This is a genomic window from Secundilactobacillus sp. MJ173, assembly GCF_059704265.1.
In genome coordinates, this window is sequence record NZ_BAAKGN010000025.1 from 1 (window position 1) to 57671 (window position 57671).

Annotated in this window: 52 protein-coding genes and 1 other annotated feature (1 of these 53 running past the window's edge); of the genes, 20 read left to right on the plus strand and 32 right to left on the minus strand. The window is 43.3% G+C overall.

What is annotated here, in order from left to right; genetic code table 11:
- Positions 1-626: 626 nt before the first annotated feature.
- A complete protein-coding gene (locus tag AC6H04_RS04175; RefSeq protein ID WP_497570500.1) occupies positions 627-1280 on the minus strand; it encodes a matrixin family metalloprotease in 654 nt (217 codons plus the stop codon).
- Positions 1281-2355: 1075 nt separating this feature from the next.
- Here AC6H04_RS04175 and yaaA point away from each other — a divergent pair.
- Complete coding sequence (yaaA, locus tag AC6H04_RS04180) at positions 2356-3111, plus strand: peroxide stress protein YaaA (RefSeq protein WP_497570501.1); 756 nt, start codon at positions 2356-2358, stop codon at positions 3109-3111.
- Here yaaA and AC6H04_RS04185 read toward each other — a convergent pair.
- Positions 3108-3701, minus strand: coding sequence for a TetR/AcrR family transcriptional regulator C-terminal domain-containing protein (locus tag AC6H04_RS04185; protein ID WP_497570502.1), 594 nt, complete (start codon positions 3699-3701; stop codon positions 3108-3110). The genes yaaA and AC6H04_RS04185 overlap by 4 nt on opposite strands.
- Before the next feature lie 171 nt (positions 3702-3872).
- Between AC6H04_RS04185 and AC6H04_RS04190 the strand changes: the two genes are divergently transcribed.
- A complete protein-coding gene (locus AC6H04_RS04190) occupies positions 3873-5168 on the plus strand; it encodes a threonine/serine exporter family protein (protein WP_497570552.1) in 1296 nt (431 codons plus the stop codon).
- A gap of 333 nt (positions 5169-5501) precedes the next feature.
- Here AC6H04_RS04190 and AC6H04_RS04195 read toward each other — a convergent pair whose 3' ends face one another.
- From AC6H04_RS04195 to nhaC, 3 genes are all read right to left on the minus strand, one after another.
- On the minus strand, positions 5502-6629 hold the full coding sequence (locus AC6H04_RS04195; RefSeq protein ID WP_497570503.1) for an AI-2E family transporter: 1128 nt from the start codon (positions 6627-6629) through the stop codon (positions 5502-5504).
- 153 nt (positions 6630-6782) lie between these two features.
- On the minus strand, positions 6783-7013 hold the full coding sequence (locus AC6H04_RS04200) for a cytochrome b5 domain-containing protein (protein ID WP_497570504.1): 231 nt from the start codon (positions 7011-7013) through the stop codon (positions 6783-6785).
- An 83-nt stretch (positions 7014-7096) separates the two neighbouring features.
- Entirely contained in the window at positions 7097-8488 is a 1392-nt protein-coding gene (nhaC, locus tag AC6H04_RS04205) for a Na+/H+ antiporter NhaC (RefSeq protein WP_497570505.1), read from the minus strand.
- Between the two features lie 482 nt (positions 8489-8970).
- Between nhaC and AC6H04_RS04210 the strand changes: the two genes are divergently transcribed.
- The 3 genes from AC6H04_RS04210 to AC6H04_RS04220 all read left to right on the plus strand — a co-directional run bounded on the left by AC6H04_RS04210 (position 8971) and on the right by AC6H04_RS04220 (position 11419).
- The gene (locus tag AC6H04_RS04210; RefSeq protein ID WP_497570506.1) at positions 8971-9525 is read left to right on the plus strand and encodes an NAD(P)H-dependent oxidoreductase; all 555 of its coding nucleotides are present in this window, start codon (positions 8971-8973) and stop codon (positions 9523-9525) included.
- A gap of 72 nt (positions 9526-9597) precedes the next feature.
- Positions 9598-10443: an oxidoreductase gene (locus AC6H04_RS04215; protein ID WP_497570507.1), complete on the plus strand. Its 846-nt coding sequence runs from the start codon at positions 9598-9600 to the stop codon at positions 10441-10443.
- A gap of 10 nt (positions 10444-10453) precedes the next feature.
- Positions 10454-11419: an aldo/keto reductase gene (locus AC6H04_RS04220; RefSeq protein WP_497570508.1), complete on the plus strand. Its 966-nt coding sequence runs from the start codon at positions 10454-10456 to the stop codon at positions 11417-11419.
- A gap of 175 nt (positions 11420-11594) precedes the next feature.
- Here AC6H04_RS04220 and ahpF read toward each other — a convergent pair whose 3' ends face one another.
- The 4 genes from ahpF to AC6H04_RS04240 form a co-directional block, all read right to left on the minus strand.
- Positions 11595-13148, minus strand: coding sequence for an alkyl hydroperoxide reductase subunit F (gene ahpF, locus AC6H04_RS04225; protein WP_497570509.1), 1554 nt, complete (start codon positions 13146-13148; stop codon positions 11595-11597).
- Positions 13148-13711 (minus strand): alkyl hydroperoxide reductase subunit C, encoded by a 564-nt coding sequence (gene ahpC / locus AC6H04_RS04230; protein ID WP_497570510.1) that lies wholly within the window; start codon positions 13709-13711, stop codon positions 13148-13150. The genes ahpF and ahpC overlap by 1 nt, the downstream gene beginning before the upstream one ends.
- A 224-nt stretch (positions 13712-13935) precedes the next feature.
- On the minus strand, positions 13936-14076 hold the full coding sequence (locus AC6H04_RS04235; RefSeq protein ID WP_098825352.1) for a hypothetical protein: 141 nt from the start codon (positions 14074-14076) through the stop codon (positions 13936-13938).
- Positions 14077-14093: 17 nt separating this feature from the next.
- Entirely contained in the window at positions 14094-14348 is a 255-nt protein-coding gene (locus tag AC6H04_RS04240) for a GlsB/YeaQ/YmgE family stress response membrane protein (RefSeq protein ID WP_098825354.1), read from the minus strand.
- A 214-nt stretch (positions 14349-14562) separates the two neighbouring features.
- Between AC6H04_RS04240 and AC6H04_RS04245 the strand changes: the two genes are divergently transcribed.
- The 3 genes from AC6H04_RS04245 to AC6H04_RS04255 all read left to right on the plus strand — a co-directional run bounded on the left by AC6H04_RS04245 (position 14563) and on the right by AC6H04_RS04255 (position 19327).
- A complete protein-coding gene (locus tag AC6H04_RS04245) occupies positions 14563-17085 on the plus strand; it encodes an AAA family ATPase (protein ID WP_497570511.1) in 2523 nt (840 codons plus the stop codon).
- A 300-nt stretch (positions 17086-17385) separates the two neighbouring features.
- Positions 17386-18876 carry a ribosomal protection-like ABC-F family protein gene (gene abc-f / locus AC6H04_RS04250; protein WP_497570512.1) on the plus strand — a complete coding sequence of 497 codons (1491 nt, stop codon included), beginning with the start codon at positions 17386-17388 and terminating at the stop codon, positions 18874-18876.
- A gap of 61 nt (positions 18877-18937) precedes the next feature.
- Positions 18938-19327 (plus strand): iron chaperone, encoded by a 390-nt coding sequence (locus tag AC6H04_RS04255; RefSeq protein WP_497570513.1) that lies wholly within the window; start codon positions 18938-18940, stop codon positions 19325-19327.
- 92 nt (positions 19328-19419) lie between these two features.
- On the opposite strand, the gene AC6H04_RS04260 is transcribed toward AC6H04_RS04255, so the two are convergent.
- The gene (locus tag AC6H04_RS04260; RefSeq protein ID WP_497570514.1) at positions 19420-19971 is read right to left on the minus strand and encodes a TetR/AcrR family transcriptional regulator; all 552 of its coding nucleotides are present in this window, start codon (positions 19969-19971) and stop codon (positions 19420-19422) included.
- A gap of 306 nt (positions 19972-20277) precedes the next feature.
- On the opposite strand from AC6H04_RS04260, the gene AC6H04_RS04265 reads away from it, so the two are divergent.
- Both AC6H04_RS04265 and AC6H04_RS04270 read left to right on the plus strand, forming a co-directional pair.
- Positions 20278-21105 (plus strand): undecaprenyl-diphosphate phosphatase, encoded by an 828-nt coding sequence (locus tag AC6H04_RS04265; protein ID WP_497570515.1) that lies wholly within the window; start codon positions 20278-20280, stop codon positions 21103-21105.
- A gap of 85 nt (positions 21106-21190) precedes the next feature.
- Positions 21191-21586 carry an iron-sulfur cluster biosynthesis family protein gene (locus AC6H04_RS04270; protein ID WP_497570516.1) on the plus strand — a complete coding sequence of 132 codons (396 nt, stop codon included), beginning with the start codon at positions 21191-21193 and terminating at the stop codon, positions 21584-21586.
- Positions 21587-21791: 205 nt separating this feature from the next.
- On the opposite strand, the gene AC6H04_RS04275 is transcribed toward AC6H04_RS04270, so the two are convergent.
- The 4 genes from AC6H04_RS04275 to AC6H04_RS04290 all read right to left on the minus strand — a co-directional run bounded on the left by AC6H04_RS04275 (position 21792) and on the right by AC6H04_RS04290 (position 25284).
- Positions 21792-22952, minus strand: a complete 1161-nt coding sequence (locus tag AC6H04_RS04275) for a MalY/PatB family protein (RefSeq protein ID WP_497570517.1) — start codon at positions 22950-22952, stop codon at positions 21792-21794.
- On the minus strand, positions 22949-23800 hold the full coding sequence (locus tag AC6H04_RS04280; RefSeq protein WP_497570518.1) for a DUF3737 family protein: 852 nt from the start codon (positions 23798-23800) through the stop codon (positions 22949-22951). Before AC6H04_RS04280 ends, AC6H04_RS04275 begins: the two co-directional genes overlap by 4 nt.
- A gap of 256 nt (positions 23801-24056) precedes the next feature.
- Positions 24057-24431 carry a hypothetical protein gene (locus tag AC6H04_RS04285; protein WP_497570519.1) on the minus strand — a complete coding sequence of 125 codons (375 nt, stop codon included), beginning with the start codon at positions 24429-24431 and terminating at the stop codon, positions 24057-24059.
- 22 nt (positions 24432-24453) lie between these two features.
- Entirely contained in the window at positions 24454-25284 is an 831-nt protein-coding gene (locus AC6H04_RS04290) for an SDR family NAD(P)-dependent oxidoreductase (RefSeq protein WP_497570520.1), read from the minus strand.
- Between the two features lie 250 nt (positions 25285-25534).
- Positions 25535-25781 (plus strand) — a binding site (T-box leader).
- Between the two features lie 57 nt (positions 25782-25838).
- Here AC6H04_RS04290 and asnA point away from each other — a divergent pair.
- Positions 25839-26846, plus strand: a complete 1008-nt coding sequence (asnA, locus tag AC6H04_RS04295; RefSeq protein WP_497570521.1) for an aspartate--ammonia ligase — start codon at positions 25839-25841, stop codon at positions 26844-26846.
- A 550-nt stretch (positions 26847-27396) separates the two neighbouring features.
- On the opposite strand, the gene AC6H04_RS04300 is transcribed toward asnA, so the two are convergent.
- Complete coding sequence (locus AC6H04_RS04300) at positions 27397-27561, minus strand: hypothetical protein (RefSeq protein WP_497570522.1); 165 nt, start codon at positions 27559-27561, stop codon at positions 27397-27399.
- A gap of 199 nt (positions 27562-27760) precedes the next feature.
- Here AC6H04_RS04300 and AC6H04_RS04305 point away from each other — a divergent pair, with 199 nt between their 5' ends.
- A complete protein-coding gene (locus AC6H04_RS04305) occupies positions 27761-28639 on the plus strand; it encodes a hypothetical protein (RefSeq protein ID WP_497570523.1) in 879 nt (292 codons plus the stop codon).
- A gap of 245 nt (positions 28640-28884) precedes the next feature.
- Here the strand turns inward: AC6H04_RS04305 and arsC are convergent, their stop codons facing one another.
- The gene (gene arsC / locus AC6H04_RS04310; protein WP_497570524.1) at positions 28885-29295 is read right to left on the minus strand and encodes an arsenate reductase (thioredoxin); all 411 of its coding nucleotides are present in this window, start codon (positions 29293-29295) and stop codon (positions 28885-28887) included.
- A gap of 158 nt (positions 29296-29453) precedes the next feature.
- Positions 29454-29771: a HesB/YadR/YfhF family protein gene (locus tag AC6H04_RS04315; protein ID WP_497570525.1), complete on the minus strand. Its 318-nt coding sequence runs from the start codon at positions 29769-29771 to the stop codon at positions 29454-29456.
- 298 nt (positions 29772-30069) lie between these two features.
- Here AC6H04_RS04315 and AC6H04_RS04320 point away from each other — a divergent pair, with 298 nt between their 5' ends.
- The gene (locus AC6H04_RS04320) at positions 30070-30945 is read left to right on the plus strand and encodes a DMT family transporter (protein WP_497570526.1); all 876 of its coding nucleotides are present in this window, start codon (positions 30070-30072) and stop codon (positions 30943-30945) included.
- Positions 30946-31125: 180 nt separating this feature from the next.
- On the opposite strand, the gene AC6H04_RS04325 is transcribed toward AC6H04_RS04320, so the two are convergent.
- The 4 genes from AC6H04_RS04325 to AC6H04_RS04340 all read right to left on the minus strand — a co-directional run bounded on the left by AC6H04_RS04325 (position 31126) and on the right by AC6H04_RS04340 (position 37550).
- Positions 31126-32496: a sugar porter family MFS transporter gene (locus AC6H04_RS04325; RefSeq protein ID WP_497570527.1), complete on the minus strand. Its 1371-nt coding sequence runs from the start codon at positions 32494-32496 to the stop codon at positions 31126-31128.
- A 168-nt stretch (positions 32497-32664) separates the two neighbouring features.
- The gene (locus tag AC6H04_RS04330; protein WP_497570528.1) at positions 32665-33681 is read right to left on the minus strand and encodes an aldose epimerase family protein; all 1017 of its coding nucleotides are present in this window, start codon (positions 33679-33681) and stop codon (positions 32665-32667) included.
- Positions 33682-33696: 15 nt separating this feature from the next.
- The gene (locus tag AC6H04_RS04335) at positions 33697-34149 is read right to left on the minus strand and encodes an NUDIX hydrolase (RefSeq protein ID WP_497570529.1); all 453 of its coding nucleotides are present in this window, start codon (positions 34147-34149) and stop codon (positions 33697-33699) included.
- 104 nt (positions 34150-34253) lie between these two features.
- Positions 34254-37550 carry a DUF5107 domain-containing protein gene (locus tag AC6H04_RS04340; RefSeq protein ID WP_497570530.1) on the minus strand — a complete coding sequence of 1099 codons (3297 nt, stop codon included), beginning with the start codon at positions 37548-37550 and terminating at the stop codon, positions 34254-34256.
- 160 nt (positions 37551-37710) lie between these two features.
- On the opposite strand from AC6H04_RS04340, the gene AC6H04_RS04345 reads away from it, so the two are divergent.
- Positions 37711-38580, plus strand: a complete 870-nt coding sequence (locus AC6H04_RS04345; RefSeq protein WP_497570531.1) for an AraC family transcriptional regulator — start codon at positions 37711-37713, stop codon at positions 38578-38580.
- A 72-nt stretch (positions 38581-38652) separates the two neighbouring features.
- Here the strand turns inward: AC6H04_RS04345 and AC6H04_RS04350 are convergent, their stop codons facing one another.
- The 4 genes from AC6H04_RS04350 to AC6H04_RS04365 all read right to left on the minus strand — a co-directional run bounded on the left by AC6H04_RS04350 (position 38653) and on the right by AC6H04_RS04365 (position 44698).
- Positions 38653-41223 carry an ABC transporter permease gene (locus AC6H04_RS04350; RefSeq protein ID WP_497570532.1) on the minus strand — a complete coding sequence of 857 codons (2571 nt, stop codon included), beginning with the start codon at positions 41221-41223 and terminating at the stop codon, positions 38653-38655.
- Between the two features lie 5 nt (positions 41224-41228).
- Complete coding sequence (locus tag AC6H04_RS04355; protein WP_497570533.1) at positions 41229-41930, minus strand: ABC transporter ATP-binding protein; 702 nt, start codon at positions 41928-41930, stop codon at positions 41229-41231.
- Positions 41931-42102: 172 nt separating this feature from the next.
- Positions 42103-43224: an alanine racemase gene (alr, locus tag AC6H04_RS04360; protein WP_497570534.1), complete on the minus strand. Its 1122-nt coding sequence runs from the start codon at positions 43222-43224 to the stop codon at positions 42103-42105.
- Between the two features lie 79 nt (positions 43225-43303).
- Positions 43304-44698 carry an aspartate ammonia-lyase gene (locus AC6H04_RS04365; RefSeq protein ID WP_497570535.1) on the minus strand — a complete coding sequence of 465 codons (1395 nt, stop codon included), beginning with the start codon at positions 44696-44698 and terminating at the stop codon, positions 43304-43306.
- Between the two features lie 762 nt (positions 44699-45460).
- Between AC6H04_RS04365 and AC6H04_RS04370 the strand changes: the two genes are divergently transcribed.
- Positions 45461-46861: an amino acid permease gene (locus tag AC6H04_RS04370; RefSeq protein WP_497570536.1), complete on the plus strand. Its 1401-nt coding sequence runs from the start codon at positions 45461-45463 to the stop codon at positions 46859-46861.
- An 80-nt stretch (positions 46862-46941) separates the two neighbouring features.
- Here the strand turns inward: AC6H04_RS04370 and AC6H04_RS04375 are convergent, their stop codons facing one another.
- From AC6H04_RS04375 to arsA, 4 genes are all read right to left on the minus strand, one after another.
- A complete protein-coding gene (locus AC6H04_RS04375; protein ID WP_497570537.1) occupies positions 46942-49401 on the minus strand; it encodes a phosphoketolase family protein in 2460 nt (819 codons plus the stop codon).
- Positions 49402-49801: 400 nt separating this feature from the next.
- Complete coding sequence (locus tag AC6H04_RS04380) at positions 49802-50410, minus strand: PepSY domain-containing protein (RefSeq protein WP_497570538.1); 609 nt, start codon at positions 50408-50410, stop codon at positions 49802-49804.
- A 132-nt stretch (positions 50411-50542) separates the two neighbouring features.
- Positions 50543-50869 carry an arsenite efflux transporter metallochaperone ArsD gene (gene arsD, locus AC6H04_RS04385; protein WP_497570539.1) on the minus strand — a complete coding sequence of 109 codons (327 nt, stop codon included), beginning with the start codon at positions 50867-50869 and terminating at the stop codon, positions 50543-50545.
- An 18-nt stretch (positions 50870-50887) separates the two neighbouring features.
- A complete protein-coding gene (arsA, locus tag AC6H04_RS04390) occupies positions 50888-52618 on the minus strand; it encodes an arsenical pump-driving ATPase (protein WP_497570540.1) in 1731 nt (576 codons plus the stop codon).
- A gap of 262 nt (positions 52619-52880) precedes the next feature.
- Here arsA and AC6H04_RS04395 point away from each other — a divergent pair, with 262 nt between their 5' ends.
- The 5 genes from AC6H04_RS04395 (at position 52881) to AC6H04_RS04415 (ending at position 56109) form a co-directional block, all read left to right on the plus strand.
- Positions 52881-53498 (plus strand): hypothetical protein, encoded by a 618-nt coding sequence (locus AC6H04_RS04395; RefSeq protein WP_497570541.1) that lies wholly within the window; start codon positions 52881-52883, stop codon positions 53496-53498.
- 171 nt (positions 53499-53669) lie between these two features.
- Positions 53670-54227, plus strand: coding sequence for an alkaline shock response membrane anchor protein AmaP (gene amaP, locus AC6H04_RS04400; protein WP_497570542.1), 558 nt, complete (start codon positions 53670-53672; stop codon positions 54225-54227).
- A 14-nt stretch (positions 54228-54241) separates the two neighbouring features.
- Positions 54242-54427: a DUF2273 domain-containing protein gene (locus AC6H04_RS04405; protein WP_497570543.1), complete on the plus strand. Its 186-nt coding sequence runs from the start codon at positions 54242-54244 to the stop codon at positions 54425-54427.
- Positions 54428-54450: 23 nt separating this feature from the next.
- Positions 54451-54993: an Asp23/Gls24 family envelope stress response protein gene (locus AC6H04_RS04410; protein ID WP_497570544.1), complete on the plus strand. Its 543-nt coding sequence runs from the start codon at positions 54451-54453 to the stop codon at positions 54991-54993.
- 333 nt (positions 54994-55326) lie between these two features.
- Positions 55327-56109 carry a (S)-acetoin forming diacetyl reductase gene (locus AC6H04_RS04415; protein WP_497570545.1) on the plus strand — a complete coding sequence of 261 codons (783 nt, stop codon included), beginning with the start codon at positions 55327-55329 and terminating at the stop codon, positions 56107-56109.
- Positions 56110-56198: 89 nt separating this feature from the next.
- Here the strand turns inward: AC6H04_RS04415 and larD are convergent, their stop codons facing one another.
- From larD to AC6H04_RS04430, 3 genes are all read right to left on the minus strand, one after another.
- The gene (larD, locus tag AC6H04_RS04420; RefSeq protein WP_497570546.1) at positions 56199-56909 is read right to left on the minus strand and encodes a D/L-lactic acid transporter LarD; all 711 of its coding nucleotides are present in this window, start codon (positions 56907-56909) and stop codon (positions 56199-56201) included.
- 125 nt (positions 56910-57034) lie between these two features.
- Entirely contained in the window at positions 57035-57271 is a 237-nt protein-coding gene (locus tag AC6H04_RS04425; protein ID WP_497570547.1) for a hypothetical protein, read from the minus strand.
- 386 nt (positions 57272-57657) lie between these two features.
- Positions 57658-57671 carry the 3' portion of a 2,3-diphosphoglycerate-dependent phosphoglycerate mutase gene (locus AC6H04_RS04430; protein ID WP_497570548.1) on the minus strand. Its footprint extends 676 nt past the window's final position, so the window shows 14 of its 690 coding nt (coding positions 677-690); its start codon lies off the right edge, out of view; it ends in the stop codon at positions 57658-57660.

Sequence of the window (57671 nt, forward strand, 5' to 3'; positions counted from 1 at the left end):
ATTTTGGCACTGGCATGACTAGGTGTAGCAAAACTCAAACCTGCAACAACGGCAACGAAAGTCAACAATGTACCCATTAAACGATTATTCATATAAACTGAAAGTCTCCTTAAATTCTAAAGTGTCTCGACAATCAGCTTTTTCTAAGAAATTCTCCAAAAATATAACACACGAGAGAGAGTCGTGTTTGTCATAATAAAATTGCTAAACCATGATACTTTGGAAATTGAATCGTTGTTCCCATATTGATTATTGACCCCCAATAACCAACGCAACGAAATGGACTATAGCACCTATTTTTAGGGAATACCATTACAGGTATGTTACAAAAGTAGTGTCAAAAAGTAGATTGTGAAAATGTTATAACATTTAGTATCTAGCCTAAAGGTCCAGTCTGGTAGTCTTTGGAGGCAATACATTCCCTTTAAAATTTAAAAAAAGAAACAGTTTCATTTACACATAATTTTTTTAAAAAGATTTGACTTTTTTTAAAAATTGTCAAAAACAGTGTCTTTTTGATACATATACTATGTATGTGTCCTTCTTACAAAAACTACTCGTTACAGGACAAAAAAATATCCATCCCCCCCGGAATGGATATTTCATTTCTAATTTAATTTTTGATTTTATCGGTAACTGTGTGCCAATCCATTTACATCAGGTTTTGATACGGATTGATCTCTGGTAGCGTAATACATGACGCTTTTTTTACCAACATTATGTTCTAAACCTAGGGCGTGACCCAGTTCATGTTCAGCCACGTTCGTTCGCTCACTCTTTGAATAGTGATAGCGGTTAGCAACGTTGGTGTAAACGTATGATTTAGCACTGGCCATTACTGCTAGTCCGTTTAAAGTTTTGTTGTTGTAGTATGAAGAGTAGGTAATTCCAACAGTGGAACCATTTTTACCCATTGGTGAATTACTGTTTGATAATGTAATATCAGCCTTACCGGAAGTAGCAACCAATTTAACGACACCACTACGGTTCCAGACTTTAATGGCTGACTTCCAAACGGACTTGTAATAGCTCGTTTTACTGGCAATCTTATAAGTAATGGTCTTTGATTGCCAACGCTTAGCGGCTGGTGTCAAACTAGCTTTACCAGTAGCTTTTCCCCCATCGGAAGCTGCTGATCCAAATGATTGAATGGTCTTGATGCCTTCTGTGGCGTCTGCGTCAGTAACGATCTTAGCACTTGCATGACTCGGTGTAGCAAAACTCAAACCTGCAACGACAGCAACAAATGTTAATAAAGTACCCATTAAACGATTATTCATAATATACTGATTAGTCTCCTTAAATTCTAAAGTGTCTCGGCTATCAGCTTTTTCTTAAAAATTCTCCAAAAGTAACACACGAGAGAGAGTCGTGCTTGTTACAACTAAATATTGAAAATTGAATCGTTATGAAAATAAAATCGTTGTCCCGGTTGTTAATTATTGACCCCCAATAATTAACGCAACTGAAAGACTATAACATCAAGGATTCTGGAATACCATTACAGCTACATTACAAAAAAGTGATGAAAATAGTATTGTGAAAAAGTTATAACGTTTACATTTTAACTGCTAAATCCTAGCTGATTAGGTTTTAAAACGGATACATTTTCTTACAAATATAAAAATGTAAACAGTTACAGTTACATATAAAACAATTTCAAAAAACCGAATTTTTTTGATAATGATCGATTCTTTGTTCGTTTAAAAGACATATTTAGCGATATGTGTTATTGGGTAATATCATTAAAATATCAAAATCACAACAAAAAAAGCCTACTAATCACTTAGTAGACTTTTTTAAATTAGAAATGAAATATCCTTACCTTTTCAATGTGTTATCACGATTTAACGTTCATTCAAACTTTGAAGGAGACATCAACAAAGTTCAACTACTGGTTTACTAATAAAGCACACCGCCTGAAAATTTGATCGATTATACAAACTGCATAACTTCACGGGTAATCGTTTTGATTACTGGGGGTCTCTGATTTATCATCAGCATGAGTTGATTGGGGGGAATCAACTCCATAGGGGTTCGAATATCTTCAAACCAAAAGGATCCATTAAGGTGAAACGACAATTAAGATGCCCATAAAAAAACAACGACCCAGTCAGGTCTCTCTCCTGTCCGGGTCGTGTCACTAAGAAAAAGTTCTTAGTGCTGAGCAAATTTATTTAATTAATCGTTCCAAAATTTCTATGAGATTTACTATACAACAAATAATTCGATTGTGCAAGACTTTTTTAAATAAATTGGCAACCAGATTTAATATTGCATCTCTCACACAACTCGATTAAGCTTTAAACAGCACCGTTCACGCGGTTTTTTAAATATCCTATTAGGAGATTCTAAATGAAAATCATCATTGCACCAACCAAAAAAATGATTATTAATACTAACGATTTTGACATTAAAGGATTACCACAATATATAGAAGAAACACGTCAAATCCTTCACAAAATGAAAACTTTGAGCTACGAGAATGCGCAGACCATGTGGCGTTGCAGTGACAAACTTGCGCGTCAAAATTATCATTGGTTACAACAAATGGACTTAGATGCTCAACTCACACCCGCTATTCTAGCCTATACCGGTATCCAATACCAATACATGGCACCGGACCTCTTCACTGCACCTGCCCTAGATTACGTTCAAGAAAATCTCCGTATTCTATCGGGTTTCTACGGTATCTTGCACCCCTTTGACGGTGTGATTCCCTATCGACTGGAAATGCAGTCTGCAATTCAAGTTGCCGGCGCACACGACCTATACGAATTCTGGGGTAATAAACTGTATCAGGCACTTCAGTTTGATCAAGGACCCGTATTAAATCTGGCTTCTCAGGAATATGCCAAGGCAATCACACCCTATTTGCAACCAGCCGACCGGATAATCAGTGTCATCTTCGGCTCAGAAGTAAATGGTCAGCTAAAAGTAAAAGCCACGTTAGCCAAAATGGCCCGTGGCGAGATGGTCCGTTATTTGGCTGAAAATGACATCCATGATGTGACTGCTGTTACCCAGTTTGATCATCCAGACTGGCATTATGATGCTGCTCGGTCAAGCAATAATGAATTGGTATTCGTCAACAACGAACGTCAGCACTAAGCGATTTCAGTCCGTTTCTGATAGCTACTGATTCGTTTCGTGCGTAACAGAAACCCATTGATACCATCTTCTAAATAAGCCTTTAAATATTGATATTCCGTCTGTAAATCAACATCATCTGGATGGTAAAACCAGTCCTTTAATGAAAGAAATAGTGTCCCACCCAACGTTTTTTGTAGAAAATCACAGTAGCTGCTATCAATACTGATTTTTTCAAATTTACCAAGGCTGGTAAAAATCTGCCCCACCATCGTCTTTAAGTGTTCAAGGATGACCGCTTCCGGAGCGTTTTGGACATCCAGCTCCAATACGTGCTGATAAAAGGTACGGTTACTATCAAAGTAGGTCAGCATGGCCAATAAGGTCTGCGGCCAGAATTGATAGTTGCCACAGTACCTCACTGCTGCTTTAACTTCGGTAGAATAAATCTCAGCCAGCACATCGTATTTGTCACGAAAATGGTCATAAAAAGACTGTCGGCGCATACCGGTCACGGTCATAATCGTTGTGACGGTAATTTTATCAAATGGCTGCGAAACAACCAACTGTTTGGTTGCTGCCATGATTTTTGCTTTTGTCGTGGTACTCATGCCATCCGCTTCCTTCAAACTTGACTTATCATTACGATACCATAAGAATGTAGCCTTGTGAAAATTAACGATTCAAGGCTATAATGAGAGAAGCAAATTTATTTGGAGGGAAATCAAGTGACTGAAGAGGGAGAACAACCAGAGAATTTTGTTCCATCAGAACAACATCATATGGCAATTCCGTGGAAAGAATTCGCTCCAAACCAAAACTTGCCAATCAAAGATGCGCGGGTCAAGGCTCGGGCATCCGTTGTTGGTCGAATTGGCATCATGATGCTCTCTTGTGGGACTGGAGCTTGGCGTGTGCGTGACGCAATGAATACAGTTGCGCGCGTACTAAATTTAACCTGCTCTGCAGATATTGGATTAACTTCTATTAATTTCACCTGCTTTGATGCAGGTCACAGCTACTCACAAATTTTGGCGTTGCCCAATACCGGTGTTAATACCGACCGGCTTTACGTCTTAGAAACTTTTGTAAAACAGTTTGAGGAAAAGTACTCACACCTGACCATTCGGCAATTACATCATAAGCTAGACGATATTCAGCAGACACCAGGACACTATTCACCAATCGTGAAGGGGCTGGCAGCTGCGATTGCCTGTGCATCATTTATTTTTTTGCTGGGTGGTGGCTGGATTGAAATGTTTTGTACCTTCATTGGTGCTGGTATTGGGAACTGGCTTCGCGGTGAGATGGGTAAACACAAATTAACCACGATTTCCGGTATTGCCGTCAGTGTCGGTGTTGCTGAATTGACATATTTTTTAGCTTTTAAAGGGCTTCAATTCATGTATCCTATTTCTGGTAATCACGAAGCTGGCTATATTGGTGCGATGCTGTTTGTGATTCCCGGCTTCCCGTTTATCACTAGTTTCTTGGATTTATCAAAACTGGATATGCGTTCCGGACTTGAACGACTGAGCTACGCCATTATGATCACCAGTGTTGCAACGCTGGTTGGCTGGCTGGTAGCCCTGATCATTAATTTCCAACCAGAAAATTTCGCTTCACTGGGTTTAAGCCCGTTAATGGTCTTATTATTAAGACTCCCCGCTAGTTTCTTCGGGGTATATGGTTTCTCCATGATGTTTAATAGTTCACAGAGAATGGCGATTACTTCGGGACTGATTGGCGCCGTGGCAAATACCTTACGACTGGAATTGGTTGATTTCAACACGATTCCGGCACCAGCGGCAGCCTTTTGCGGGGCACTGGTAGCGGGACTATTAGCTTCCATCATCAACCGACAGAATGGTTATCCACGAATTTCCTTAACGGTCCCTTCGATCGTGATTATGATTCCTGGTCTTTATATTTATCGTGGTATCTTCTACATTGGCTTAAATGAAATTGGTAATGGCGCGCTGTGGCTGACGAGGGCAGCGTTGATTATCCTCTTCTTACCGTTGGGCTTGTTTGTGGCAAGGTACCTGTTGGATAAGGATTGGCGGCACTTTGATTAGTGCGTGAAACAACTCGGTAGATGCCAGAGTGTAAGTGAAGTAAAGCGGTACAGTCCTGAACTGGGGGACTGTACCGCTTTACTTTACTTACATGGCAGGCATCTGAGTTGTTGAACGCGATTAAATCAGTGCGCGGAACAACTCGCCTAGATGCCAGAGTGTAAGGAAGCTAAAGCGGTGTGGTCCTGAACTTGGGACGGCACCGCTTTAGCTTCCTTACACGGCCGGCATCTGAGTTGTGTAGCGCGATTCGGCTATATAAAAGCAGTGAACCACCAAAATAGCGCCAGAGCAGTCTCCCGATTACTCTAGCGCTATTGCTTTAAATCACTGCTATTCCTTCAAAATACCCTCTTTTTTAAACGTCGCATTTCGCATCAGCCGATATAGCGTTGCTGTAACCGGCACAGCCAGCATCATGCCAACGATACCTGCTAACCCACTACCAACAGTAATAGCACCTAATACAAGAATACCAGGTAGGCCAATGGTACCGCCCACCACTCTTGGGTAAATAAGGTTTCCTTCAACCTGCTGCAAAACGATAATGAACACGACAAACAGGATTGCTTTAATTGGCGAAGTCACTGCGATGAGAACAAAACCGACTACCCCACCGATCCAAGCGCCAATCATTGGGATTAAGGCGCTGATACCAACTAACGCACCGATTGAAAGCGCATCTGGGAATCGAAACAGCATCATCCCTAAGGTACATAACGTCCCCAGAATGAAACCTTCCAATACTTGTCCGGCAATGAAACTAGAAAACATCTTATCAGTTACTCGAAGAACATAACGAGTCTTAGCAACGAACTTGGTTGGCAGAAAGTCATCCATCAGGCGGTTCAACCAGCCGCCAATTTTTTCCTTGCCGCTAATTAAATAAATCGCAAACACAAATGATAAAACAAAGTTGATCACGCCAGCAAAGATGTTACTAAAAATCGACACCGTTGAGCTAAACAGCCCGGACGCACCAGCTGTAAGGTACTTGGTAGCCTTAGCTTCAATCGACTGCCAATTAAAGGATGAGGTGACAGCCGTGATGCGCTTACTGATCGTATGATTCTGATCAATTTGATTCAGCCAGTGGGTGACGTCGTTTAAGGTACTAGGCAAGGTCTTAAAAAAGCTGTTGATGGCATCAACGAACTGTGGAATGACCAATCGCATAACCCCAGCGATTACCATCACAATAATCAGTAAGGCAAATAAAATTGCCAACGGTCGTCGTGAACCCTGAGCCCATTTTTGACCAGCATGCGGCCACAGCCACTTTTCTAATTGACGGGACAGCAAATTAACGGCATAAGCCATCACACCACCTAAAATCAGCGGATTCAGCACTGAAATCAGTTTGCCAATCGCACCGAAAACTTGTCCGGGATAGACGAGACAGACCAGAAAAAGTGCAACCACAATACTCGTCCAAATTACTGATTTTTTTGAAATCGACATTTGAGCACCCCCACTAGTAAAATTAACTACCTTTAGTTTACCTTATCCGGTCTATTAGACCAAATTTTCTTTCATTCTCACACAAAAATAGCTTGGAAACCTACCGATTCATGGCTAGCTTCCAAGCTATTCGTATTTAAAAACAAAGCTGTATTAAACCAATTTCCCAACAACGGGTAAATTAGCCAAAACTGACTTTTTATGTGGTGCATGGGTGATCACTTCTGACAAGTCTTGACCAGCAAGATTACCATGATGTTCACCATTCTGCCAAGCCTCAACGCCAGTTACATCATAGATGGTACCGTCAACTGCAACGTATGCTTTGTGGCCATCCTTACCGTCATATTGTTTTAATTCTTCTTTAGTTAAGTTCACTGCCATGTTGTCATCCATCCTTTCTTATTTCACAGGGATAGTGTATCATTTATCGCTCGAAAAGTCAGTTAAAGTGATAACCACTGGTCCTAAACATTGGCTTCAGCACGTTTCGACTCGGTGTGTAAGCCAATCCCCGTAAAACCACTGATCAATGACATCACTGGGCACAATAAGCTGAAGAAAACGAATGGCAGATAAGTCATCGTTGGTACGCCCAACGTATTGGCAAGGAAAACACCACCAACGCCCCAAGGCACCAAGTAGTTCAAGACAGTCCCACCATCTTCCAACGTCCGACCCAGAGCTGAACTTTCCAGTCCGCCATTATTGAAGGTTTCCTTAAATGAACGTCCAGGCAAAATGATGGATAAGAATTGTTCGCCAACGAAAATATTGATACCAATGCAAGTTGCTAAAGAAGCGGTCACTAACTTGGCGTGTGAGTTCAGATGTGCAGCCAATGGTGTCATTACGGCACTAACTAAGCCAAAGTTAACTAACAGCCCACCAAGAGAAAGCGTCAGGACAATCAGTGCCACTGTGGGCATCATGCTGACAATGCCACCCCGTGATAACAACAGGTTAACTTCTGCGTTAGAGGTTTTAGCAACGAAACCATTAGTAATAATATTGCTGGCCTTCGTCACACCCAAGGACGGATTGTTAATGAACATCATGATAGCTGACACCAACACATTTAATAACATCGTTGGAATGGCGGCCATTTTAAAGCCGGCACAAACGAACACTAAAACGATTGGAATCAGGGCAACCCACGAAATGTGAAAGTCCTGGGAAAGTGCGGCAACGGTGGTATTAATTTTTGCGAAATCAGCGTGGTTATGACCAAAACCGAGGAAAGCAAAGGCAACGGTGGAGATGGCAGCTGCGGGTACCGTTGACCATAAAATCGTCTTCATGTGGTCAAACAGGTCGGTATCCACAACGGCAGCAGCTAAGTTATTGGTTTCAGATAACGGTGAACATTTATCGCCGAAAACACCTCCTGAAATCACTGCTCCGGCAACCAGTGCGGGGCTAAAGTTCATGGTGACACCAATACCGAAGAAGGCAATCCCCACAGTGGAAACCACCGTAAAGCAACTCCCCACCGCGGCACCAACCAGTGAACAAACTAGAAAAACGGTTGGTAAGAACCATTGTGCGCTGATGGCCTTAAACCCAATCACCATCAACGTCGGAATGGTACCGGCAGCAATCCAAGTACTGATCATGGCCCCAATCAAAATAAAAATCACGATGGGAATGATTCCCTTATCAATACCATCCTTGATACCGTGATTGATATCATCCCAGGACAACCCCTTGAACTTGGCCCAGAAAATGGTCACGGTGATCGCCAGTAACACCGGCACTTGCGGTGACAGGCCTAAACCAATCACACCTAATCCCATAATGGCTAAAATAATCACTAACATAATAATGGCTTCTCTTAAACTCAATTTAATCTTTAACATACGCTTGATCTCCCTTTTAGTTGTTGGTTAATATTCCACGACTTGGTTGATCAATATCGTGCCATACCGCCATTGCTGGTGCTCATCATGATTAACTCCTCCCAAATAAAAAATCGCCCCCATTGCATTATTGCAACAGGGACGATCAGACTCTACCGTGGTACCACCCAAATTGTGCACATCACTGTACACCACTCACCAGAAGATAATGGATTCTAGCGGTAACCATTGCCGACGTCTACGTATTTCGTCAACTTTACCCTGATTGGCTCGCAGCAACCGCCAACTTTCTGACACCCAGATAAAGCGCTACTTGTTTGTAAGTCCGACATTAAATATTAATTAGAATTATAACTGAATTTTTGCAAAATGCAAGTTGTCCGGTAAAATTAAGTCAATGCGAACCCTACTAAAGACACGCTCTTTGCTGCAAATCTGTGGCATACCATGCTATGATCATTTTAGAAAGGAGTCGACTTTTGATGCGTATTTTGTTAATCAACGGCTACACACCGCATCCTGATGCGGGCGGTAAGCTAACCGAAACTCTGATCAATATCAGTCAAGAACAGCTCTCCAAACATAATGAGGTTAAACTCACAGAAGTAACCAATTATGATGCTGACGAGGAATACCGCAAGTTCCGCTGGGCAGACCTGATTCTCCTTTATTTTCCACTTTACTGGTATGCGGTACCGTGGGGACTAAAACGCTATATTGATGACGTATTTGCATTACACCGCTTTTACGATTCAGACGAAAATGGCCAGCCGGTGGCCTTAATGCCCGGTAAAAAGTTCGGCTACGTGACAACTCTGGCTGCGGTTCAGGCAACTTACGCACCAGGAAATCCGCTGACTAAGGGGCTCACGGTAACTGATTTGCTGAAACCACTGGAGATTACTTTCCGTTACGTGGGCATTGAACCTACCACCAAATTTCACGATTGCATTTTTTACGACGTCTACAATCCATCCGCGATTCAGCCAGTCAAACGAGCATTACTCACTGAGTTATCAAAATTAAATAGCAATTGATTCACAATCTGCCGAAAAGAACTAAAATAGTATTATATAATGAATCAAATAGACGAATAAGGAGTACTTGATATGGCAAACAAAACATGGCTCATCACTGGAACATCAACTGGCTTTGGTCGCTCACTGGCAACCTTGCTGGCACAAAAATCTGATTTAAACTTGGTGGCAACGGCTCGCCATACGGACCAACTGGACTATCTCGACCAGTACGATCATGGTCAGATTCAAAAACTGACACTAGACGTTACGAAGCAAGATGAAATTGACCAAGTCGTTAAGCAGGTCAACGACCGCTTTGGTGGCATTGACGTGCTAGTTAATAACGCGGGTCTCGGTTACTTCGGTACCTTTGAAGAAAGTGACCGTGATGCCGTTCAATACATGTTTAACGTCAATGTTTGGGGCTTAGTTGATATGACCCGGGCGGTACTTCCTACTATGCGTAAACAGCGTAGCGGCGTTATCGTTAACTTTTCATCCATTGCTGGTCTGCGTTCCTTCCCAACACTTTCGTTCTATCATGGCACTAAATATGCTGTTGAAGGCATGAGTGAATCACTGGCTCAAGAAGTTAAGGACTTAAATATTAAAGTTTTATTGATTGAACCTAGTGGCTTCCGTACTGATTGGGCTGGTCGGTCTTCACAAAAGGCAATGCCAACCACACCAGACTATCAGCAATTTGCTGGATCCATTGAACAATCTAGTGCTTCCGCTCATCATGAAGCTGGCGATCCCAACGCTGCAGCTGAAATCATTTACAATCAAGTCACGAATAACTTTGATCACCTACCATTGCGCTTACCATTAGGTAAGTTCGCATCCGATATGGCAATTGACAAGTACACCAAATCCTTAGCTGACTTCAAGCAACTCCGTGATACTTCAATCTCAGCCGATCAACCTGAAAAATAGGGGGAAATACATGAAAACAGTAAAATTAGGCAATAGTAACTTAAAGGTCTCTCAAATTGGCTTAGGAACCATGGCGTTCGGCCGCTGGATTTCAGAGGCAGACTCAAATGCCATTCTGGATCATGCCGTAAACAGCGGCATTAATTTAATCGATACAGCCGATTACTACGGTCCTGGTCAAGACGAGAAACCCGCGTACGGCGATGGCACATCCGAAACTATCATCGGTAAATGGCTCAACCGTCACTCAGGCACGCGTTCCAACCTCGTTTTGGCAACTAAGGTTGGTTCAAATACCAATCCTGTCATGAGCAACCCATCACTATCTCGGGAACATATCCTCCAGCAGATTGATTCTTCATTGGAGCGTCTACAAACTGACTATATCGATTTGTACCAGGCGCATCTGTTCGATAATAGTACCCCACTGGCCGAAACCCTGACTACCCTCAGTGACCTGGTTGACGAAGGTAAAATTCGTTACTATGGCGTTTCTAACTATACCGAATACCAATTGACTCAGGCACTGGAAATCATCAAGGATCGCCGATTAAACCCGCTGACGTCATTGCAGAACCGCTATAACATCCTCAGTAAGCACGATGATCAAGCAGTTCTGAGATTAGCCCAACACTCTCACGTTGGCTTTCTAGCTTATAGCCCCCTGGCTCGCGGTGTGCTCACTGGTAAGTACCTCAACGGTGCCATGCCAAGCAATAGTCGCGCTGCCCAAGGCGAACCGCTCATCAAGGAATACTTCAATGATGCAGATAAGACAGCTGTTGAAAAATTAAAAACCATTTCAGACGAATCGGGTATTTCAATGTCACAACTAGCTTTCGCCGGCGTTCTGTCGATTCCGGGGATCACCACCGCCTTACTGGGTGCAAGTAAAGTTGAATACATTGATGATGCCATCAAAGCAGCTGAATTAAAGCTACCTCAAAATGTGATGTCAGAAATTAAATCATTGTAAAAATTGAACACGTACAAAATGCCGATTGTGGACTAACCACGACCGGCATTTTTGATATTCTCAACCACTCAGTAACCGTAGGCGCCCGCGTTTTGGTCAGCTGTGAAAGTGGCAACAAAAAGCCATGATTCAATCCTAACAAGAATCAAATCATGACTTTAATTCAACCGCGATATTAAGCCTTAACCGTAACCTCACGTGCTAACGTATCGAAAGCACCCAGGGCAGCAGTAGCACCTGAACCCATTGAAATAATAATCTGCTTGTAAGCAGAGTTAGTGCAATCACCAGCAGCAAAAACATTCGCTAAACTAGTTGCACCCTTTTCATTGACAATAATTTCACCTTGTTGATTCATATCCAGGCAATCAGACAGCCAACTCGTGTTTGGAACCAAACCAATCTGAACGAAAACACCATCGACTGATAGTGTTTTTGAATCACCAGTCGAACGATCAGTATAAGTGAGCCCATTAACCCGGCCGTCACCTTCAATCCTAGTAGTTTGCGCGTTGGTAATCAGATCAACGTTGTTTAACGACTGTGCTTTAGTAGCCAATACCGCATCCGCCGAAATCTTTGGACCGAATTCCAGCACGGAAACGTGTTTCGCAATCCCAGCTAAGTCAATTGCAGCTTCCACACCAGAGTTACCGCCGCCGATAACGGCAACGTTCTTGCCCTTATAAAGCGGACCGTCGCAGTGCGGACAATAGGCCACACCCTTGTTCTTAAATTCAGTTTCACCAGGAACCCCGATGTTGCGCCAGTGTGCACCAGTAGCGATGATCACAGTCCGACCCTTCAACGTAGCATCACCCTTTAATTGAACTTGAACAGGGACGCCTTCAGTCAGACCAGTCACTGTCTGACCGTCAATTAACGTCACGTTATACTTCGTCATCTGAGCTTGAATGTTTTGCATCAGCTGTTCACCCTCGATGTAGTCGGTACCGATCAAGTTCTCGATTCCCACCGTTTCAAGGGGTTGACCACCAAGATGGTCGGCCACCACAGCAGTTGATAACCCTTTTCGGGCAGCATATACCGCAGCTGAACCAGCAGCAGGACCGCCACCGATAATCAAAACATCATAAACCTTATCGGCAACGTCGTCATTAACTGCTGCCACAGCAGCTTTTCCCTGCGCCTTGTTAACCAATTGTTCCAAGGTTGCGCGACCGTTATGCCATTCTTCACCGTTCAAGAAAACGGTTGGAACAGCCATAATATCGTTAGCCTCTGCTTCGTCCTGGAACATCCCGCCTTCAATCATGGTGTGGGTAATGTGCGGATTCAGCAAACTCATAATATCTAATGCTTGAACCACGTCTGGACAGTTATGACAACTCAAGCTGGCAAAGGTTTCAAAGTGGAGGTCCTGATCAATCGCCTCGATTTGTTGACGGACTTTCTCTGAAATCTTCGGTGCGTGACCGGAAACCTGCAAGAGTGCCAATACGAAGGACTCAAATTCGTGCCCCAGTGGAATTCCGGCAAAGGTAATCCCAGAAGGTTGCGCGCCTTGAGCGTCCAACGTGAAGCTGGGCTGTCGTTTCAAGTGACCTTCAGCAATCGACAATTTAGGTGATAAGGCCGCCACTTCGTTTAAGAAGTCGCGGACCTTAGTGCCATTTGCCGAATCGCCAGCGTCTAACGTGAAAACCACTGGCTGTTGAAGCAACTGTAAATAACTGCTCAGCTGTTGTTTTAATTGATCGTTTAACATTAAATCTTACCTACAAGATCGAGGCCTGGAGTTAAGGTTTCGGAACCTTCCTTCCACTTAGCAGGACAAACTTCGCCTGGGTGGGATTCAACGTATTGACCAGCTTTGATGCGGTCAATGTATTCAGCAGCGTTCCGGCCGATGCCGTCCGCGTTGATTTCGAGGGACTGAACAACCCCATCTTTGTCCAAAATGAACGTTCCCCGTTGCGCCAACCCAGCTTCTTCATCGAAGACGTCAAACATCTTAGCCAACTTGTGTGATGGGTCACCAATCATGGCGTATTGCAGTTTACCAACGGCGTCTGATTCATCATGCCATGCCTTGTGCACAAAATGAGTATCTTCAGAAACCGAGTAAACTTCGACCCCTAAACTTTGTAAAGTTGCATATTGATCTTGTAAATCTTCCAATTCGGTTGGGCAGACAAACGAGAAGTCAGCTGGATAAAACATCACAACGCTCCAGTGTCCCTTCAAATCTGCATCGGTAATATCGATAAACTCACCCTTTTGATAAGCCTGTGCCTTAAATTCCTCAATCTGTTTTCCTACTAAACTCATGTGAAAACCTCCTTAGAATTTGCTACAAGCTCATTGTACAATGTAATCATTCTAATTTAAAGGGTAAATTAGAATTTTTCTAAATTTCTGACAAAGACGACTTTTAAGTTGCATTTTTAACTTTACTAAAAAACCTCGTTATAGCTTAATTTCACTTTTATTCTAACACCGAATTTTTTCAAAATAAAAAACCGCACTCGACAGGTGCGGTTTTTGAGTAGGCATTAACGGTGCAATTTCTTTTGCACCAGGTCACCAATGGAATCGACTTTTTTAGCCGCAAATACTGTTCCACCGACTAATACGCCGCCTACGATCAACGTGCTGGCAACCATGAATTTGAATACTGATTGAATAGCATCCATGACATCATCCGCCTTTCTTAAGCATCATCTTTACGCATTCCAAAGATTACAGAAACAATTACAACTAGGATAACGGCGCCGATAATCGAAGGGATCAAGGCCATTCCCGCTAAGCTTGGTCCCCAGGTACCGAGTAGTGCCTGGCCAAGCCATGCGCCGATCAAGCCGGCAACAATATTGGAAATCCAGCCCATTGCGGCACCGTGGTTAGTAATCGCGCCAGCAATTGCTCCGATAATAGCACCAACAATTAGTGACCATAATAAACCCATAGTAATTCCTCCTTATCGACTGAGTTGACCATCAATTTTCTATAGTCCCAGCATAGCAAATTTCACCGAGTGAACGCTACAAATATGATAATGATTTTTTTATATTAATTATTATTATTTATTTATATCTAACAACATGGTATCAGATATTTTAAACCAACCTAAATTTAAGTTAGAATAGAACCATTCAATTAAAAGAAAGTCAGGTGCTCATGTGACTCAACCAATTGATCATATTGAAGTTCGTGGCGGCAATGTCAATAATCTTAAAAATATCGATGTCGACATTCCGCTAAATCAGTTCGTAGCAATCTCTGGCCCTTCTGGATCGGGAAAAAGTTCCCTGGCAATGGGTATTCTCTACGCTGAGGGGTCTAGACGGTACCTAGACGCGCTCTCCACCTATACTCGGCGACGAATCGCTCAGAACAAAAAATCTCAAGTCCAGTCAGTAAAGCACATCCCGTCAGCGTTGGCACTGCGCCAGCGACCTAATATTCCTTCAGAACGATCGACGGTGGGCTCACTTACTGAAGCTTTTAACGTGGTTCGCTTGATCTTTTCACGGTTAGGCTCCGTGGTCTGCCCCAATGGTCACCGAATTTCCCCAACCATCGAAATCGCTCAGAAGATGGATTTATCTGGCGATGACATGGGCATGATTACCTGCCCAACTTGTGGTGCCCGGTTCATGGCTAACGGTGCTGAAGATTTCTCCTTCAACTCCACTGGCGCTTGTCCCACTTGCCACGGTCTAGGTGTCGTCCGGGAGCTGGATGAATCCAAGCTGATTGGCGATGAAAATCTGACCATTGACCAAGGCGTGGTGGGTTCATGGCACCTGCCCGGTCGTAACTTTATGCCAAAGGTAGTTGCAACTCTGGGTGTTCGCACCGATGTCCCTTACAAAGATCTCACAGACAAAGAAAAAAACATCGTGCTTCACGGTAAAAAGGAAACTCATCCGGTAAATATCAGTTCCGGCACTGGTCGAGTCTTTCACATGGATAACGCACTATATGAAAACGCCTATGCAGCAGTTGAAGATTCGTTGGAATCCGTTACCAGCGAACGGTCAATCGCAAGAATCAATCAGTTTTACCATTTTTCAACTTGCCCAACCTGCCACGGTTCCCGGTTAAACCCAGAGCGTTTAAAGCAGTTAGTTGGCGGTAAGAACATTGCTGAAGTGGCTGATATGCAGCTTAATGATTTGGCAAAATGGGAAGCTGACACTAAGGCAGCATTGCCTGACGATATGGCTTCGCTGGCTAAAATTCTGTTCACTGAATTGGATGATAATTTACGCCCGTTACTGGAACTTGGCCTAGAATATCTTAGCCTTTCGCGAAACGGTAACACGCTATCAACGGGTGAACTGCAACGTATTCAACTAGCTCGAACGCTGCGGACCGAAACCACCGGTGTACTCTATGTCTTGGATGAACCATCGATTGGTTTACACCCGGATAATATCAAGGGTCTGATCAACGTTTTTCGGCAACTAATTGCACAGGGCAACTCACTGGTGGTCGTGGATCATGAAGTCGATATTATTGCTGCTGCGGACTGGGTCATCGAAATTGGTCCGGGCTCTGGGGATGAAGGTGGTCAAGTGATTGCTCAGGGAACGCCGAAACAACTCGTCGACAATCCCCAGTCACTCATTGGCCCGTTTATCTCCGGTCATTCTGCTATTCTGCAAACTAAACATGGTGCTAAGAATCCTACCGGTAAAGCTACCCACATAAAAATCAATCATCATTTCAACCTACACCACGTTGATGCCACTTTCCCAGACAACCAGGTCACAGCAATCACCGGCTTTTCCGGTGCCGGTAAAACTAGCCTGATTATCGATTCGCTTGTACCAGCCATTCAAGCACGTAAGAAACAACAGAAATTACCGAAACAAGTGAGTGAATTAACCACGGATTTACAGGATGTGGTCAGCGTGGATGCTAGTCCCGTGGGTAAAAATGCCCGCTCGACATTAGCCACCTACACCAATATCATGAATGCCCTCAGGCACATGTTCGCTAACTTACCAGAATCTAAGGCCAAGGGATACGGTATTGCTTACTTCTCTTACAATAATAAGCAAGGCGCTTGCCCCAACTGCGGCGGTCTGGGCAATATCACACTAGATATTCAATATTTACCAGACATGGAAGAGGTCTGTCCAGTTTGTCACGGTGCCCGCTATAAGGACGAAATCCAACAAATTAAATGGCACGGCTACTCCATCGTTGACCTACTAAATCTATCCGTTGAAGAAGCCATTCCGGTGTTCAAAGACGTGCCCAAGATTGAACACCAGCTTAAACAACTCAAAGAAGTTGGCCTGGCCTACCTTCACCTGGGTGAAAGCACCCCCACCCTATCTGGTGGTGAAGCGCAACGGCTAAAATTGGTCAGTCACCTTACTAAGAAACAAGCAGGAACCCTATTTGTCTTCGATGAACCTTCAATTGGTTTGCATCCGTTAGACGTCCAAACGCTCCTGCAAATCATCGACCGTTTGCGGATCAATGGTGCTACGATTCTCATTATCACTCACGATGTTGACCTGATGCTAAACGCCGATTATCTGATTGATATGGGTCCTCGTGGCGGTGCTGCCGGTGGGAAGATCGTTGCTGCCGGCGAGCCATTAAACTTAGTTAAACACCCTAACAGCTTAACCGTCCAATATTTGGCTAAACACTGGCAAAAATTTGGTAAACCGGAGAACTGACACTATTTTTTGAAAAAAATCAACTGATCACTAGTTGACACTCCTCCCCCAAACATGTTAGTTTAATGACACAAACAAAAAAGGAGGCTTCGCCCATTGAAGATCTAAGTCAACCGTTAGAACCTAGCACCGTGATTCCCAATACAGGGGGATACTGCGCAGTTCTGGCACTGACCTAGACCTTCTCTAGCGAGCCCAAACGCATTGATTGCTTTGCGTAAAGCACCTGGAGAATTGTTCTCAGGTGCTTTTTTGATGTCAAAAACTGTCACGGTGCCCGCAAAAAACTGGAGGACATCTATGTCGACAATTCAAATCACTCATTTAACCTTTGCCTATCCCGGGCAAACCAACCTATTCACCAACCAAGACTTAAACTTTGACAGTAGCTGGAAACTGGGACTCACCGGTCGTAACGGACGGGGAAAGACCACCCTGCTGAATCTTATCCGTGGAAAACTGACGGGTCAAGGCACCATCACTATGCCACTAACACCGCTGTATTTTCCGCAACCCGTTAAGGACGCTACTCAGGATGCCTGGGTAGTTGCTACTGAAACCAGCACCGCCGAGTTGTGGGAAATTCAGCGTGAGCTTTCCCTCATGCACACCGACGATGACCTACTTTACCGCCCATATGAAAGTCTGTCCGGCGGTGAACAAACGAAGGTCCTGCTGGCAGCCACTTTTGCTAGTCATACCGGTTTCCCACTATTGGACGAACCGACTAATCACCTGGATATCAGAGGACGAGACCAGATTGCTGACTATTTAAAGCACGTTCAGCAAGGCTTCATCGTCATTTCTCATGACCGGCACTTCCTAGATGTGGCCACGGATCACACCCTAACGATTGAAAAACAGCAGTTGGTTTTAACTCAGGGTAATTATTCAGCTTACGATCACGCTAAGCAACTGAAGGATCAGTCGGAGTATGCTGAACAGGCCAAGCTACGCCACGACATCGATCGCTTAAAACAGACCGCGGCCAATAAACGCCAATGGAGCCAATCTCGAGAAGGTGATAAATATGGTAATCCGCATAAAAAAGGTAGCGGTGCAGTCTATGACACTGGTTTTATCGGTGCCCGTTCCGCGCGAGTGATGCAAAAAGCTAAAAATTTGGAGCACCGTATGGATAAAGCTCTTACGGATAAGGAATCACTGTTAAAAAACGTGGAATTCATCGATCCGTTAACGATGAATTATCAACCTGATCATCACGAAACCTTGCTTTGGGTAAGAGACGTTCAGCTGAGTTATGGTGACCATCCGCTATTTAGTAAGCCCGTCAGCTTTGAATTAAACCGCGGCGACCGCCTAGCGCTAATTGGTCCAAATGGCAGTGGTAAGTCATCCTTGATTGCCGCTATTTTAGATCAGTTCAAGGGCGATATTACTGGTGAAATTCAACTCACTGAAACTGCCTCACGCAGTTTAGTTCGTCAACATTATCCGGATAATTTAGGCAATCTCAATACCTTTGCGGAAAAACGGCAACTGAGCTATCAAGATTTATTAAATAACTTAAAGAAGCTGGGCATGCCACGATCCGCGTTTAAAACACCGATTCAACAGCTATCAGCTGGTCAGCAAAAAAAGGTTGAATTAGCTGCTAGCTTAGCGACTCCAACCAGTCTTTATCTGTGGGATGAACCGCTAAACTACCTAGATGTGTTTAACCAGGAACAACTCAGCACCGTTATTCAAAGCGTTCAACCAACGATGTTAGTTACAGAACACGACCGCGATTTCATTGAGGCAATCAGTACCAAAGTCGTGACGCTGTGACGACGTTGCGTGTCTCAGCAAGAATCGCTATACTGAGAGAAAATTGCTTGGAAGTGACATTATGGCAAAATACAACACTTTAGACGACTATCTAGCTTCAATAACTAAACCGGAAAATGCTACACAACTCCGTGAGATGTTAGCCGATATTCAGGCTCAATATCCTCAACTTGAACTGCGGATCGCCTGGAACCAACCCATGTTCACCGACCACGATACCTTTATTATTGGCTTTTCGGCTGCCGCTAAAGATATGGCTGTCGCTGTAGAAGCGCCCATTTTCGAAAAGCATTTAGACCATATTAAAACACTGGGGTACCGTGCAACGAAACGCCAGTTCCACATTACCTGGGGCACCGCCATTGATCCAAAGTTATGCCATCATTTGATCGATGACGCTATCGAATTTAAACGGGACATGACCACCTTTTGGGCACCAAAGACAAAATAAGCAAAAAGAAACCTGATGTTCAGTCAACAACCGAACATCAGGTTTCTTTTTGCTTAAACAATTATTGAAAAACTCGTCAATTCAACGACCAATCATCTACTAGACTGATCAATACGTTCAACAACTTCAACTAGAAATGCCTTAACTCGCAAGCGGTCTCGCTGATTAGTCAAGTTAGCCTGTGATAACACGCCAAACACCCCTTCAAGTAAAAAAACACTTAACAGCATGGGATCATGGGCTCTTCTAATTTTGTAAATGACCGCCGGCGCAGACTCGCTTTCTGCCGTGATATGGGTCATCAGCCAATTCTGCAAAATCCGCTGAATTTCTGCATAGTGGCGACTGTTCGGATCGACTCTCAAATGAGATAACACATCATAATTATCCATGAAAAAGTCAGCAATTTCGGCTGCCGTATGTTCTTCTTGACCATCGTTCTGCCAGTTGTCTAATAACTTATCAAGAACGGCTTCGGACAAGTCAATTTTATCATGAAAATACCGATAAAATGTACTGCGCTTGATAAATGCTGCTTCGCAAATCTGAGTAACTTCAATGTCTTCAATCCGGTGAGTTTTTAATAAGGTCAGCATTGCCATCGTAATTTGATTACGCGTTCGCAAGCGTGCATATGAGACCATATTGAACCCCCCTTGGGTAGGTAAAAAAATATCCTCTTACTCTATTATGTAAATTTTATAACAAGCGACGTGCTGCTGTAAACGCAAATACTCCTTAATTCACCATTATATTGGAACATAAACTATCATATGCCGTCGAAACGTACATCAAATTAGTTATGTTCCTTTTATTAAAAAATATAAACAAGGCTATAAACAGTTTTTTATCATCTTTTACACCTTTTTTACACATTCCACGCGAGTAATTTACAACAATCCCGTACGCTTAGTCTAAACATAAAATCATAACGGAGGATGTTCACCATCGTGATTGAAATGATCAAAGCTATTATATTAGGAATCATCGAAGGAATCACAGAATTTCTACCGATTAGTTCTACGGGTCACCTCTATTTAGCAAATGAATTTGTCAAGCTTAAGGAATCAACAGCGTTTATTAACATGTTTATGGTTGTTATACAATTCGGTGCCATTATGGCAGTAATTTTCCTATATTTCAATAAATTAAATCCGTGGGCACACAGTAAAAACAAGCTGGAACAGCAGCAAACGTGGCTTCTATGGGGAAAAGTTATTCTAGCAGTTTTACCGTCTGTCATTATCGGCCTGCCACTAAACGACTGGATGGACGCTCATTTAACCAGTTGGCAAGTTATTTCAGCCACTCTAATCATCTACGGCATTTTATTTATCTTGATTGAACACTTTAATCAGCGCCGAGCCGCCACCTTCGTCAATCTCAACCAACTCCCTATAAGCGTCGCTGTTTTAATCGGTCTCTTTCAGGTCCTATCGCTAGTCCCCGGGACCTCTCGCTCAGGTGCCACCATTCTTGGTGCCATTCTGGTCGGCACTTCTAGATACGTTGCAACAGAATTCTCGTTCTTTCTTGCTATTCCAACCATGTTTGGTGCTTCACTTTTAAAAATGACGAAATATCTGATCCATGGTAACACCTTTACAAGCATGCAATTAGTGGTTCTATTTGCCGGCGTATTCGTTTCCTTTGTGGTGGCCTACCTAACCATCAAATTTCTCCTAAATTACATTCAGCACAACGATTTCAAGGCCTTTGGCTGGTACCGGATTGTTTTGGGAATCGCTGTAATGGCCTACTTTGAGCTTACAAACTAGTTATTGCTTTTGATAAATTAAACCGTGCACAATTGATTTTTCGTAACCACCGGGGTACACTGCTACTAAAAGGGAGTGCCATGAAATGAACAAAATTACGGTTACACCCGCAGTCGTTGACCGATTAAAGCAAAAACAGATCGCTACTAAAACCCTTCTGCTAATCACCGACGATGCTGGTGGTAAGTATTCGCTTCAGGGTGGTGCTTGCAGTATCGGCACCAAGTTTACGCTGGTGGTTTTGGATCAGCCTGATGATGACTATCGTGTACGATTAGCTAATAATGCCAATCTATCACTGTATACTTCCGACTATGACGTTTACTTCTTGGGTCAAGGATTAAAACTTGATTATCAAAAGGCCATGCTCAACTTAACTAACAACGGTCAGCTATTGGATAATAATGTCCAGATTGCGGATGGCAAGGAAATTCTGGCTGCTTTTAATCAGGGTATTTTTGCTAATTCGGGTAATTGTTAATTTAAAGAGTGTGAAAATAAGCGTTTAGAGCGTGGAGAAAAAGGCAGAGACAACGGAAATCCTGATTTTGGACTTCTGTTGCCTCTGCCTTATTTACAATTCTCTGCTTATTTGAGCACGTTTAAGAAAGCGCGTGCCCCAACGTTGTCTTTCAATCAAGAAACCAGCTGAAACTGTTATCACTATCACCTGATGTCACAGCCACTTATTTAACCGCTAAAATTCCTTGCTTTAACCGATTCAACCCGTCCATCAAACGTTCTTTAGGACAAGCCACGTTCATCCTGAGAAATTCGCGGCCATTGCCACCGTAGACTGTACCATCGGAGAGATACAGACCGGTTTCCTGACGAATAAACTGTTCCAACTTGTCAGCTGGCATGCCAACCTTGCTGGTATCTAGCCAAACCAGATAAGTTGCGTCACCTGACACAACCTTCACGCTAGGAATATTTTCAGCAACAAACTTCGCAACGGTTTGTTTGTTATCCTCAATATAAGCTCGTAAATCATGTACCCACTGATGCCCTTTAGTGTAGGCCGCAATGGTGGCTGGTACTGCAAACGAGTTGGGTTCTGCTAACTCATCCGTGTTCAGCCCACGATTAACCACCGCACGCAACGCTGCGTTTGGCACAATCACCGTAGCAGCATGCAGCGCAGCCACATTAAACGTCTTACTTGGTGAAACCGCAGTAACGCTATTTTGCTCATTCGTTTTATTTACAGATGCAAACGGGATATATCCTTTGTCAGGTGCGGTAATATCACCGTGAATTTCATCTGACAAAACGACCACGTGGTGCTTGGCAGCTAGCCCACCAATACGCGCCAAAGTTTCAGCCGACCAAATCATCCCAACTGGGTTATGCGGGTTGCATAAGATCATCAGTGTTGTTAAAGGTTCTGCCATCTTAGCTTCCAAATCATCCCAATCGATATGGTAAGTGTCCTGTTCATCTAACACGAGATCACTCGAAAGAACGTGACGGCCATTATTCAGAATTGAGTTGTAGAAAATATTATATACTGGCGCTTGAACCAAAACATTGTCCCCAACGTTGGTCAATCGTCTGACTGATGAGGAAATCGTGGGCACAACCCCAGTAGAAAAAATCATCCATTCCGTTTCAGGCCGCCAGTTATGCTCACTTTCATACCAGCTTTGAACAGCATTAAAGTAAGCTTGTGGCACTTCTTCATAGCCAAAAATTCCGTTTTGAGCTTTCTGCTGAATGGCTTCAACGATTGCTGGTAAGGTGCGGAAGTCCATGTCAGCCACCCACATCGGCAGCTCGTTATCTTTAACGTCCCACTTCACTGAATTGGTTTGACGCCGGTCAATTAATTCTGAAAAATCCGTCATGCCGTTTTCCTCCTGACGTTAATTTGAATCGCTGACTTATCAATGTCTGGGTCGTCAAGAATCACTTCGCCAATCGCGGGTGCGTTGATGACACCGTTCACGGGGTTCTTCACACTATCAATAGTGGTGATCACGTCAGCATTGACATCCGTACAATATTCAAATGCCAAGTCGGTGTTCACTAACGAACAGTTTTCCAACGTTAAATCATCAACGTAGCAAAGCCCCTGGTCGCTTTCAATCCAACAGTTCACAAACCGAATGTGCTTCGAGTTCCAAGCCAAGTATTCACCGACCAGCGTTGAATCATAAACCGTTACGTTGTCGCAATTCCAGAACGCATCGTGAGTTTCAAAAGTGGAGTTGTGAACCTCGATGTTTTTGCTGCCGTCAAACGCATAGTTACCGCTTAGCTTCAGGTGGTCAACCACAACGTTTTCGCAGTTCTTACCGAAATAATCACCCGTGGCAGTAATGTGGTCCACCTTAACGTCATTACACCACCACAGCGTTTCGGCAGCATCACTCATGGTAAGATTGGACAACTCTGCGTGTTCGATATGCCGGAACGTTTTGGTTGCTTCAATCATGACGTTATCCATTTTCAGGTTCTTGGTATACCAGATACCCGCGTGAGCGCCCACTTTCAAGGTACTTTGAGAAACGTTAATATTATTGGCATACCACAGGGGGTACTTCCATTTGAAAATATTATGTTCAATCGTTAAATTTTTACTGTGTTTTAACGGTGACTCACCGTTTTGAAACGTACTGTTTTTAATATTGAGATCATGAGCTTTAAATAATGCCCGTTCGCCTTCAAAAACTTCCTGATCAATTTCTTTCATAACCGTTACCTTCTCAATTCATGTCGTTTAGATATAGTTTAGTTTTAATCTTTTATGCTGTCTAACATTTGTCACTGTAAAAAACTTTTAAAACACGTACGTTTATAATACAACCTTCGAGTAGGTTTAATGCAAGAATAAAATTTACCTTCTTTAAAATGTTGAACCGTATTTAAAAATATAATAAAGTGTCCTGCAATCATCAGAAAAATTTTCAAACGACTGCACGGCACCATTTTAAAATAATTATTTATTCCTATCGACGTACTGTTTTGTACTTAGGTAAATACGGATAATTTATATGTTGAAAATAACCGTTATGCAAAGTTCCAAAAACTACATGAATTTTTACATACTTACTGCCATATGGTCTCAAGGTAATTTTATCCATTCCCTGAGCACCTGGATAACTCCAAATAATAGTTCTGGTATGAGTACGCGATTTCAATTTAGCATAGGGTAACTCACTAGAATATCCAGCCTTTCTAAGAATATGCTTGCCCTCTTTAAAAGAGATTGAACGGGCTGATGCTGTCACAGATTGGCCGGAAAAATTATTAACTGTAATGAATCCAACAAATAGAGCAATTACAAAAAGCATTAAACTTAAAACTCGTTTTCTAATTCTCAACGTACTTTTCTCCCTAATAATATTATTTATTCCGCGTCAACCGACTCACAATCAAGCTCATGCCCTCATGAAAAACTCCGGGATGATTTCGAGCAACTCGCGACAGCATTCTGTCTGCAAAACTGAAGTAATACCGACGCTTAGGATGTCGCTCCGTGGCTGCACGATAAAAGACTTTTGCCAGATCAGCCGAGGTCGCTTCAGAGGTATTCAGCATACCGCCCAGTAGTTTTTTTGTGCCTTCAGTTAGCGGTGTATACGGTGAATCTGGTTTTAAATTACTCAACGCATTATCCATGGCAATATCTAGCCAGGATGATTCCGTGCCACCAGGTGCAACGATCACTGAACGCAAACCAAACTGGCGAATTTCAGTATCCAGCACATCAGACCAGACATTTAGTCCACGTTTTGTGACGTAGTACCAACCGCCAAGGGGTGAGTAAACATCGCCGCCAATTGAAGAGTTGTTGACGATTCGACCGGAACCTTGCTGGCGCATTTGTGGCAGCACTAATTTAGTCAGTTCAGACGCACCAACCAGATTGGTCTCCAACTGTTTGTGAACTTTCTCCACACTCACTTCTTCCAGTGGACCAAATTCGCCATACCCAGCATTGTTTAACAACACATCCACACGCAGACTATCAGCCAAAGCATCCTTCACAAATTGTAGTCGTGAATCAGCATCTGTCACATCTAGAAACAATGGATGAATACCAGAACCAGTTGGAATTTTCTCAACTCGGCGAGCGCCGGCATAAACCTCCCAGCCGTGTTCCGCAAATAATTGCGTTGACGCATAACCCATACCACTTGATGCGCCCGTAATCAAAATCACCCGTTTAGTCATTTTCAGGTCCCCTTTTTTAGTGTCAATCAACTTATCGTTAAAGCAACTTTAAGCCGAAACGGTCTCAATTACAAGCAACGATACAGCCAGCCCAATTCTCCTTAAATGCGTAAATTCGCACAACCTTTAATATTATTTTTAAGTAACCTTTCTTCTACTTATGTGCTAATACTGATACATCAGCATTCTGAAAAAATTTAAAAAGCCTGTTTACAAATTATGAAAAGATGGTAAGATACTGATTAGAGATTAAAAGACGTAGGAAAGACGAGTAAGTTTAGTCGAACTGTCAGTGAGTTGGGAAATGGTGTGAACCCAATCAGTAATCGACTTTACCGAATAACACTTTCTTAGTTGCGGGCTGAACCACTTAGCAGTAAGCTTCGCCGTTACCGAAACGTTACCATCGGAGCGTATGTTAGTACGCGTATTGAGGTGGCTTATCTATGGATAGGCAACTTGGGTGGTACCGCGAAATGAAGTCTTTCGTCCCTTGGTTAAGGGATAAAAGGCTTCTTTTTTTATTCCAAATCTATTTTAGAGGAGCGAGTACCTTGCATTTAATTATTCCAAAGTCATACGAACCTAAATTAAGCGTTCGCGATACACAAGACGCCATTCGTTACATTCGGGAAACATTCCAGGATGAATTCCGTAAAGAATTGAACCTGTCACGGGTTTCAACCCCAATGTTTGTTGAAAAGAAGACTGGTTTAAACGATAACTTAAACGGTGTTGAAACACCTGTTTCATTTACCATGAAAGACATGGGCGACGAACAAATCGAAATCGTTCACTCATTGGCTAAATGGAAGCGAGTTGCTTTGAAGCGTTACGGTTTCAAGCTTCATGAAGGTCTTTACACCAACATGAACGCCATCCGTAAAGACGAAGATTTAGACAACTTCCACTCAGCTTACGTTGATCAATGGGACTGGGAAAAGGTCATCAGCAAGGACGAACGTAACGTGGAAACCTTGAAGAGTACTGTTCGTCAGATCTTCAAAGTCATCAAGCACATGGAACACGAAGTTTGGTACAAGTTCCCAGAATCTGTCTATCATTTACCAGATGAAATCCACTTCGTTACCACGCAGGAATTGGAAGACCGTTGGCCAGACAAGACCCCTATGGAACGTGAAGATTTGATTGCTAAAGAACTTCGCTGTGTCTTCATCATGAAGGTCGGTGGTGCTTTAAAGAGCGGCAAGAAGCATGATGGCCGGGCACCTGACTACGATGACTGGGAATTAAACGGCGATATCATCTTCTGGTACGAACCATTGGATCAAAAGATTGAAATCTCTAGCATGGGTATCCGGGTTGATGCCGAATCCATGAAGAAGCAATTAAAAATTGCTGGTGCAGAAGACCGTTTAAGCTTGCCATATCACAAGATGGTCTTGAACGAAGAAGTCCCATACACCATTGGTGGCGGGATTGGTCAATCACGTTTGTGCATGTTGCTGTTGGGTAAAGTTCACGTGGGTGAAGTGCAATCAGCATTGTGGCCACAAGATATGATTGATAAGTGTGAAGAAGCGGGGATTCATTTGTTGTAGAGTGCGGAAGCAAGCGGTTAGAGAGCGGAGTGTAAGACGCTTCTGGTATAAATCCCGAACTTGGATTTGTGCCAGAAGTGACTTACATGCAGCTCTCTGCTTGCTGGAGCACGTTTCAGCTACGTAATAGTAGAGTGCGGAAGCAGGCGGTTAGAGACTGGAGACTAAGCTGATTAGGGTAAAAATCACGGGTTTGGATTTATACCCTAATTGGCTTAGGTGCAAGTCTCTGCCTGCTGGAGCACGTTTCGACTATATAACATATTACTAAAACGCCAAAGGACCAAAGTCGCAAGTTGACTTTGGTCCTTTTATTTCCGTTCTGCCAACCCAATTCCTCGAAGCGGGGTCGCTCCGAAGCTAGCACCTGCGCTTCGCTTGGGGCGGATCTTCTCCGTCTCCGTAGTCGTAACCGAACTTAGAATCGTTCGCTAACGACTACTCGCACCACGAGAAATTAGTTTGACGCCACTATATTAACTTTTCACACTCAAACTAGATTATAAATAGAAGAAACTAATCATCATTGAGGTCATTTTTATGAGTCAGGTTAAACTTCAGGCGGCGTCTTACCGCACACCAGATAAGCGATTGTAAGACTGGAAGATAGAATGGCGACCCATTTTGGCAGCTCTGAACCAACTGGGTATCGTAAATCGTTACGAGTAATGAAGTTATATGACTGAAATTGGTGCTGATCATTTGATGTATTCACTGGATTATCCTACAATCATCCAGAAGGTGCTGCTAAAATGCTGCATTTAAGCTAAAAAAGGATGAACTAAAAGGGCGTCTGGCATCAGTCCAAACTGGTACTAGGCGTTTTTTAGGCTATGACTATCAATAACTGTTCGCAAAGTGTAAAATTATCAGAGATTTCACATGATATAATTAACTAAAGGAGGTGAAACTGTATGTCCATACCTAAAGCAACCATCATACTTGCGCTAACGATACTTGGTGTATTCAGTACTAGCCAATGCGTGCAAGGAAAGACGATCAGTCATCCACATCGAACGGTGGTCAACCCAGATACATACGGTAATAATGATGGCGGTTTTGCGACCAACTGGTACCGATTGAAAAGCGCGACCAATGTGACAGTGACCTATTCGTCTACTATGAATTCCAATGCGGTGAGAAAACACTTGGAACTACCAAAGGGCACCATCATTGGCGCACAGCGCTATCATCAACAAGTGGCATCTAAAAACGTTGCTTATACCTCTGGCTATATGACACCTAACATCAGCTATCATTTAAAATCACATTTAGTTAATTCAAAAGTCTATGGCTTCGGAGCAGTTTCGTTTAAATTACCAGCCAAAAAAGTACAGCAAATTGTGCGTCCCGCTTATGGCCTGCCTTACGGGAGTGGCACTTTATATTCCGGCGGTGTCGGTGCTATTAAGAGCCTTAACCGAAACGTTGATGCCATTAAAATATCGTCTGACGGCTATATTGAGACTTACCGTAATGATCCCAAAAAGTATCCTTCATTCTTCGGAACATTGGAGAGCCACTATCAATCTAAACCTAATGACTCACAGCGAATCATTCTCTCTGAGAAAACGAATGACACGGTTCATCTGTACTACGCTCACCATCTAGCTGGCGTCAACGACCAACGTGTCCGTCGATCCGGTAACCAGCAGTACCGGCTGACAATTATCAACCGACACACACCCTATCAATATAGCGACTCAGCTTATTCAAGGGGTAAAACAATAGCCAGTATCTATTCCGTAGGTGGCAGCAACTACTTTACCATCATCGGTTCTGGTGAAGAATAATTGATTCATCTAACAAGAGTGTGACACAACTCGGTAGATTCCAGAATTTAACACCCAAAAAACGTATTCCGACAAAGTTCGACGGAATACGTTTTTTGGGTGTTAAATGGCCGGAATCTGAGTTGTGGAGCCGTTTTAGACTAGATTAAAGTATTGAACAAAAACAAATTTTAAGTTGTCTTTCAGTCAAGAAACTAGATGAAACTCTTTTCAATATAGACTTGTGTCACACTCTCGCTACTTTCTTATTTAAATAATCCACTAGTTTCAATGCGTTGTCGAATCTCATCTCGCACCTCACGAAAGGCACGTAGCTTATCATCATCAGTACCAGTAGCTTGCGCTGGATCCGGTAATGGCCAATGGACGCGTCGCACACTCGCTGGCGTGACTGGGCAACGATCGCGCGCATCGCCGCAAAGTGTCACCACCACATCACACGTATTTAGATAATCAATATCAATTAATTTTGAATACTGCTGCGAAATATCGATACCAATTTCACTCATCACTTGAACCGCCATGGGGTTCAGACCATGGGTTTCAATACCCGCACTCTGAACCTCCCATTTTGCTCCAAGTAATGCCCGTCCGAAACCTTCCGCCATTTGACTACGACAGGAATTACCGGTACAAAGAAAGTAGACTTGCTTCATGGTTTCACCCCTCTGTTTTTTGTCTTCCTACAAATTATACAGAGAACCCTAACCAAGTACTAGGGCCAATTAAGTGTATCGATAACTAATAACATCTATCCATAAAAAAGCACTCAGCCCTTACTCAGCTGAGTGCTTTCTCTGTCCATCCTTAACTTCTACAATTCTCCGTTATCCGTCCATTCATACTGTACGTTATAAGGGTCCTTCTTAGAATCATAATCAACATCGAGATCATATCCCTTGAAGAACCAAAGGTCATCTTTTTCAATATAGAAGGTAACACCATCTTTTTCTACTTTAACACCAAAGTTATGCGGATCTAATTCCCGTGCCAAAGCAATTGAAAAACCGTCGTGAACCTTTGTGCGACCATATAATTTACCATAAAAACGAATCGCAGCTTTTTGAGCTGGGCTAACGTTCATTTCATTTTCAAACCACTTAGTTGCGGCATCGGTAATTTGTAATTTCATTGGGACATCCTCCTTGGATAACCTGTTCAAGTGCAAGTAAAGTACGTGTCATTCACACGTCAACGATAATATACCATACCCAAGCACCAGTGTTAAAAAATATACTTGTGTTTTATTTAATTTGTGCACAATTTATATGGTCTCTTCTTTCAAGCCACTGGTACCAGCTGTTTTCACGATACATCTTCAACTCATATCTGCACCTCTAGCACCCCCACATGAGAATACTCATACCATTGAATTCTCAATTAGTGTAAAATTATTACGATACAAAACTGATATTAAAGGATGTTTACATATGAATCGTCAACGCGCTTATTGGTTAATGTTCTTAGTCACCGCTTCTTGGGGCGCATCCTATATGTGGATGAAGATTGCGCTTATCAGCGTGGCACCGCTGTTTCTAGTCGGGTTACGTTTTACAGTGGCGTTTCTCGCAACCATTCTCGTTTTTGCGCGAATACTGAAACGGCCATCTCGTGGTGAAGTACTAGCCAGTTTTACTTTGGGTACACTACTGTTCTGTGCCTTCACATTTGTGATGATCAGCCTACAGCATACCGCCGCTTCCACAGCCGGTTTCCTGCTCAGCACCACCACCGTCTTTGTAGCGATTTTTGAAGCCATTCTCAAGAAGCGTTTTCCTCGTCTCAGTACAGTGATTACCACTATTATTGTCGTACTGGGTTTATACCTGTTGGTTGCCAACGGAGCGGGTTTAAAACTGGATTTCAACGCGCTATTGTGTGTGATTTGTGCGACTATCTACGCCGTTTACATTATTGCTTCCGATATTTTAGCTAAAAAGCACCTCGTAACTTTCAGCGTCAGCATTTGGCAACTGGGAGTGGCAGGTGTTGAAGGCTTAATCTTCGGTGGCTTAATGAACGGCATCACCCTACCCCGGTCCACTTCTCAATGGGGAGCTGTTTTAGCACTTGGCCTAATTTGCAGCGCCTTTGGTTTTGTCGCTCAAACGCAGGTTCAAAACTATTTGGCACCAGATACGGTAAGTTTGATTTATTCTCTCGAACCGATTTTCTCTGCCATTTTTGCGTTTTTCACCCTAGGCGAAGTATTGTCGCTGCAACAATATTTCGGTGCAGCCATTATTTTCTTGAGTGTGGTTGCCTCGGAAGTTGTTAAGGCGCGCTGGCCACGGACTGGAGAGTGAGTATTATTGCTTTTTTCAAAAGTTCTGAATAGTGTGAACGTTCAACACGAAAAGGGACTCCATTCCAGCTAATACTGAAATGAAGTCCTTTTTTGACATCTGATATTCTTTTAAATTACCAACTGTTTTTACCATTAACCAGACGCTTATTTCAAATTCCAGCTCTGATTCACAAAACCTTTAACTATTAGCGCGGTCTTTCCAAAAACGTTCAATTTGTTCCAAAGACTTACCCTTAGTTTCTGGAAGTACCCGCCAAATAAAGATGGCCGATAGCAACGTTACAGCTGTGTACAGCATAAAGGTCCAGCCCTCACCAATATTTTGCGTCAAAATTGGGAAGGTATAGCTCAAAGTAAAGTCACTCAACCAAAGCACGACGGTACAAATTGACATTGCGCGACCACGAATACGCGATGGAAAAATTTCTGAAATTAAAATCCATGTAACTGGTGCTAAAGAAATCGCGTATGACGCAATCGCTAGTAAAACAAATATCAACGTCAAGGTTGCTGAAGCACCGGTAAAGAAGCAAATGGCAACAATCAATAGGCAAATTGACATTGCTAGTGAGCCCCAGCCTAATAGCTGTTTCCGACCAACTCTGTCAACCAAGCCAAGTGACACGACCGTGATTACCATGTTGATCATCCCAATAGAAACGGTGGCCATAAAGGCACCATCTTGACCAAATCCAGCACCCTTAAAAATCTCTGGGGCATAATACATAATGGCGTTACTACCGGAAAATTGCTGGAATAAGGCTAATAACACACCGATAACGACGACTGGAAACCAGGTTTTATTAAACAAATCTCTGAAGCGAGAATCATCGATAATTTTATTAGCCTCTTGTATTTCAGTCAGTTCTGATTGCGCATCTTCTGAATTCCCTTCGACCTTCTTTAAAATACCCAGTGCTCGGTCTGCCTTACCATGCTGAGTCAGCCAACGGGGACTTTCGCCAGCAGGAATTAATGCAAGCAAGAACAGTGCAGATGGAATCACACCAATCCCCATCATCATGCGCCATCCTGTTGAAACGTTCCAAGCTTGAGTCGAGCCAGAAGCGATGGCTGCGTTAATAAAGTACACCACAAAAATACCAATCGTAATGGCGAGTTGATTCACCGAAACTAACTTGCCACGCACTTCAGCTGGTGCCATTTCAGCAATATACAGTGGCGTAATGAGTGATGTGAGCCCGATACCAACACCAGCAAGCATCCGCCAGATCACTAACGTTAAATAACTGCCGGCCAATGCAGCACCAATAGATGATGCAGCAAAAATAATGGCTGATAAAACAAGGATCTTTTTTCGACCAAAACGATCACTTAATACCCCCGCAATCGAAACGCCAATGGCACACCCAATTAAAATACAAGAGGTTACCCAACCAACAGCTACACTATCGAGGCCAAATTTGATCTGTAAGAAGCCGATAGCCCCAGAAATAACGGCTGTATCGTAACCAAACAATAATCCCCCTAGTGCAGCCGCACAAGAAATCAAAATAACATACGGTGTAAGACGCTTTTTCTTATCCATATTTCAAAACCTCCGCCCAAATATGACTACATATTAGATTAAAAGAACGTTCTATTTATGCTTAATCTAAGGATATAATGAAAACGCATACATAAAAATGTACTAATCAATTGCAAAGATGGACTATCTTGAAGTAAAGCCATTTATCTTTGTCGCCACCGTAACTTATTAATACTTAAACTGCCATTTAGTCCACGTGTCGAACTGTTCTCCTGGCATGAGAGTGATAGCCGTTAAATCGGTTCCCTCCGCAGGTGGCACCTGTGCTTCAAGGGTAATGCCATCATACTGGCCGATGTGTTTTGCAATCCCCGTATGATCAAAGTGATTGGCAGTATAAACCACTATCGACGGTGATTTCGTTGTCATGACCATCCTCCTCTTTTTATCAGGGGAGCTTAAGATAGCTGCTGGGTCATCACCTCGCAGCAAAAATGGATGATTTAAGCCGTGTTCCGCATCAATTTCTGGGTCATGACTATTGATGACAGTACCAACTGGTTTAGTGTTGCGGAAATCAAAAACACTTCCCTCCACTGACTTTCTGCCTTGAAAGGGTAAACTGTCCGCATCCAGTGGCAAATACGCATCACTATTGAGTTGAAGGTTAAGTCCTAACACATCGGATTCAGGTCCATTCAACCGGAAATAAACGTGATTGGTTGGGTTAAAAATAGTCAGTTTATCACTAACGGCTTTAATTCGGTAGGTCAACTGATTATCGTTATCCAATGTATAACTGACTTGCAACTTCAGATTACCCGGGTAGCCGTTGTTACCATCCGCGTCAAATAAGATAAACGTCACTGTGCTTTGATACTCATCAAAATAAGTTAAAAAATCGAACACTTGCGTATCCGTACCCGTTCCACCATGGATGTGATTTTGACCATCGTTTAACGGCAATTGCACAATATGGTTGCCATATTGCCACTGACCATGACGAATTCTACCAACGATTCGGCCCACTGTCCCACCTAAAAAGTTACGTGCCTTTGAGTAGTCTGCTGGCGAATCAAGCGACATAATGATGTTTTCCAAACCCTGTTCGGTTGGAATCAGGATCTTTTCGAGGGTTGCACCATAGTTTAATAATTTAACCTGCATACCCTGACTATTTTCCATCGTAATTTCACAATAATCGTGCTGGTGTTCACGTTGATACCGAAATACTTTTATTGACATGTCAATACCTCCTTTCTATAAATAATCCTGTTGAAGTACCGAAAACATCGTTGCATGTTGCTGGTTAAAAAAGGTTGGGGGCTGGTCTAAATCAAAGTATGCCAACTGAGTCGTTTCGTCTGTCGCCTGTTGTAATAGCCTGCCAGAGACATACTTTACCAGATAGAAACAGTTGATTGGCTGAACCTGATCCCCATTCGGGTAAGTGTAATGATTCTGATCCGACAGCTGTAATAATTGCAACGGCTCAACAGTCAGACCCGCATCCTCCTGAAATTCTCTAACCAAAGCTTCTTTAAAGCCCTCTCCAAAAGCTAAATATCCCCCGGGGAAACCCCAATTACCTGTATCTGTCCGTTCTTGGAGCAACACTTGCTGGTGTTGATTAAACAAAGCGCCTGATGCAGAATTTAAAATCAGTGGCCGATGTCCGACTAATGCACGCAACTCCTTAATATAACTTGGCATATTACGTTTGCCCCCTAAATATTCGCCGACAACAATCAGCGTCTCTTTCAAACAACCATTCCAAGATTATCCAAAGAGGCGCTGACATTTAATGCTGCCGTGTTTTACTTAACGTTCTCCTTTTTAAAATTGTGATGCCGTAAAACACCTTGATGGTGATTATTAATAGCAAGCGCTTGTCCAAAGAGTTTTTGAGCTTGTTCCACATGTCCTAATCCTAAATGACCTAACGCCATCAAATAGTAACAATGAACAGCGTTACGGTCCTGATAATTTTCATCAAAAAGCAGTGCGTCTGGTAACGAAACGGCGAAGTAATCCATCTTAAACTGGTCGAATAAATGCCGTTCGCCAAAGCTGATCAACTTATAATAGCGAGCATCAGCTTGACTAGTTTGGTGCAACTGTTCAAATGCCAGTCCTTGATAAAAGATAGTATCAGCCGGTTGGTCGTTGTAGTACATCATGTCCGTTGGTTCACTCAAACCAGCAGTTGCTTTTTCAAAATGTGCCTTAGCTTGAGCATCGTTGCCATCTGCTTTGAAAGCTAGTCCCAGGTAGTAATTAATGATGTTATCTACTGCAATCGGCAGTTTCCCTTCACCTAAACTTCGTGGATAAATCAACGCTTGCTTAAGCTTATCAATAGCATCCTGGACCCGATTAGCAGCCAAGTCTTGTTTCGCCAATTCAACCAGCGCATATTCATACTGCGTGCTTACCTTGCCTTCGCCGCCTTCCCATGGATGGAAAACATGCGCCATAATCTTCTTATAAGCTTGCTGATAGTCACCCGTTTCGTTTAACAACGTGATCAATGAGATGTAGCTATCGTCACGCTGTTGAGTGAGGTCAAAGTGATCTTGAAGAAAAGTTAATCGTTCAGTCAACGGCCGATTGAGCTTTTCATATAGGGTGTCTAATTCGAACACTAACCGACTGTTTTGCGGATCTAGCTTAAAAGCTAGTTCCAACTCATGCAGTGCTTTTTGAGGTTGATGTTGCCGGTTAAAGTAGGCAATTGAGAGATTCCGGTGCGCCATTGGATAATCTGGGTTAGCTTTGACACATTGCTCCCATAGCTGAGTAGCACGGTCATAGACTTTTCGGTCATAATATAAATTACCAAGATAATAAGCTGCCAGACCATCACTTGGATTTTGCTTAATAGCAGCATTTAAAACAATCACGTCCATTAAACGGTTCGGAAAGACATAGTCCGGATTACCAGCAGCACCCTGATCAGCAAACTTCTTTGCAGCCTTTGTATCGCCTAATTTATTAGAAAGAAAGGCTTCGTAGTAACTCTTGATTGGGCTTTCGGCGGTATATAACTGAATAATTTCCAATGCATCTGCGTACTGGCCTGCCTTGATATAGGAATCCGCTAAACTCAGGTGATTATTTAACTTGTGATTTAAGGCGGCTTCAAGTGCACTTTGGTTCTCCGCACTCGAATTCAGCTTCCAGGCTTCGTAACGGTTACCCAGACATAGTGGATCAATCGCAGCGTTCTCCTCTACTAATTGTTTAGCAGCTTCACTCTCATGAGCCCGCCGCAAGACGTTTACCTTAAGCGTCCGCAAAGTCATATCACTATAATTGGTATTCAACCCCTTATCAATATCAATCAGTGCAGCATTCAAATCACCTTCAAGGCTCTTTATTTGTGCCAATGCTAAGAAGCCAACTGATTGTGTTTCATAAGACCAAGTTGCTTTAAAGAAGTGGTCATATGCGTCTTTAAGCTGGCCTTGCATCATTAAGCTAAGGCCTAGATGATAGTGTGCTGCGCCAGAAAATGGGTTGGTGTTGTGTTCAGTTTCACGCGCGATAGCCCGTTCAAAATAAGTTTGGCTTTCAGCAAATAACCCGCGCCGATACAGCAAAAGGCCATAGGCATCGTTGATTCGGTCATCATTTTGATCACGCTTAAGTCCTTCAAGGTAGTAATCATCCGGCCGATAAGTGGCGTGTCGATATTGTTCCAGATGCTGTGCCGCAAAATAGAGTTCATCGTTAGTCTTAATTTCTTCTGGAGCAGCGATTGCTTTTGCAGGATCAGGGATTGGCTTAATATGATCTGCTGCTGGCTGATAAGCGACCAACTGCTTGCCATCAGCATCCGTCACGACTAGCTTAAGCTCAGATTGTTCACCATTTACATCGTATTCTTTCTCAAACGTCTGAACGGGACTCAACGTCACCGTTTCATCCGCTATCAATTTATCTTGCTGGTACAGCTTCACGTGTGCGCCCTGATAAACAGAGGTTGCATAAGCCTTAACCGCTACTCCCTGATCAGTAACTTCTAGGTTCACAGCGGCATTAATAGTGGCATTTTTAACTGCCCCAACGTCCTTGTACGGCATGAAGTACTCCGTGGAAGTTTTTTGTTCATGGGGCTTCAACCATGTAAAATCGGGTTGGTTATCCGTATAGGTTCCAACCATCAGTTCAATATACGGCCCATCATTATCAGTTAACTGATTGTCCCATGACTGACCAAAATCAGCGTTCCCCCATGTCCACTGCTTCTTACCAGGAGAAGTATGATGGTCAGCAACGTGCAGTAAACCGGCCTTCTTTTGATGATCATAGTTGCCCAAAAAATCGTATTCAGAATGGGCAGCCATGTAAGAGGTTGGTACGGGAACGTTCTTGTATCGTGAAATATCAACACCTGCAGAATAATCGATCTTATAATATTCACCGGTAGCAATCGGAAAGGTTGAGACTGCTCGCTTACCGTGATCAAAGACGGCATTAACATCAGGTGGAAAAATAGATTGCGTATTGTCATTTACTGGTACCGCAGGATTGGCCCACCAAAGAAAAGTCTGTGGCAGATCGGTTGGGTTGCTAAAGTGTTCATCTAGCTTCAAGTAGGCCTTGTCCGCAAACATGGTAAAGCCAACCAAAATTTTAGTCCCGTACATTTTATCAATATCACTGATCCACAACGTTTTGGCACCATCACGTTCTTCAATTTTCGTTTCAACGGGTAAAAAAGTGTCTGGACGATGATGTTGCGGCCAGTTAAATTCAATCCCACCAGATATCCACGAACCTGTTAAGCCAACTAAGGCTGGTTTAATGACGTGATTATAGTAGACGAAATCATAGTTATTCGTCTTATCTAAGGCCCGATAAATCCGGCCGCCGAGTTCAGGTAAAAAGGTTACCTGAAGATACTGGTTTTCCAAAATAATCGCGCGATAAGTCTGGTCCACCTTATCTTCATGAATCTTTTCTGTAACTGGGAAAGGATAGACCTTACCGCTACTGCCTTGATAGACTCTCTTCTCAAGAAACATCGGGTTTTTTTCGGGTTTACTGGTTTGATACGTTGGCAACGTGATCGTCGTTTCTGTGATAGAAACACCGGTATTTGTACTCATAAAAATCGTTCCTTTCTGTCTTTTGATTACCTACACCATAGTACAGAAAGCGCTTTCTTAAAATGCATTATCCTCACCCAAAGATGGATTATTCGCTACTGTCGGTATATAATGTAAGCGCTTTATATAATACGTTATATTTATTGACTGGAGGGATACCATGCGCCGCTTAGAAGATTTCGATAACGAATACTTATTTGTGTTACCGCCAACTTTACTACGCTCATATGCATCCTCACCCCTTTTCAACAACCTCTATGTCACCGACCTCGGTTTTTTCCCCAACGCTGACTACCACTATGTTTCCCGGAAACAAGGTACCAATACCTGGATCATGATTTTTTGTACTAATGGTTCAGGCACAGTTATCGTTGATCATACGACTTATACGATGAAACAACATTCGTTCATCATCTTGCCTCCTAATATTGGGCATAAATATTTCACTGCCGAAAACGATCCCTGGGATATCTACTGGGTACACTTTCGCGGAAACTTAGCGACTAGTTATCCCTGCGTTTATCCTAATTCTGCCTTTTATTTAGAAGAACTCCCCATTAATCAGATAAAATCCATTATGGAACTGTTTTGGTTCATGATAAAGACCTTTCAACCAGGGTTTTCGTTTAATCGCGAATTGTATGTCTCTCAATTGCTGGGTGCACTCCTTTCTGGCTTAAGTGTTAATAAAAGTGATATCACGACCGGAAGTACTTATGTTGATTTAGCCATTCAATACATTTACAAAAATATCAGCAAACCAATTAAACTAGAAGATATCGCGACAACACTAGGAATTTCAATCAGTTATCTGAGTCGTACTTTTCGAAAAGTCACCAAAGTCAGTGTGAATCAATTTATCACATCAGCCAAAACTGACCGTGCAAGCCACTACCTACGATTTACCAATATTCCGATTCAGCAAATCGCCACCCGACTCGGATACACTGACAGTTATTACTTCTCCCGGGTATTTAAAAAGGAATATCACGTCTCTCCAAGAGAATATCGTCAGCGGGAAATTTCGTAAAGATTAACAGGTTCCATAATTCAAAAAAACTATTCCGAGAAATTGCCGGAATAGTTTTTTAACAATATCTATTTAATTTTCCTTCAACGCTTCCACCATATCCACGTGCTTAAGCTTCTGATGGGTCACCCACATCACAATCAGGGTAAACACTACCATCAGCAACGTGGCTACCACGTATCCTGGCCAGCGGATAATGACAGGAAAGACTACCTGCGAAGTTGTCGCCTGATTAAGAATAAAGCTGAGTAATCCCCAACCGGCACCATATCCTAAAATGATGCCGAAGATGGTCAGCAAAATATTCTCCCGTGAAACGTACATGGTCACTTCTTTATCAAAGAAGCCCAGCACTTTCACCGTTGAAAGTTCACGGATTCGCTCTGAAATATTGATGTTGGTTAGGTTATACAGCACCACAAACGACAGAACACCAGATAATAAAATCATGATTAGTACAATCACGTTCATGGAACTGCTCATAGTCTTAATCGTGGTTTCCTGATCTGATGCAAAGCTGGTTCCAAGTGCACCGCCGTGTTTCAGCAGTTGTCTTGCCAGTTGATTTTGCTGCTGGCTGGACTGCTTGTTTAGTTTGACGAACAACGTATTGACTGCCGGCTGAACATTAAAAGCATGTTGGTATGCAGTCGGACTCATATAGGCGAAGACCCCCATGTAGTTCGGCGTCACTGCCACCACGTTTAAACGTGCTTTTTTGCCGTTTGCAGTGGTAAAACTAACTTTGTCCCCCGCTTTAACATCCAACTGAGAAGCAATTTTTTTGCTGATCACTAACCCATTTTCAGTAAGTGAATGACTGAGTGTGACGTATTTCTTAAACTGCTGGTTATTATTTGGCGTGACGAGGTTAACATCACTGATTTGCTTGTTATCAGCTTTTACCTTGCCAGTGGTCAGGTTAACCTTCGTGGCACCCTTATAGGCATCCGACTGATTCAACACCCGCATCGCCTTTTGACTCTGACCATCATGAGCTAGTGATACAGTCGCTGAATAGTGGAAGATCTGACCATACTGCTGACTAGCAGTTGAACCGATTGAGTCATTCAACCCAAAACCAGTTAGAATCAGTGCTGTTCCTCCTGCGATACCAATAATCGTCATCCACATCCGGCTCTTGTACCGAAATAGGTTCCGGTAAGACACCTTCTGGTTAAAGCTCATTCGGCGCCATAATGGTGTGATACGTTCCATCAAAATCCGTTTTGCCGATTTAGGCGTTCGTGGCAACATCAGATCAGCTGGTTTTTCAGCTAACTCGCGGCGAACCACAATCACGGCTGCACCCACCGTTGCCAATAGTGAGAAGAACACCGCTAAAGCAATCACCGACCACATGACGGGTACTGATGTGGTCAGCGGAATACTCATGTGATACATCGAAATAACTAGCCGAGGTAGCGTCACGTTGCCAATAGCACTCCCCAAGATGGCACCGATTAAACCGGCCATTAAGGCATAGCTCAAATAGTTACGAGCAATGGCCCACTTCGTATAGCCAAGCGCCTTGAACGTGCCAATTTGGCGCCGAGCTTCCTCCACCATCCGTGTGATTGTGGTGAACGTGATTAACGCGGCAATGAGAAAGAAGAAGACCGGAAATACATTAGCAATGGCCGCGATCCGATCCGAAGTGTCGCCAAACGACGTAAATCCGGGTAAGTCTTCGCGAGTCTGCCAAGTATAGGCCGTTTGTGCTTTAGCAGTAGCTTCCTTCAACGCTACGTTTAGTTTTGCTTGATTTTGCTTTAACGTTTGTGTTTGCTGCTGGAGCACTGCTGAATTGCCAGTGGCCTGTTTTAACTGCGCTAACTGTTTAGCCGCTTGGGTTAGTTTTTGCTGTTGCGGTGCGAAGGATCGTTTCACCTTCGCTGACAATTGCTGATTGCGTTCCTTAGCCCGCGGTTTGAAAGCAGCCTTGAGCGCCGTCACTTTTTGATTAACAGCACTCTGGTAGTCATCATTGAACGAATTCATCGACTGTAATGACTTGAACCTCACCGTTAATACGGTTGCTGTTGGCAGGTTTAATTGTTGCGGCTCAAGATACGCAAAGTAACGCACGATACCATCGCCAACGTTGGCTGAACCACGGGTGCTGTAATCGATGTATCGCGGTGAATCCGCAAAACCAACAATTTGATAAGACCGTTGTTTCAGATCCGCCTGCTCGTTAAACCGATACGTATCCCCTAGCCGATAACCATAATCACGTTTAGCCCGTTCGTCCAACACGATTTGATTCGCTGACTTGGGTAAATGTCCGCTGCGTAATTTTAACTGGTTCTGTTTCGCACTAGACTGGTAGCCATACAACGCCACGACGTCTTCATCTTTACCGCCTGTGACGTACTTGAACTTCCCGATTTCCGCTTGAGCACCAGCAACTTTTTCAGCAGTTTGAACGTCTTTTTGGGTAAAGCCCGTCGTGGAAAACAACTGAACATCGCTTAGGTGCTCAGTTTTAACCGTATTATCCATGGAATCGTTGAGACTAGGACCCGCAGCTTTGACCCCCACAAAGATCAGTGTTCCCAATAAAATAATCATAATAATCGCGATAAACCGCCCCTTGTTAGCCGCAATCTCACGCCACATGTTTTTGGTCATGGGTTTCATACTGATCACCACTCAATCTGTTCAACGGGAACCGGTGTCGGATTATCTTCTACAGACCGCACTTGGGCATCGTTAATTCGGATGACACGGTCCGCCATTTTAGCGATGGCTGCGTTGTGGGTGATGATCACCACCGTCTTGTTGTCGCGTTGACTGGCCGTTTGAAGCAGGCTCAGGACTTGTTTCCCAGTTTCAAAATCTAGGGCACCCGTTGGCTCATCACACAGGAGCAACTTGGGGTTTTTGGCTAGAGCTCGGGCAATGGCGACCCGCTGCTGTTCACCGCCGGAGAGTTGCGATGGAAAGTTATCTAGTCGATTGCCCAGTCCCACTTCACGTAGCGTTTCTTCAGCATCCAACGCATCATCCACGATTGAATTAGCCAGTTCGACATTTTCCTTAGTCGTTAAGTTCGGAATCAGATTATAGAATTGGAAAACAAAGCCCACGTCACTGCGACGATACGCCGTTAGCTGACGATCGTTAAACTTCGCGATATCCACGCCGTCGATCAAAACCGCACCGCTCGTCGGCGTATCCATCCCGCCCAAAATATTGAGTACCGTTGATTTACCAGCACCGCTAGGACCTAAAATCACGGTTAGCTGTCCCTGCTCGCACGTAAAATTCAATTTATTATTGGCGATAATCTCAGTTTCGCCCATTTGATACTTCTTTGATTCGTTTTGTACTTCAATGTAACTCATGCATGCCCACCTCGTTAAAGTTCTCTTGTAATGAGTATCGCTTGACTGACGGAGAAATTCAAGGTGGAATTTTACCCGTCGCTACTAAATATTTGGGCAATCAAAAAGGCTGCTTGTTGTCAATTTCACGCTGACAACGTGCAGCCCAATCTATAGATATCAATAATCGTAGTTAATTTTGATAAACCCGTGGTAATCGTTCGCCAAACCCGCAAGCAATTTCGTAATGAATCGTGCCGCAGTAGTCAGCTAACTCTTGAAGCGAGATTACGCGACCATGATCTTCGCCCACTAATGTGACAAGAGTTCCTACTGGGTACTCATGCGGCAACCGAATCATTAACTGATCCATACATATCCGCCCAATAATTTCACAATAATGACCATCCACCAACACATGAAAACCTTGCAGCTGCCGCCGATACCCGTCTGCATACCCAATCGGAACCGTTGCTACCCACTCATCTTCCTGTGCTGTATAGGTAGCGCCATAGCTCACAGATTGACCTGCTTTTAATGACTTGACGAAAACTGTGCGGGACTCCAAACGCATGGCTGGCCGCAAAACAAACGGTGGTTCAAGCTCGATGCCTGATGGATTTAAACCATAACCGCCAACGCCGAAACGGATAAGGTTGCCGTTGCAAGCATCGTGCCACAAGCTGGTGGCAGTGTTGGAGACGTGCACGTATTTTGGCCGGTCAGGAACTACTGCCATGAAGGCACACCACTTCTTTAATTGTTGTTCAAAGTAGGCTGTATCAGCCGAATCAGCTTTGGAAAAATGAGTGAAAATACCTTCAAATTCAAACTGTTCGGTCGTTTTGAGGTACGCCACTGCTGCCGCCAATTGAGTAGGCGTCTGGAACCCAATTCTACCCATGCCAGTATCAAGCCCTAGATGAACAGCCAGTGGCGTCGTCACGTGCTCATTTTCCAAAAAGCCCTGCGCAGTTTTTAACCAAGCTAACGATCCCACTGTCGCGGAAATATGGTTAACTGCTAATAGTGCAGCATATTGAGGTTCAGTGATTCCCAATACTAAGATTGGCTGATTGAACCCAGCTTCTCGCAGTGCCAGTGCCTCATCTAGGATTGCCACGCAAAAGCCGGTGGCACCCGCGCGCAATGCCGTAGCCGCCACTTGAAGTAAACCGTGGCCGTAAGCATTCGCTTTCACTACCATAAATAACTCAGTTTTATCACTTAATCTGGCCTTTTCATTCGCAATATTTTGATAAATTGCGCTCTGGTCAACCACGATTCGACTTGGTCGATGTTTGCCAATTGCCATATTACAAGACTTCTTTCAGTGAAATTACCCATATTGTTTTGGGTTAACTGTATTCAATTTTTTAGTCACTCGTCATTCTTTATCCTTCACGCCGCTTTGTTTGTACGGTGGATTGTCCGTGTAACAGGCTTTCAGGTGACAATAACTGATCAAGCTGTTCCACTGACAACAAGTGGCTATCAAGGATAATGTCTCGCACAGAGCGATCTTCACTCAGTGCTTGTTTAATGACAGCCGTTGTCTTGGTGTATCCCAAAATCGGTGAAAGTGCGGTCGCGATAATCGCAGAATGTTCAACATAACGCTGTGTTTGTGCTTGGTTGACCTGTAAGCCGTGCAGGCAGTTAGCGACCAAGGTTTGAATACCCTTTTCGAGGTAAGTCTCACTGGCTAGGATGTCACGAAACATAATTGGTTCAAAGGCATTTAATTCAAGTTGACCACCCTGTGCAGCTAAGGTGACGGTGGTGTCGTTACCAATAACCTCAAATGCAACTTGGTTCACTACTTCTGGGATAACTGGGTTAACTTTAGCTGGCATGATCGATGACCCTGCCTGCACTGCTGGCAACCGTAGTTCTGCTAACCCAGCTTGAGGACCACTTCCAAGCAGCCGTAAATCGTTACAGAATTTAGATAAATCAACTGCTAACGCCTTAAGTGCTCCGGAAAAGACCACTGCGGTATCACAGTTTTGAGTGGCATCAATCAAATCTGGCGCTTGAACGAGATTCAACTGTGTCAGTTGGTTGACCTGTCCCACAATGTGGGCTTGATAATAACGAGTAGCGTTAAGGCCAGTCCCAATCGCGGTACCACCTAAATTAACGACTGCTAAATCATCTCGTACGGCAGATAACCGTGCTAAATCACGCTTAAATAATGACCGATATGCTGTAAACGTACGCCCATAAGTAGTAGGAACCGCATCTTCCAACTGTGTTCGGCCAATTTTCAGGACGTCCTTGTTCTGTTTTGCTAGTCTTTCGAGTTCATCAAGTAAGCCATCGATTGCTTTGAGAAGAGATGGTAGCTTTTTTAACATTGCCATTTGACCAGCTGTCGGAAAGGTATCGTTAGTTGATTGTGACTGGTTAACGTCGTCGTTAGGATGAACGTGAACACCAGGGGTTAATGCTTCTGCTAAATGAGCAACAACTTCATTAACGTTCATGTTAGCTGACGTACCGGCACTACCTTGGATTGCAGGCACGATAAACGCATCTTGATGTCTGCCAAGTAGCAACTGATTACATGCCGCAATAATCGCATTAGCTTTGGGGGCTTTCAAGGTACCAGCTTGTTGGTTGACCTGTGCTGCCGCCTTTTTGATTTGGAGAAAACTTTCAATAATCAAGGGATGGATCTTTTCACTTGAAATAGGAAAGTTATTCTCCGCACGCTTACTGTGAATACCATATAAAGCATCATCATCAATTGCTAACTTACCAATACAATCCTGTTCAATTCTCATAACAATCTCTCCCGTCGTTGATTTCAAATAGTTCATGTTAGATATACTAACATCACAAAATATATCCTATACCTATTCGAAAAATAATCAATAGGATATCAGCAAAACTAGGCATATGTCAGGTTTACCAATTTTAGCAAATAGATCAAATTACTAGCAAATCAAATCTTATCACGCTTTCAAAATACAAATTCACACAAATTTCATGTTATAAAATATAACACAAAATCGTTAAAACTGATAAAAGCACTGCTTTCGGTATACAACCAGCATCGGTTTTCTGCCAAGCACTGATCAATCGCTGCCGAATTTTTTTGATTCTCTCACAAGTTTTGAGCTATGTGTGCGTCACCTTCTCTCAATAAAATATTCACGTGTTGAATGGCTTTTTGTCAAAAATGCATAACCTTTTACAAGTTACTACCGTTTACAAGTAAACTTACAAACCTCATGATCTTGCTCCCAACCCAATAATTTACCTCGTTTTTACGTGTTTGCAAAAGAATGATCAGTCTTCCACAGTGATGTGATAATTCGGTAATAATGAGTGTCTTCACGTAAGTATTTATTCATTTTAATTATGCATAATTGATTATTAGAAAATGATTTAATTCGAAGTATTTACTAAAATCACCTCTATATCGGCTATTATAGCAACTATTCATTTATTTTTCTATCTAAAATCTCATTTATTTTTAATTTTACTATTGAATTTTATTTCATTCAGTGATTAAATTAACATCAATGAAAAGGAGTGAGACTATGAACAAACAAGAAAATACAAACGCTGATGGTACGAAACGATCTTTGTCTAATCGGCACGTTCAAATGATTGCACTCGGTGGCACAATTGGTACTGGCCTTTTCTTGGGTGCTAGTACATCCATTACAAAAACAGGTCCTTCGATAATTTTGGTGTATATGATTATTGGTATCTTTTTCTTTCTAATGATGCGTGGCATTGGTGAAATGCTGTATCAAGATCCCTCTCAACATACGTTCATTGCGTTTATTACGCGCTATCTGGGTCAGCGAACCGGTTACTTTGCTGGCTGGACCTACTGGATCGGGTTGATTTGCGTTGGTATGGCCGAGATAACCGCCATTGCCAGTTACGTTCAGTTTTGGTTCCCGCATCTCCCTGCTTGGTTGATTCAAATTAGTTTCTTGGTCGTGTTAACCAGTGTCAATTTAATTGCTGTCAGGATCTTTGGTGAAGCAGAGTTTTGGTTCGCCATGATCAAAATTATCGCCATTCTGGCAATGATTGTTACAGGAATCATGATGCTGCTAACACACTTTAAGACACCAACAGGTCAGGTCGGTTTTGCTAATATTACGACTCACCTATCACTGTTTCCCAACGGCATCCACAGCTTTATTGGCGCCTTTCCAATGGTCTTCTTCGCCTTTCTAGGCATGGAATTCATCGGTATCACCACCGCTGAAACAAAGAATCCCCGCCACGTATTGCCAAAGGCGATCAATGAGGTGATTTACCGGATTCTGATTTTCTACATTGGTGCCCTACTGGTTATCATGTTGATTTATCCATGGCAAAGTTTATCAGCAAAGCAAAGTCCATTCGTCCAAGTCTTTTCTTTAGTTGGCCTTCGTGCTGCTGCCGCCATCATCAACTTCGTGGTACTAACTTCCGCGGCATCGTCACTGAATAGCATGATTTATTCATCAGGACGTCACTTTTATCAACTTGCCAGTGAATCTAACGGTCGTTTCATGCGGCATTTCAAAAACATTTCAACACACGGTGTCCCAGCTCAAGGAATTCTAATTTCTGCAACGTTAATCCTATTAGCCCCCGTGATTAGTGCGCTCCCCTATGTCTCAAACGCCTTTAGTTTAATCACCTCCGCATCAAGTGACCTGTACTTAATCGTCTATTCACTTACCGTCGTCGCTCACTATAAATATCGTCAGTCGGCTGATTTTATGCCAGACGGATTTTTAATGCCAGCCTATAAAGTCCTCGATCCAATGCTGATCGTCTTCTTCGTCGTTATCTATCTCAGCTTATTCTTTGACAGCAGTAACTGGCTTCCCGCTACCTTAGGGATTCTATGGTGTGTCATCTTTGGCTTCTTCTCATCTAGAGAACGTTCAACGGTGCCAACTGTACCGGTTGCTAACGATAAAGTGCTTTAACCCATTCATTGCACAAAAAAAGCACCAACTCGTAATTGAGTTGGTGCTTTTTTAAATGTTCATGTTATCCGCTGAAGAAATTACTTCTTCAATGGAGTCCATTGCCATTTAGTAAATTCTTCAATGTCGCGACCTTCGTCACGAGTAACCTTGAAGTGTTTTGCTAAGATGTCATCCATCTTCTTGTCAAAGGCTTTACCGGCAGCTTCGTCGATAGCACCGTTAGCAATCAAGGTGTTAACAGCATCTTTAGCTTGGTTGAAACGATCAAGTTGTGAGTAAACACGCATGTCGTATGCAGTAGTGATGTCACCATCTTCACGGTAACCGTGGACGTGTGCACCAGTGTGTTGACGTTCGTAGAAGATTGATTCGATCAAGTCTTCGTAACCGTGGAAACCAAACAGAACTGGAGTCCCTGATTGACCGAATAATGATTCGAACTTGTCGTCTGACAATGAACGTTCTGCGTTCAGAGGGCCGTTCTTCTTTTGAAGACGTCCGAGTTCAACAACGTTGACATAACGCATCTTAACTGATGGGAATGCATCGTTGATCATATCGATAGCAGCCAAAGTTTCGATGGTTGGTTCAACACCGGCTGAAGCAAAGACGATATCAGCATCTTCGCCTTCAGCAACAGTTGAAGCCCAATCAATAGCCTTGATACCTTCAGTAGCTAATTCTTCAGCTTCGTCGATTGAGAACCATTGTTGACGAGGTTGCTTAGAAGCAACAATGTGGTTAACCTTTTGACGGTCACGGAAGGCACGGTCAAAGACAGCTAACAACGTGTTACCATCGGCTGGAAGATATTGACGGATAAAGTCAGACTTCTTTTCAGCCAAGTGGGTAAGCATACCTGGGTCTTGGTGGGTATAACCGTTGTGATCTTGTTGGAACACAGTTGAAGTTGAGATCAAGTTCAATGATGGATAATCATTGCGCCATGGTTCTGCAGCTGCTTGACGGATCCACTTGAAGTGTTGAGTCGTCATTGAGTCAACTACTCGTAAGAATGATTCGTAAGAAGCGAAGATACCTTGACGACCAGTCAGAGTGTAACCTTCAAGCCAGCCTTCAGCTTGGTGTTCTGACAATTGAGCATCTAAGATACGGCCTTCTGGGGCTTCGTATTGGTCATTAGGTTCCTTGACCTTGCTCATCCATTGACGGTTAGTCATGTCGAACATGCTCCAGAGACGGTTAGACATAGTTTCGTCAGGACCGAAGACACGGAATGAAGTTGGGTTCTTAGTAGCAACACCAGCAAAGAATGTTGACAGAACGTTCATATCCATGTTGCGGTTACCGTCTGGTAATAAAGTACCGCGGTTGTTTTCGTTGATGTCGTTAGCTAAACTCTTCCAGTCAGGTAAGTCAAGCATAGCTGGCTTTTCGCCACGGTGACGGCCACCGTTAGTAACAGGGTTAGCTGCCATACGCTTGTCGCCCTTAGGAGCAAAGTCAGCAACTTCGGCCTTCAATGAACCATCAGTGTTGAATAATTCTTCTGGCTTGTATGACTTCATCCAAGCTTCGAATTCTGGTAATTCAGCGAGGTTCTTTTGACTCAAGCCAAGTGGAACTTGGTGAGCACGGAATGAGTTTTCGATTGGTTCGCCAGCTGGGTTGTGTGTAGGACCGCCCCAACCTTTAGGCAAACGAGCAATAACAACAGGCCAAGCTGGAATAGTACCATCTTCGTACTTGCCGTTTTCGCGTGCGTCTTTTTGGATTTGTTGGATATCAGCAATAGCTTGATCAAATAACTTAGCAGCTTTTTCGTGGTAAGTCATGTAATCGTGGATATCATCGTTTTCAAGGAAACGAGGTGACCAGCCAAGACCTTCGAAGAACTTAGTGATGTTTTCATCACTCATCCGACTGAAGAGAGTTGGGTTGGAAATCTTGAAGCCGTTTAAGTCAAGAATTGGTAAAACGGCACCGTCGTTCTTAGGGTTCAAGAACTTGATTGAGTTCCAAGCAGTCATAGCAGGACCGGTTTCAACTTCACCATCACCAACAACAGTAAAGGCGATTTGGTCTGGGTTATCCAGAACGGCACCAGTTGCGTGTGAAAGTGAGTAACCAAGTTCGCCACCTTCATGAAGTGAGCCAGGAGTTTGAGCAGTCATGTGGGAACCAATTCCACCAGGGAATGAGAACCGCTTGTAAAGACGTGACATACCTTCAAGGTCCTGAGTAATTTCAGGGTAGGCGTCGGTGTAAGTACCGTCCAAGTATGAGTTAGTTACCATAACTTGGCCACCATGACCGGGACCACCAATATAGAACATGTTCAAACCGTACTTGTTGATCAAACGGTTGGCATGAGCGTACAGGAACGTTTGTCCTGAAATGGTACCCCAGTGACCAATTGGCTTAACTTTAACGTCGTCCGCTTGGATTGGTGTGTTAGTAACTGAGAACAATGGGTTGTTCTTCAGGAAAATCATCCCACCTGAAAGATAGGTTGTAGCGCGCCACCAGGCGTCAACTTTTTCCAAGTATGACTTGGAATCATAATCTACTGCCATGAAATTATACACTCCTTCATTTAAATAGCTTTACTTCTGACAACTAACGATAAATCGTTATGGTCCTTTTGCTTTATTAATAATACCAATTCTCAGAGAAAAGTCAACAACTTTTTAAATTGATACGGTCCAATTCATAAAAGTGTAAAAGATCTGGCATTTTCACGCTTAAAAAAAGTTTGAAACCAATTCGGCTTATCGTGCTTAAATCATACTATGGTTGGAAGAAATGTGGTAGTTAATTTTCAATTAATTCACCTTTTTCTTTCTTATTTGATTTTCAATCATCCTATCATTTTTTACAGCAGCCAATTCAATGTCCAATAACGCGCCTTATTTCACTTAATAAGCATCAAAAAAGGTCGCAGTCAATTGTCTGCGACCTCAATAACTTTAATAATTAATCATCATTCTCTATAGCTAATACTTTCCCAGTTTGTGCATTGAGCTTAACGTTGGTTTCCTGCCCCTGCTTTTCAAGTTGAACTTCCCAGTAAGTCTGTTCACTCTCTTTATCGATTGAAGCTTCCGTTGCCGTTTGCCCCTTCGCTTTTGACTGGGCAATCGTCACCGCTCGGCTTAAACTAATAAGATTATTCAAATCCAGTGCGTCCTGACGTTTTACGCCGTTGGCCTCATCCGCGTCCAGCCGCTCACTTCTCTTAGAAATGACCTTGCCGCTATTCGCATCTAATTTAAGGGTATATTCACGGCTATCATCGACACCCTCTATCTCATATTGAAACCGTCCTAGCTCGCGTTCCACTGAAAGATCGGTAATCTCTGATTTTGCAAAGGTTTGCTGATAGGTTTTGATAGCAGTGGCCACAGGCACTTTAACCTGACTCACATCATCGTGAGTCGTCGATTGACTGGCACTTTGAGAACTACTGCTTGATACACTGGATGACGACGTACTATCCTGATTAGACTGTGAACTGCTATTAGATCCACATCCCACCAGCATCAGTGACGCAAATGACACTGCAAGCGCAACTTTAAGGTTCATCGGTAATATCCCTCCTGTTAAATGGCAAAAAGGTTATCGGTTAACTTCATCAAATAAATCCTTACACTTTATTGTATCTGTAAAATTTGCGGAACTCAACGAATTCATACCGTAACTTGAATGCGTTTAAACTCATTGATTCACCTTTGTAGCAGAAACGCCAACGTACCCGTTGATTTCATCATTTGAGGGATAAGCACCCTTCTTTACAACAACACCATCGACCATGGTGATAGGCAGACAGTTCATGCCATCCGTTTTCAATAGCTCAGCCACTTGTTGATTCCGCACAAACGCGTTTGGGTTTTGTGCTAAATTACGGCGAACAATCATGGCCTGGTGACTATGATTCACCGATCGTGTGATAGCCGTTAAGCGAACCAGATTTTGATCCACACTAGGGCCGCATAACCCCGTGGGACAGCACAACGCAGGTTCAAAAATTTCAATTTTCTTCATGTTATTCACACCCTTTATTTAAACGGTTAAATTCACTTTTTCAAAATTAGGCTGCCATTTTTCAACGGCGTAATGCCCCTTAGAAACTGATTTAACTTTCTCAATCCACTGTGTTTCACTATTTGCGCGGGCCTGTAACACCGGATCAGTTGTCCGTGTTGCCAACAAACTTTGGTTAACGATCCACCACTTATGCGGCATTTTAGCCCGGTCTAAGTCGGTGTTTAACCGCAATGACTCATAGATTGGCGTTGTTTCGGGCAGTGTCACAGTGATAATTTCAGTCTGACTGGCATCCTGTAACCGCGGCAACAAGTCCAGCACGGATTGCGGCACTTCACCGGTAGTCCGTTTTACTTCTTCGGCATAGCTTTCAGTAGAATTCAATAACAACAACGTATGTCCAGTAGGTGCCGTATCGATGATGACCACGTCACTATCGTTTTGGGCGACAACTTCGGCAAATGCCCTGAATATCGCGATTTCCTGCGTACAAGGTGACCGCAAGTCCTCAGCAATGTAGTCAACGTCATCCGCCGACATGGTTTGTTTAGCTTTTGATAGCACTTCATTTTGATAAGTTTTTAACACCTGCCGTTCATCAATGTGCGTGACGGTAATTGCCGGATCATCAATTTGAAACAGTGACAGGTGGTCAGCCGGATCGGTGGTCGCGAGATGAACCGTTTTCTGGTGAGCAGCCAACTTTTTAGCTAATTGGACGGCAACCGTTGTTTTACCGACGCCGCCCTTACCCATGGTGAAGATGATTTTCTTGTTTGTCTTCAGTAAGTCCGCCACTACGCTATCGACTGACGGGAAATCAGCTTGAACTACTGGCTGCGCCTTAATAGCGGGCTGCTGATCCTGCAACAACGTTCGAATATTAGCCAACCCCATGATGTTGTACGCCCGAAGTGGAACTTCCGCCACGGGTAACTGCTTTAATTTTTCCGGCATGTTTTCCAAGTCTGCTTGCTGACGATCATAGATGTTCTGCGAAGGTTCATCGGTCGGTTCTTCAAGTACACCGTTAATAATCAGTTTTTGATTGGTCATCCCGATTTGAGCAAGCTCATCCGCAGCCCGTCTGGTTTCTACTAAGGAAGCACGCTGCGGTCTGGTGACTAACAATAGAGTGGTTAACATACCATCATTGAGTGTTGCCACTGCTTTTTCATAGGTGGCTTTTTGATCACCCAAGCCAGCAAGCTGTCCCAAGCAAGAAGCCCCCTCGTGATTTTGGTCCAGGTAGTTGCTCCAAGCAGAAGGCAGTTGCAGCATCCGTAACGCGTGCCCAGTGGGTGCCGTGTCGAAAATGATGTAGTCGTATTTTTGGTCAACGGTTGGATCAGTTAAGAATTTAGCGAATTCGTTGAACGATGCAATCTCAACCGTACACGAACCTGATAGCTGTTCTGACATATTTTGGATAGCCGCGTCTGGTAACACCCCACGGTACGGGCCAACCACACTTTCACGGTACTCATTAGCCGCAACGATGGGATCGAAATTGGCGGCGTCTAAACCAGGCACGCCAGGAATCGGCTGTGGTTGACTGGTCAGCTTAGTTTCAAACACGTCTTGCAAATTACTTGCCGGATCAGTCGAAACAATCATCACTTGTTTGCCAGCATCCGCCAACTGAACAGCCGTCGCCGTTGCCATGGTAGTTTTGCCGACACCCCCCTTGCCCGTAAAGAATAAATAGTGGGTCAAACCAGCTGTTGATGGGTTATATAATGTCAAAAAATCACCTCCAAATAGATATTGTAGAAAGCGCTTTCATTTAACTATTTTATTGTCTCCTGCATTTCACCTTTAGTATAGGGGGCAATTTGCTGAACGTCAAAAAGATCCCTTTGAGGAGGCCTAAAAATCAGACTAACAGCGGATATTGTCTTAATTTAGCTATAAACGATCGACTTAGTGGTACGGCCGACTGGATTGGTCTAAAATGGCGGCAAATTAAAGTTCATCCCTACCGTCATTTAGCAAGGAGGTACTTACCATGTTTAACTGGGAAACATTTGAACCCGCCGAATATCAGCGTTCAGAAACACCCTCACTGGTCGAATTAACCACTCGCAGTTACATTACCGCAGAGGGTCAGGCCCAAACTCACACCACAAATGACACGTTCGTTCTTTTAGCTGAAGCAGTCCACCAGATAGCTACAATCATCGCCAATAGCCAAAATATTGGGATCGAAGTAGCGGGTTTCAAAGAATACCGACCGTATCCGGTTCAGGCAGTTTGGACTGTGGGCGGTACTGGCGAAGCGTTCAAGATTTGGCTCAAGCAGCCACTATTTATCCACCAGGAAACCTTCGATGCTGCCAAAAAGTATGCCAACCTCGAGTCAGGGATTACAGACCAAATCCACTTCGAACAACTAGCTGAAGGCACCGAAATTCAGGCAACGGGCCACGGTGAAATCGGCCCTAAAGCTAAAACATTGCAGTCGCTCAACGCTGCTATTGAGGAAAACGGCTACCAGCGTACCCACCTTGATACCTACCGTGAATTGTATTTGGACGGCCTGCCGTTTTCAGAGAAAACTGACGTCTTATTCCGCTTAGCAATCGACCCGACCATTGGTAACCCGAGCGCCAGCGTCATTAACTAAAATTGGTTCAAAATAAGATTTTGTCTTAAAATACAACAAATTATTCTAAAAGTATCATTCAAGTTATAATATTAATAACTTATGAATTGCATAATAAATTTATGAGCATTCTTCTAGTAGTTACCTATCGCCACTTGTTATGATGGAATCAAATAGAAAGGTGGTGATAACTTGCAAACCTTAACTAAAACGGGACTTGCGATCCTGGTTATCCTCGCAATACCGTTGTCTTTAGGCTTGATGCTTCACAATTGGTCCGTAGTCGGTGAGCCGTTACACTTAGGCTTCATAGATTCTGGCACCATGCAGTCGATTAGTCAGAATTATCTTTTCTGGGGTGGCTTAGTTCTAGCCGTGATTTTGGTGACACTTCTCTTCGTCATTATCGCCTGGCCGAAAACTTTTCAGTTATACCGTACTCGTCACAATAACGGTCAGCTACGTATAACTAAAAAGGCCATTGATAATTTCACCCTTTCTTCACTACGACATGAACCGTTCATTAGCGAACCAAAAGTTACCACTAAACTTTCGCGTAAACGGCTCAAAATCAAAATTCATGGGACGTTGCGGTCATCCCCGAACGCAACATTGCAATCTAAACAGTTTGCAGAAAAACTAGAACAAGATCTCAAGCAACTGTTAGGCGTTGACCATGACCGCAAAATTGATATCCATTTAACGGATTTCAAGCGGAACCGGCAGTCTAATCACCCCCGCGTTGTATAAAGGAGGCGTTGCCCGTGCCTGAATTACTCAGACTTTACCGCTGGCCGATCATCGGTGGCGCCACCGGTTTAGTACTCGCACTGTTGTTACTCACGATTGGTTTCTGGAAGACATTGGTCCTGTTCATTTTAGTTGGACTCGGCATCGCCGCTGGACTTTACCTTTCACAGACTGGTCTGTTAGACGATTACTTTAAGTAACCCACGTTAAAGGAGGACATTTAATGCCAACCACAACACTCAACAAACCCGAAATGGAAAACACTAAGCCTGAAATCAAAGGTGAATTAACTTATGAAGACAAGGTATTGCAAAAAATTGTCGGTCTTTGTTTAGAGGATATCAAAGGCTTACTCAGTGTCGATGGCGGCTTCTTCGCAAACGTTGCTGACAAATTAGTCAATACGAACGATGTCACTTCTGGTGTCGATGTTGAAGTCGGCAAAAAACAAGTGGCTGTTGATTTAAATATCGTAGCCGAATACGGAATCGATATTCCCGAACTATACGATCAAATCAAACGGAAAATCGTTGAAAACGTTGATGATATGACTGGCCTAGACGTGATTGAAGTTAACGTAACAGTGACGGATGTCAAAACGCGGGCTGAACATGAACGTGACTCCGTTTCTGTACAGGATAAAGTTGGCGAACTTGGCGATAAGACCAAACACGCGGTGGGCAAAGGTGCGCACAAGACAAAAGCAGCCGTTTCATCTGGGGTCGATAAGGTAACACCAGACGACGAGCCTGCAAGAGTTCACTAGATAGATTAAAGGACAAGTTTATTTAGCCAAACTTGTCCTTTTACATATTGAAATTTTTTGAAATACGAAATAAATGACTTAAAAACGGCCAGACTGTAACTCAGCAGTCCTGGCGTTTTTAGTTCAAGTAACAATTTCGCCTGTAATTTCAAACATGCCATTAATAGAACTAATAAAACGAGTTGTGATTAGTCTTCATCTTTTGTAATTCGCGATTAACCAAACTTGATGATTTGTCGCTATCTCTAATTGAAAATGTAATCGTTTTCAAAATCCCGATAACTATGCTATTCTAGAGGTGTTGTGAAACAACAATTTTAGGAGGCGTTTCAAATGACAGAACTTAACGGTAAAGTTGCTTTTGTTACTGGTGGCGGACAAGGTATTGGTAAAGCCATTGTTAAGCGATTAGCTTCAGATGGATTCGCAGTGGCGGTTGCTGATTTAAATACTGACACCGCTGGTGAAGTTGCTAAAGAAGTTAACGACGGCGGTGGCAAAGCCATTGGTGTCAAGGTTGATGTTAGTGACCGTGACAGCTTCTTCGCAGCAGTAAAGGAAGCAGCTGAAAAATTAGGCGGCTTTGATGTTTTGGTTAACAACGCAGGCCTTGGCCCAACTACGCCAATCGATACGATTACACCAGAACAGTTCGACAAAGTTTACCACGTTAACGTTGCCGGTGATATTTGGGGCATTCAAGCTGCTCATGAACAGTTTAAGAAGAGTGGTAAGGGTGGTAAGATCATCAATGCCACCTCTCAAGCCGGTGTTGTTGGTAACCCTAATTTAGCCCTTTACAGTGGGACTAAGTTTGCCGTTCGTGGGATTACCCAAGTTGCTGCCCGTGACTTAGCCGAAGAAAACATTACGGTTAACGCCTACGCACCAGGGATTGTTAAGACCCCAATGATGTTTGATATCGCTCACCAAGTTGGGCAAAACGCTGGTAAAGATGACGAATGGGGTATGCAGACCTTCGCCAAGGATATCGCTTTGAAACGCTTATCCGAACCAGAAGACGTTGCCAACGCGGTTGCCTTCTTAGCCGGTCCTGATTCAAACTACATTACCGGACAAACCATCGAAGTTGATGGTGGGATGCAGTTCCACTAAACTCGCAATTTAATTTTATTTACAAACTAAAAAAAGGAAGCACAATTTCATTTGACGAAATTGTGCTTCCTTTTCATTTTAAATATACTTTAAATGCCTAAATAAAATTTCGCAAATAATGCTGCTGCAACTGCTCCGAAGAATGGTGCAATACCCGGCACGATCAACCCATATTGCCAGTCGCTGTCCGCCTTGTTCTTAATGGGCAAAATGGCGTGGGCAATCCGTGGACCAAGATCTCGAGCCTGGTTCATGGCGAACCCAGTAGGACCACCCAGTCCCATACCGATGGCCCAAACCACTAGACCAACACCAATCGGCACAATACCCGGAATATGAATCCGAGAAATTGCCAAAATAGAAGTTAAGAATAAGAACGTATCGAAGAATTCGACGAAGAAGTTCCGTGGTAAATTCCGGACTGCTGGTGACGTTGAGAAAATATTACGAATCGTCACTGGATCAACTTTGCCGTATGAATGTTTGAATGAATCAGCATACATCACGTATACGATCAACGCACCGACAACCCCACCGACCATTTGAAAAATAGCTGTTTCAATAAATGTAATGAAGGTCATGTTACCTAATAAAAACATGCAGAAAGCCATTGCTGGGTTGATCGTCACGTTACCAAAAATAAATAGTGCCACTGAAATACCAAATGCCCAAGTCGTGATTGCAAACAAGTGACCTGAACCATGATACTTTGTGTCGTTCAATACTGTATCAGCGTGGACACCCACCCCGAATAAAATCATTAGGGCTGTGCCCATAAACTCTGCCATTAATTGATGCATCTCTCTTATGCCATCCCAATCTTTAATTGTTTGTGTGTGACTGTACTAAGTTTTTTAACAAAAAAATACCTCTGAATTCGTTGACTGGCGAACTTCAGAGGTATTGCTAACTCTGTCGTTAATGACTACGCAACTGTATTATGATCGTTTAAAACATGTTGAAACGCAACCATGTCTTTACTAGGGTTAGCTTTAAATAATCCCTTGATATGAGTATTCTCATCCGTAACGACGACAAAGTACTCGCCGGCTTCTTCCTTTGACTTCTCAAAGGTTTCGTATTCACCCTTGAACCCGTTTTTTCTAAAAAGACCGATGATTTTTAACATTTCTCGTTGACTGACTTCTGTTTCGTTATTCAAAATTCTGTAACTCCCGTTCACTTATTTTCTATGCCATCATTATCCAGTATTGATGCAATTTAGCGCAGAAAAATGATCACTCACGGGACAGACGAAACGCCCGTTAGTGACCACTTTTTTGACTTATTTTATGTTATAAACGTGTTGCGTAGACCAGACCGCTGCATGTAAGGCACTTACAACACAAATCCCAAACCGGAATTTATGTCGCAAGTACCTTACACTCCGCGGTCTAAACGGTCTACTCCACACTCTGATTCTACATAGCCGAAACGTGTTCCAGCAGGCAGACAGCTGCACCTAAGCAACTTCCAACATAAATCCAAACCCGGGATTTTTGTTGAAAGTCGCTTAGGCTCCGCTATCTAACTGCCTGCTTCCACACTCTAGCCTAACTTAC

Coding starts and splice junctions, on each gene's coding strand:
- AC6H04_RS04375 (WP_497570537.1), bottom strand. CDS start 49,401: ATGGCAGTAGATTATGATTCCAAGTCATACTTGGAAAAAGTTGACGCC.
- AC6H04_RS04240 (WP_098825354.1), bottom strand. CDS start 14,348: ATGGGTTTATTATGGTCACTAATTGTTGGTGCTATTATCGGAGCAATT.
- AC6H04_RS04340 (WP_497570530.1), bottom strand. CDS start 37,550: ATGAGTACAAATACCGGTGTTTCTATCACAGAAACGACGATCACGTTG.
- arsD (WP_497570539.1), bottom strand. CDS start 50,869: ATGAAGAAAATTGAAATTTTTGAACCTGCGTTGTGCTGTCCCACGGGG.
- ahpF (WP_497570509.1), bottom strand. CDS start 13,148: ATGTTAAACGATCAATTAAAACAACAGCTGAGCAGTTATTTACAGTTG.
- AC6H04_RS04210 (WP_497570506.1), top strand. CDS start 8,971: ATGCGTATTTTGTTAATCAACGGCTACACACCGCATCCTGATGCGGGC.
- AC6H04_RS04215 (WP_497570507.1), top strand. CDS start 9,598: ATGGCAAACAAAACATGGCTCATCACTGGAACATCAACTGGCTTTGGT.
- AC6H04_RS04195 (WP_497570503.1), bottom strand. CDS start 6,629: ATGTCGATTTCAAAAAAATCAGTAATTTGGACGAGTATTGTGGTTGCA.
- AC6H04_RS04370 (WP_497570536.1), top strand. CDS start 45,461: ATGAACAAACAAGAAAATACAAACGCTGATGGTACGAAACGATCTTTG.
- AC6H04_RS04305 (WP_497570523.1), top strand. CDS start 27,761: ATGTCCATACCTAAAGCAACCATCATACTTGCGCTAACGATACTTGGT.
- AC6H04_RS04315 (WP_497570525.1), bottom strand. CDS start 29,771: ATGAAATTACAAATTACCGATGCCGCAACTAAGTGGTTTGAAAATGAA.
- AC6H04_RS04185 (WP_497570502.1), bottom strand. CDS start 3,701: ATGAGTACCACGACAAAAGCAAAAATCATGGCAGCAACCAAACAGTTG.
- AC6H04_RS04350 (WP_497570532.1), bottom strand. CDS start 41,223: ATGAAACCCATGACCAAAAACATGTGGCGTGAGATTGCGGCTAACAAG.
- AC6H04_RS04220 (WP_497570508.1), top strand. CDS start 10,454: ATGAAAACAGTAAAATTAGGCAATAGTAACTTAAAGGTCTCTCAAATT.
- AC6H04_RS04335 (WP_497570529.1), bottom strand. CDS start 34,149: ATGCCAAGTTATATTAAGGAGTTGCGTGCATTAGTCGGACATCGGCCA.
- AC6H04_RS04175 (WP_497570500.1), bottom strand. CDS start 1,280: ATGAATAATCGTTTAATGGGTACTTTATTAACATTTGTTGCTGTCGTT.
- AC6H04_RS04320 (WP_497570526.1), top strand. CDS start 30,070: ATGAATCGTCAACGCGCTTATTGGTTAATGTTCTTAGTCACCGCTTCT.
- arsC (WP_497570524.1), bottom strand. CDS start 29,295: ATGAAGCAAGTCTACTTTCTTTGTACCGGTAATTCCTGTCGTAGTCAA.
- AC6H04_RS04275 (WP_497570517.1), bottom strand. CDS start 22,952: ATGACGGATTTTTCAGAATTAATTGACCGGCGTCAAACCAATTCAGTG.
- AC6H04_RS04380 (WP_497570538.1), bottom strand. CDS start 50,410: ATGAACCTTAAAGTTGCGCTTGCAGTGTCATTTGCGTCACTGATGCTG.
- AC6H04_RS04410 (WP_497570544.1), top strand. CDS start 54,451: ATGCCAACCACAACACTCAACAAACCCGAAATGGAAAACACTAAGCCT.
- AC6H04_RS04290 (WP_497570520.1), bottom strand. CDS start 25,284: ATGACTAAACGGGTGATTTTGATTACGGGCGCATCAAGTGGTATGGGT.
- AC6H04_RS04330 (WP_497570528.1), bottom strand. CDS start 33,681: ATGTCAATAAAAGTATTTCGGTATCAACGTGAACACCAGCACGATTAT.
- AC6H04_RS04415 (WP_497570545.1), top strand. CDS start 55,327: ATGACAGAACTTAACGGTAAAGTTGCTTTTGTTACTGGTGGCGGACAA.
- nhaC (WP_497570505.1), bottom strand. CDS start 8,488: ATGTTAAAGATTAAATTGAGTTTAAGAGAAGCCATTATTATGTTAGTG.
- abc-f (WP_497570512.1), top strand. CDS start 17,386: ATGTCGACAATTCAAATCACTCATTTAACCTTTGCCTATCCCGGGCAA.
- AC6H04_RS04260 (WP_497570514.1), bottom strand. CDS start 19,971: ATGGTCTCATATGCACGCTTGCGAACGCGTAATCAAATTACGATGGCA.
- alr (WP_497570534.1), bottom strand. CDS start 43,224: ATGGCAATTGGCAAACATCGACCAAGTCGAATCGTGGTTGACCAGAGC.
- AC6H04_RS04270 (WP_497570516.1), top strand. CDS start 21,191: ATGAACAAAATTACGGTTACACCCGCAGTCGTTGACCGATTAAAGCAA.
- AC6H04_RS04325 (WP_497570527.1), bottom strand. CDS start 32,496: ATGGATAAGAAAAAGCGTCTTACACCGTATGTTATTTTGATTTCTTGT.
- AC6H04_RS04365 (WP_497570535.1), bottom strand. CDS start 44,698: ATGAGAATTGAACAGGATTGTATTGGTAAGTTAGCAATTGATGATGAT.
- AC6H04_RS04235 (WP_098825352.1), bottom strand. CDS start 14,076: ATGGATGCTATTCAATCAGTATTCAAATTCATGGTTGCCAGCACGTTG.
- larD (WP_497570546.1), bottom strand. CDS start 56,909: ATGCATCAATTAATGGCAGAGTTTATGGGCACAGCCCTAATGATTTTA.
- yaaA (WP_497570501.1), top strand. CDS start 2,356: ATGAAAATCATCATTGCACCAACCAAAAAAATGATTATTAATACTAAC.
- ahpC (WP_497570510.1), bottom strand. CDS start 13,711: ATGAGTTTAGTAGGAAAACAGATTGAGGAATTTAAGGCACAGGCTTAT.
- AC6H04_RS04280 (WP_497570518.1), bottom strand. CDS start 23,800: ATGAAAGAAATTGATCAGGAAGTTTTTGAAGGCGAACGGGCATTATTT.
- AC6H04_RS04255 (WP_497570513.1), top strand. CDS start 18,938: ATGGCAAAATACAACACTTTAGACGACTATCTAGCTTCAATAACTAAA.
- AC6H04_RS04190 (WP_497570552.1), top strand. CDS start 3,873: ATGGCAATTCCGTGGAAAGAATTCGCTCCAAACCAAAACTTGCCAATC.
- AC6H04_RS04200 (WP_497570504.1), bottom strand. CDS start 7,013: ATGGCAGTGAACTTAACTAAAGAAGAATTAAAACAATATGACGGTAAG.
- AC6H04_RS04355 (WP_497570533.1), bottom strand. CDS start 41,930: ATGAGTTACATTGAAGTACAAAACGAATCAAAGAAGTATCAAATGGGC.
- AC6H04_RS04395 (WP_497570541.1), top strand. CDS start 52,881: ATGTTTAACTGGGAAACATTTGAACCCGCCGAATATCAGCGTTCAGAA.
- AC6H04_RS04345 (WP_497570531.1), top strand. CDS start 37,711: ATGCGCCGCTTAGAAGATTTCGATAACGAATACTTATTTGTGTTACCG.